The organism is Pseudomonas sp. UW4, from assembly GCF_000316175.1.
Lineage (GTDB): Bacteria > Pseudomonadota > Gammaproteobacteria > Pseudomonadales > Pseudomonadaceae > Aquipseudomonas > Aquipseudomonas laurylsulfatiphila.
Genome location: NC_019670.1, coordinates 2,342,489 through 2,397,916, shown reverse-complemented (window position 1 = coordinate 2,397,916; position 55,428 = coordinate 2,342,489). Strand labels below are relative to the sequence as shown.

The 55,428-nt window shown below is 61.1% G+C and carries 51 protein-coding genes and 3 pseudogenes (1 of these 54 running past the window's edge); 29 read left to right on the top strand and 25 right to left on the bottom strand.

Translation table 11 applies throughout. The features are described from left to right. Nucleotides 1-66: 66 nt before the first annotated feature. On the bottom strand, nucleotides 67-1,710 hold the full coding sequence (gene mqo / locus PPUTUW4_RS10485) for a malate dehydrogenase (quinone) (RefSeq protein WP_015094613.1): 1,644 nt from the start codon (nucleotides 1,708-1,710) through the stop codon (nucleotides 67-69). Between the two features lie 401 nt (nucleotides 1,711-2,111). On the opposite strand from mqo, the gene ilvD reads away from it, so the two are divergent. Continuing rightward, complete coding sequence (gene ilvD, locus PPUTUW4_RS10480; protein WP_015094612.1) at nucleotides 2,112-3,794, top strand: dihydroxy-acid dehydratase; 1,683 nt, start codon at nucleotides 2,112-2,114, stop codon at nucleotides 3,792-3,794. A 324-nt stretch (nucleotides 3,795-4,118) separates the two neighbouring features. Here ilvD and PPUTUW4_RS10475 read toward each other — a convergent pair whose 3' ends face one another. Continuing rightward, complete coding sequence (locus PPUTUW4_RS10475) at nucleotides 4,119-4,934, bottom strand: AraC family transcriptional regulator (RefSeq protein WP_015094611.1); 816 nt, start codon at nucleotides 4,932-4,934, stop codon at nucleotides 4,119-4,121. A 134-nt stretch (nucleotides 4,935-5,068) separates the two neighbouring features. Here PPUTUW4_RS10475 and PPUTUW4_RS10470 point away from each other — a divergent pair, with 134 nt between their 5' ends. Then, entirely contained in the window at nucleotides 5,069-5,587 is a 519-nt protein-coding gene (locus tag PPUTUW4_RS10470) for a carboxymuconolactone decarboxylase family protein (protein WP_015094610.1), read from the top strand. 184 nt (nucleotides 5,588-5,771) lie between these two features. Here the strand turns inward: PPUTUW4_RS10470 and PPUTUW4_RS10465 are convergent, their stop codons facing one another. Both PPUTUW4_RS10465 and PPUTUW4_RS10460 read right to left on the bottom strand, forming a co-directional pair. Beyond that, nucleotides 5,772-6,860, bottom strand: coding sequence for a polyamine ABC transporter substrate-binding protein (locus PPUTUW4_RS10465; protein ID WP_015094609.1), 1,089 nt, complete (start codon nucleotides 6,858-6,860; stop codon nucleotides 5,772-5,774). Nucleotides 6,861-6,915: 55 nt separating this feature from the next. Beyond that, a complete protein-coding gene (locus PPUTUW4_RS10460) occupies nucleotides 6,916-8,217 on the bottom strand; it encodes an FAD-binding oxidoreductase (protein WP_015094608.1) in 1,302 nt (433 codons plus the stop codon). 157 nt (nucleotides 8,218-8,374) lie between these two features. Here PPUTUW4_RS10460 and PPUTUW4_RS10455 point away from each other — a divergent pair, with 157 nt between their 5' ends. Continuing rightward, nucleotides 8,375-9,262 (top strand): LysR substrate-binding domain-containing protein, encoded by an 888-nt coding sequence (locus PPUTUW4_RS10455; RefSeq protein WP_015094607.1) that lies wholly within the window; start codon nucleotides 8,375-8,377, stop codon nucleotides 9,260-9,262. Between the two features lie 391 nt (nucleotides 9,263-9,653). Here PPUTUW4_RS10455 and PPUTUW4_RS10450 read toward each other — a convergent pair whose 3' ends face one another. Genes PPUTUW4_RS10450 through PPUTUW4_RS10440 form a run of 3 tightly spaced genes read right to left on the bottom strand, consistent with a single transcriptional unit; the run spans nucleotide 9,654 to nucleotide 12,630 of the window. Beyond that, nucleotides 9,654-11,162: a tripartite tricarboxylate transporter permease gene (locus PPUTUW4_RS10450; RefSeq protein ID WP_015094606.1), complete on the bottom strand. Its 1,509-nt coding sequence runs from the start codon at nucleotides 11,160-11,162 to the stop codon at nucleotides 9,654-9,656. Nucleotides 11,163-11,177: 15 nt separating this feature from the next. Then, complete coding sequence (locus PPUTUW4_RS10445) at nucleotides 11,178-11,663, bottom strand: tripartite tricarboxylate transporter TctB family protein (protein WP_015094605.1); 486 nt, start codon at nucleotides 11,661-11,663, stop codon at nucleotides 11,178-11,180. 1 nt (nucleotide 11,664) lies between these two features. Beyond that, nucleotides 11,665-12,630, bottom strand: a complete 966-nt coding sequence (locus tag PPUTUW4_RS10440; protein ID WP_015094604.1) for a tripartite tricarboxylate transporter substrate-binding protein — start codon at nucleotides 12,628-12,630, stop codon at nucleotides 11,665-11,667. A 357-nt stretch (nucleotides 12,631-12,987) separates the two neighbouring features. Between PPUTUW4_RS10440 and PPUTUW4_RS10435 the strand changes: the two genes are divergently transcribed. The 4 genes from PPUTUW4_RS10435 (at nucleotide 12,988) to PPUTUW4_RS10420 (ending at nucleotide 17,933) form a co-directional block, all read left to right on the top strand. Further along, nucleotides 12,988-13,245, top strand: a complete 258-nt coding sequence (locus PPUTUW4_RS10435) for a DUF2790 domain-containing protein (RefSeq protein WP_015094603.1) — start codon at nucleotides 12,988-12,990, stop codon at nucleotides 13,243-13,245. Between the two features lie 85 nt (nucleotides 13,246-13,330). Next, the gene (locus tag PPUTUW4_RS10430) at nucleotides 13,331-14,002 is read left to right on the top strand and encodes a heavy metal response regulator transcription factor (protein ID WP_007979096.1); all 672 of its coding nucleotides are present in this window, start codon (nucleotides 13,331-13,333) and stop codon (nucleotides 14,000-14,002) included. An 8-nt stretch (nucleotides 14,003-14,010) separates the two neighbouring features. Beyond that, complete coding sequence (locus PPUTUW4_RS10425; protein ID WP_015094602.1) at nucleotides 14,011-15,441, top strand: heavy metal sensor histidine kinase; 1,431 nt, start codon at nucleotides 14,011-14,013, stop codon at nucleotides 15,439-15,441. 107 nt (nucleotides 15,442-15,548) lie between these two features. Beyond that, on the top strand, nucleotides 15,549-17,933 hold the full coding sequence (locus tag PPUTUW4_RS10420) for a DUF3772 domain-containing protein (protein WP_015094601.1): 2,385 nt from the start codon (nucleotides 15,549-15,551) through the stop codon (nucleotides 17,931-17,933). Nucleotides 17,934-17,966: 33 nt separating this feature from the next. Here PPUTUW4_RS10420 and PPUTUW4_RS10415 read toward each other — a convergent pair whose 3' ends face one another. From PPUTUW4_RS10415 to PPUTUW4_RS10410, 3 genes and pseudogenes are all read right to left on the bottom strand, one after another. Then, nucleotides 17,967-19,562, bottom strand: a complete 1,596-nt coding sequence (locus PPUTUW4_RS10415; protein WP_041475012.1) for an ATP-binding cassette domain-containing protein — start codon at nucleotides 19,560-19,562, stop codon at nucleotides 17,967-17,969. A gap of 242 nt (nucleotides 19,563-19,804) precedes the next feature. Further along, nucleotides 19,805-19,940, bottom strand: a pseudogene (locus PPUTUW4_RS30185) (aldehyde dehydrogenase family protein); the annotation flags it as partial. Between the two features lie 121 nt (nucleotides 19,941-20,061). Next, nucleotides 20,062-20,640 (bottom strand): annotated as a pseudogene (locus tag PPUTUW4_RS10410) (aldehyde dehydrogenase family protein); the annotation flags it as partial. Between PPUTUW4_RS10410 and PPUTUW4_RS10405 the strand changes: the two are divergent. From PPUTUW4_RS10405 to PPUTUW4_RS10395, 3 genes are read left to right on the top strand one after another with little or no spacing between them, the layout of a single operon-like run. Then, nucleotides 20,634-21,059, top strand: coding sequence for a hypothetical protein (locus PPUTUW4_RS10405; protein WP_015094597.1), 426 nt, complete (start codon nucleotides 20,634-20,636; stop codon nucleotides 21,057-21,059). The pseudogene PPUTUW4_RS10410 and the gene PPUTUW4_RS10405 sit on opposite strands and share 7 nt — an antisense overlap. 51 nt (nucleotides 21,060-21,110) lie before the next feature. Next, nucleotides 21,111-21,323 (top strand): DUF4287 domain-containing protein, encoded by a 213-nt coding sequence (locus PPUTUW4_RS10400; RefSeq protein ID WP_015094596.1) that lies wholly within the window; start codon nucleotides 21,111-21,113, stop codon nucleotides 21,321-21,323. Between the two features lie 14 nt (nucleotides 21,324-21,337). Beyond that, nucleotides 21,338-22,009, top strand: coding sequence for a class I SAM-dependent methyltransferase (locus PPUTUW4_RS10395; RefSeq protein WP_015094595.1), 672 nt, complete (start codon nucleotides 21,338-21,340; stop codon nucleotides 22,007-22,009). A 363-nt stretch (nucleotides 22,010-22,372) separates the two neighbouring features. On the opposite strand, the gene metE is transcribed toward PPUTUW4_RS10395, so the two are convergent. Further along, on the bottom strand, nucleotides 22,373-24,661 hold the full coding sequence (gene metE / locus PPUTUW4_RS10390) for a 5-methyltetrahydropteroyltriglutamate--homocysteine S-methyltransferase (RefSeq protein ID WP_015094594.1): 2,289 nt from the start codon (nucleotides 24,659-24,661) through the stop codon (nucleotides 22,373-22,375). Between the two features lie 376 nt (nucleotides 24,662-25,037). On the opposite strand from metE, the gene PPUTUW4_RS10385 reads away from it, so the two are divergent. The 5 genes from PPUTUW4_RS10385 to PPUTUW4_RS10365 all read left to right on the top strand — a co-directional run bounded on the left by PPUTUW4_RS10385 (nucleotide 25,038) and on the right by PPUTUW4_RS10365 (nucleotide 29,025). Continuing rightward, nucleotides 25,038-26,021, top strand: coding sequence for an iron chelate uptake ABC transporter family permease subunit (locus tag PPUTUW4_RS10385; protein WP_162139262.1), 984 nt, complete (start codon nucleotides 25,038-25,040; stop codon nucleotides 26,019-26,021). Beyond that, nucleotides 26,021-26,788 (top strand): heme ABC transporter ATP-binding protein, encoded by a 768-nt coding sequence (locus PPUTUW4_RS10380; RefSeq protein ID WP_015094592.1) that lies wholly within the window; start codon nucleotides 26,021-26,023, stop codon nucleotides 26,786-26,788. The genes PPUTUW4_RS10385 and PPUTUW4_RS10380 overlap by 1 nt, the downstream gene beginning before the upstream one ends. A gap of 55 nt (nucleotides 26,789-26,843) precedes the next feature. Then, nucleotides 26,844-27,728 carry a ChaN family lipoprotein gene (locus PPUTUW4_RS10375; protein WP_015094591.1) on the top strand — a complete coding sequence of 295 codons (885 nt, stop codon included), beginning with the start codon at nucleotides 26,844-26,846 and terminating at the stop codon, nucleotides 27,726-27,728. A gap of 180 nt (nucleotides 27,729-27,908) precedes the next feature. After that, nucleotides 27,909-28,514 carry an SCO family protein gene (locus PPUTUW4_RS10370; RefSeq protein ID WP_015094590.1) on the top strand — a complete coding sequence of 202 codons (606 nt, stop codon included), beginning with the start codon at nucleotides 27,909-27,911 and terminating at the stop codon, nucleotides 28,512-28,514. A 1-nt stretch (nucleotide 28,515) separates the two neighbouring features. Then, nucleotides 28,516-29,025 (top strand): copper chaperone PCu(A)C, encoded by a 510-nt coding sequence (locus tag PPUTUW4_RS10365; protein ID WP_015094589.1) that lies wholly within the window; start codon nucleotides 28,516-28,518, stop codon nucleotides 29,023-29,025. Nucleotides 29,026-29,286: 261 nt separating this feature from the next. On the opposite strand, the gene PPUTUW4_RS10360 is transcribed toward PPUTUW4_RS10365, so the two are convergent. Together PPUTUW4_RS10360 and PPUTUW4_RS10355 are read right to left on the bottom strand one after the other, a co-directional pair. Beyond that, nucleotides 29,287-29,703: an organic hydroperoxide resistance protein gene (locus PPUTUW4_RS10360; protein WP_015094588.1), complete on the bottom strand. Its 417-nt coding sequence runs from the start codon at nucleotides 29,701-29,703 to the stop codon at nucleotides 29,287-29,289. A gap of 124 nt (nucleotides 29,704-29,827) precedes the next feature. Continuing rightward, nucleotides 29,828-30,157, bottom strand: a complete 330-nt coding sequence (locus PPUTUW4_RS10355; RefSeq protein WP_015094587.1) for a hypothetical protein — start codon at nucleotides 30,155-30,157, stop codon at nucleotides 29,828-29,830. 183 nt (nucleotides 30,158-30,340) lie between these two features. On the opposite strand from PPUTUW4_RS10355, the gene potE reads away from it, so the two are divergent. The 8 genes from potE (at nucleotide 30,341) to PPUTUW4_RS10315 (ending at nucleotide 39,529) form a co-directional block, all read left to right on the top strand. Further along, nucleotides 30,341-31,750, top strand: coding sequence for a putrescine-ornithine antiporter (gene potE, locus PPUTUW4_RS10350; protein ID WP_015094586.1), 1,410 nt, complete (start codon nucleotides 30,341-30,343; stop codon nucleotides 31,748-31,750). Beyond that, nucleotides 31,747-34,032 carry an Orn/Lys/Arg decarboxylase N-terminal domain-containing protein gene (locus PPUTUW4_RS10345; RefSeq protein ID WP_015094585.1) on the top strand — a complete coding sequence of 762 codons (2,286 nt, stop codon included), beginning with the start codon at nucleotides 31,747-31,749 and terminating at the stop codon, nucleotides 34,030-34,032. Before potE ends, PPUTUW4_RS10345 begins: the two co-directional genes overlap by 4 nt. A gap of 182 nt (nucleotides 34,033-34,214) precedes the next feature. Further along, nucleotides 34,215-34,616: a hypothetical protein gene (locus tag PPUTUW4_RS10340; protein ID WP_015094584.1), complete on the top strand. Its 402-nt coding sequence runs from the start codon at nucleotides 34,215-34,217 to the stop codon at nucleotides 34,614-34,616. Next, nucleotides 34,616-35,155 carry an HD domain-containing protein gene (locus PPUTUW4_RS10335; RefSeq protein ID WP_015094583.1) on the top strand — a complete coding sequence of 180 codons (540 nt, stop codon included), beginning with the start codon at nucleotides 34,616-34,618 and terminating at the stop codon, nucleotides 35,153-35,155. The genes PPUTUW4_RS10340 and PPUTUW4_RS10335 overlap by 1 nt, the downstream gene beginning before the upstream one ends. Nucleotides 35,156-35,356: 201 nt before the next feature. Further along, nucleotides 35,357-35,638 carry a DUF3303 family protein gene (locus tag PPUTUW4_RS10330; RefSeq protein WP_015094582.1) on the top strand — a complete coding sequence of 94 codons (282 nt, stop codon included), beginning with the start codon at nucleotides 35,357-35,359 and terminating at the stop codon, nucleotides 35,636-35,638. A gap of 214 nt (nucleotides 35,639-35,852) precedes the next feature. Further along, nucleotides 35,853-37,466, top strand: a complete 1,614-nt coding sequence (locus PPUTUW4_RS10325; protein WP_015094581.1) for an arylsulfatase — start codon at nucleotides 35,853-35,855, stop codon at nucleotides 37,464-37,466. Nucleotides 37,467-37,535: 69 nt separating this feature from the next. Then, nucleotides 37,536-38,804 (top strand): OmpP1/FadL family transporter, encoded by a 1,269-nt coding sequence (locus tag PPUTUW4_RS10320; protein ID WP_015094580.1) that lies wholly within the window; start codon nucleotides 37,536-37,538, stop codon nucleotides 38,802-38,804. Between the two features lie 50 nt (nucleotides 38,805-38,854). Further along, on the top strand, nucleotides 38,855-39,529 hold the full coding sequence (locus tag PPUTUW4_RS10315; RefSeq protein WP_015094579.1) for a DUF3313 domain-containing protein: 675 nt from the start codon (nucleotides 38,855-38,857) through the stop codon (nucleotides 39,527-39,529). Nucleotides 39,530-39,676: 147 nt separating this feature from the next. Here PPUTUW4_RS10315 and ligD read toward each other — a convergent pair whose 3' ends face one another. Continuing rightward, a complete protein-coding gene (ligD, locus tag PPUTUW4_RS10310; RefSeq protein ID WP_083884547.1) occupies nucleotides 39,677-41,689 on the bottom strand; it encodes a DNA ligase D in 2,013 nt (670 codons plus the stop codon). A 612-nt stretch (nucleotides 41,690-42,301) separates the two neighbouring features. On the opposite strand from ligD, the gene PPUTUW4_RS10305 reads away from it, so the two are divergent. Continuing rightward, on the top strand, nucleotides 42,302-43,243 hold the full coding sequence (locus tag PPUTUW4_RS10305; protein WP_015094578.1) for an IS110 family transposase: 942 nt from the start codon (nucleotides 42,302-42,304) through the stop codon (nucleotides 43,241-43,243). Between the two features lie 372 nt (nucleotides 43,244-43,615). Here the strand turns inward: PPUTUW4_RS10305 and PPUTUW4_RS10300 are convergent, their stop codons facing one another. Further along, a complete protein-coding gene (locus PPUTUW4_RS10300) occupies nucleotides 43,616-44,344 on the bottom strand; it encodes a tellurite resistance TerB family protein (protein WP_015094577.1) in 729 nt (242 codons plus the stop codon). Nucleotides 44,345-44,599: 255 nt separating this feature from the next. Here PPUTUW4_RS10300 and pcsA point away from each other — a divergent pair, with 255 nt between their 5' ends. Next, nucleotides 44,600-45,322 carry a phosphatidylcholine synthase gene (pcsA, locus tag PPUTUW4_RS10295; protein WP_015094576.1) on the top strand — a complete coding sequence of 241 codons (723 nt, stop codon included), beginning with the start codon at nucleotides 44,600-44,602 and terminating at the stop codon, nucleotides 45,320-45,322. Nucleotides 45,323-45,324: 2 nt separating this feature from the next. Next, complete coding sequence (locus PPUTUW4_RS10290; protein WP_015094575.1) at nucleotides 45,325-45,711, top strand: DUF488 family protein; 387 nt, start codon at nucleotides 45,325-45,327, stop codon at nucleotides 45,709-45,711. A 179-nt stretch (nucleotides 45,712-45,890) separates the two neighbouring features. Here PPUTUW4_RS10290 and PPUTUW4_RS10285 read toward each other — a convergent pair whose 3' ends face one another. From PPUTUW4_RS10285 to PPUTUW4_RS10265, 6 genes and pseudogenes are all read right to left on the bottom strand, one after another. Continuing rightward, complete coding sequence (locus PPUTUW4_RS10285; RefSeq protein WP_015094574.1) at nucleotides 45,891-46,280, bottom strand: hypothetical protein; 390 nt, start codon at nucleotides 46,278-46,280, stop codon at nucleotides 45,891-45,893. Then, complete coding sequence (locus tag PPUTUW4_RS10280) at nucleotides 46,277-46,756, bottom strand: hypothetical protein (RefSeq protein WP_041474826.1); 480 nt, start codon at nucleotides 46,754-46,756, stop codon at nucleotides 46,277-46,279. The genes PPUTUW4_RS10285 and PPUTUW4_RS10280 overlap by 4 nt, the downstream gene beginning before the upstream one ends. A gap of 4 nt (nucleotides 46,757-46,760) precedes the next feature. Then, nucleotides 46,761-47,150 carry a hypothetical protein gene (locus tag PPUTUW4_RS10275; protein ID WP_015094572.1) on the bottom strand — a complete coding sequence of 130 codons (390 nt, stop codon included), beginning with the start codon at nucleotides 47,148-47,150 and terminating at the stop codon, nucleotides 46,761-46,763. Beyond that, the gene (locus tag PPUTUW4_RS10270; RefSeq protein ID WP_343228947.1) at nucleotides 47,147-48,106 is read right to left on the bottom strand and encodes a hypothetical protein; all 960 of its coding nucleotides are present in this window, start codon (nucleotides 48,104-48,106) and stop codon (nucleotides 47,147-47,149) included. Before PPUTUW4_RS10270 ends, PPUTUW4_RS10275 begins: the two co-directional genes overlap by 4 nt. A gap of 297 nt (nucleotides 48,107-48,403) precedes the next feature. Beyond that, nucleotides 48,404-48,475 (bottom strand): annotated as a pseudogene (locus PPUTUW4_RS30610) (PAAR domain-containing protein); the annotation flags it as partial. A 77-nt stretch (nucleotides 48,476-48,552) separates the two neighbouring features. Beyond that, a complete protein-coding gene (locus tag PPUTUW4_RS10265; RefSeq protein ID WP_015094570.1) occupies nucleotides 48,553-49,050 on the bottom strand; it encodes a hypothetical protein in 498 nt (165 codons plus the stop codon). Nucleotides 49,051-49,637: 587 nt separating this feature from the next. On the opposite strand from PPUTUW4_RS10265, the gene PPUTUW4_RS10260 reads away from it, so the two are divergent. Continuing rightward, entirely contained in the window at nucleotides 49,638-50,000 is a 363-nt protein-coding gene (locus PPUTUW4_RS10260) for a DUF6124 family protein (protein WP_015094569.1), read from the top strand. Nucleotides 50,001-50,227: 227 nt separating this feature from the next. On the opposite strand, the gene PPUTUW4_RS10255 is transcribed toward PPUTUW4_RS10260, so the two are convergent. From PPUTUW4_RS10255 to PPUTUW4_RS10245, 3 genes are all read right to left on the bottom strand, one after another. Next, entirely contained in the window at nucleotides 50,228-51,364 is a 1,137-nt protein-coding gene (locus PPUTUW4_RS10255; RefSeq protein ID WP_015092973.1) for an IS3 family transposase, read from the bottom strand. Nucleotides 51,365-51,469: 105 nt separating this feature from the next. Then, nucleotides 51,470-52,282: a class I SAM-dependent methyltransferase gene (locus tag PPUTUW4_RS10250; protein ID WP_015094568.1), complete on the bottom strand. Its 813-nt coding sequence runs from the start codon at nucleotides 52,280-52,282 to the stop codon at nucleotides 51,470-51,472. 44 nt (nucleotides 52,283-52,326) lie between these two features. Then, nucleotides 52,327-52,596, bottom strand: a complete 270-nt coding sequence (locus PPUTUW4_RS10245; RefSeq protein WP_015094567.1) for a DUF4242 domain-containing protein — start codon at nucleotides 52,594-52,596, stop codon at nucleotides 52,327-52,329. Nucleotides 52,597-52,774: 178 nt separating this feature from the next. Between PPUTUW4_RS10245 and PPUTUW4_RS10240 the strand changes: the two genes are divergently transcribed. Together PPUTUW4_RS10240 and PPUTUW4_RS10235 are read left to right on the top strand one after the other, a co-directional pair. After that, nucleotides 52,775-53,752 (top strand): AraC family transcriptional regulator, encoded by a 978-nt coding sequence (locus PPUTUW4_RS10240; RefSeq protein WP_015094566.1) that lies wholly within the window; start codon nucleotides 52,775-52,777, stop codon nucleotides 53,750-53,752. A gap of 75 nt (nucleotides 53,753-53,827) precedes the next feature. Continuing rightward, nucleotides 53,828-54,289: a GNAT family N-acetyltransferase gene (locus PPUTUW4_RS10235; RefSeq protein ID WP_015094565.1), complete on the top strand. Its 462-nt coding sequence runs from the start codon at nucleotides 53,828-53,830 to the stop codon at nucleotides 54,287-54,289. A 17-nt stretch (nucleotides 54,290-54,306) separates the two neighbouring features. On the opposite strand, the gene PPUTUW4_RS10230 is transcribed toward PPUTUW4_RS10235, so the two are convergent. Then, on the bottom strand, nucleotides 54,307-55,428 hold the 3' portion of the coding sequence (locus tag PPUTUW4_RS10230) for a cytochrome c biogenesis protein DipZ (protein WP_015094564.1). It continues 96 nt past the right edge of the window; only the last 1,122 of its 1,218 coding nucleotides appear in the window; its start codon lies off the right edge, out of view — the gene reads right to left on this strand; it ends in the stop codon at nucleotides 54,307-54,309.

Below are 55,428 nucleotides of genomic sequence, written 5' to 3'. Positions count from 1 at the left end.
CGAAAGCCAAAAAAAAACCCACTGACCGTCGCCGGTTCAGTGGGCTTTTTTTGATCCGGCGTCTAGTTACAGAGCCATATCACTCGCAGCACTAGGCTTCGGCGCTTTCGCATCCGTATCGACAGTCACTGGCTTCACAGCCGGTGCAATCACCGGTGGCGGAGTCAGTTCCAGCACCTTGGCGGTGTAGGCCCACTCTTGAGCAACCTTCTCGGGGCTGTTGTTCAGCTGGGTGCCGTAGCTCGGTACGATCTGGTGCAGTTTTGCCTGCCACTCAGGGCTCGCGACCTTGTCCTTGAACACTTTCTGCAGCACGGTCAGCATGATCGGTGCGGCGGTCGATGCGCCTGGGGAGGCGCCCAGCAGGCCGGCGATGCTGCCGTCTTGCGAAGCGACGATTTCGGTGCCCAGTTTCAGCACGCCACCGGCGGCTTCGTCACGCTTGATGATCTGCACGCGCTGGCCGGCTTGCCACAGGCGCCAGTCTTCAGCCTTGGCGTTCGGGAAGTATTCCTTCAGGGCGTTGAGGCGGTCTTCGTCAGACAGCATCAGCTGGCCGGCGAGGTACTCGACCAGCGGGTATTCCTTGATGCCGACCTTGGTCATTGGCCACACGTTGTGGGTGGTCGTGGTGGTCAGCAGGTCCAGGTACGAACCTTCTTTCAGGAACTTGGTGCTGAAGGTCGCGAACGGGCCAAACAGGATCACGCGCTTGCCGTCCAGCACGCGGGTGTCCAGGTGCGGAACCGACATCGGCGGTGCGCCCACCGAAGCCTTGCCGTAGGCCTTGGCCAGGTGTTGTTCGGCGATGGTCGGGTTCTCGGTCACCAGGAACGAGCCGCCTACCGGGAAGCCTGCGTATTCCCGGGCTTCAGGAATGCCGGACTTCTGCAGCAGGTGCAGGGCACCGCCGCCGGCGCCGATGAACACGAACTTGGCGTCGGTTTCGGTCTTGCTGCCGTCTTTGAGGTTCTTGTAGCTGACGCGCCAGCTGCCGTCTTCGTTGCGGGTGATGTCCTGCACTTCGCTGGACAGCTTCAAGTCGAACTTCGGCGTGGTTTGCAGGTGTGCAACGAACTGACGCGTTATTTCGCCGAAGTTCACGTCAGTACCCAGCGGGCTCCAGGTGGCCGCGACCTTCTGGCTCGGGTCACGCCCTTCCATCATCAGCGGCACCCACTGCTTGATCACAGCCGGGTCTTCGGAGTACTGCATTCCGGCGAACAGCGGGCTCGCCTGCAGGGCGTCGTAGCGTTTTTTCAGGAACTTGATGTTGTCATCGCCCCACACGAAGCTCATGTGCGGCGTGGAATTGATGAACGAACGCGGGTTCTTCAGCACGCCTTGCTGAACCTGCCAGGCCCAGAACTGACGGGAGATCTGGAAGGCTTCGTTGATTTCAACGGCCTTCGGGATCGAGACCTTGCCGTTCTCGTCTTCCGGGGTGTAGTTCAGCTCGGCCAGGGCGGAGTGACCGGTACCGGCGTTGTTCCAGCCGTTGGAGCTTTCCTGGGCGACGCCGTCGAGGCGCTCGATCATTTCCATCGAAGTGCCAGGTTCCAGCTCGTTGAGCCAGACACCCAGGGTCGCGCTCATGATGCCGCCGCCAATGAGCAGTACGTCGACTTTCTTGGCTTCTTCAGCCTGGGCTGTCGTCATCCCCAACGACAAGGCCAGCCCCAGCAGGGCTGTGTTCGCTTTCTTAAACATCTGTAGCACCTATGATAAAACGCCATCCACCCCTCCATCCTCATGCGCACAGCCCCGTGTTTCACGGCAGTCACGGATGCGGCACTCAAGGATTGCAGGGTGGGCACACAAGGCCGATGAACCGCATCGACCCCAGTTTTTTGTCCCTTCTGAACTGACTTTTTATCTTTATTGGCTTCAGCTACTTGAGCGACAGTGATTCGTTCGCCCGTCGCGAGGACAGGTAAACAGAATAGGTCAAACCAAGTTGTTGCGAAGAATATCACGACAAGGCTAACCCGCGCGTCTGTTCCCGACTCGATGGTCCGGTCACTGATAGTGCCGTAGAAGCCGGTGCACGAGGTGACGGCGGATCGGCGACTATACTCAGTGGTCTTCAGATGAGCCGGTGAGGACAAGTCATGAGCGACAAAGACGATCTGCGCAAGTACTCCTCTCAAGTGATCGACGGCGTGGAGGCCGCACCGGCACGCGCCATGCTGCGGGCCGTGGGCTTTACCGATGCAGACTTCAAAAAGCCGCAGATCGGCATCGCGTCCACCTGGGCCATGGTCACGCCCTGCAACATGCACATCGACAAGCTGGCGCTCGAGGCCGAAAAAGGCGCGAATGCCGCCGGTGCCAAGGGCGTGATCTTCAACACCATCACCATTTCCGACGGCATCGCCAATGGCACCGAAGGCATGAAGTATTCGCTGGTATCGCGCGAGGTGATCGCCGACTCCATTGAAGTGGTCACCGGTTGCGAGGGTTTCGACGGCCTGGTGACCATCGGCGGCTGCGACAAGAACATGCCGGGCTGCCTGATCGGCATGGCGCGGCTCAATCGCCCGTCGATCTTTGTCTATGGCGGCACCATCCAGCCCGGGGCCGGGCATACCGACATCATTTCCGTGTTCGAGGCCGTGGGCCAGCACGCGCGGGGCGACATCAGCGAGATCCAGGTCAAGCAGATCGAGGAAGTGGCGATTCCCGGCCCCGGCTCCTGTGGCGGCATGTACACCGCCAACACCATGGCCTCGGCCATCGAGGCGCTGGGCATGAGCCTGCCCGGCTCCAGCTCCCAGGACGCCATTGGCGGCGACAAGGCCTCGGACAGTTTCCGCGCCGGGCAGCAGGTCATGGAGTTGCTCAAGCTCGACCTCAAACCCCGCGACATCATGACCCGCAAAGCCTTCGAGAATGCGATCCGCGTGGTGATCGCCCTCGCCGGCTCGACCAACGCCGTGCTGCATCTGCTGGCCATGGCCAACGCGGTGGATGTCGAACTGACCCTGGATGACTTCGTCGAACTGGGTAAAGTTTCCCCGGTGGTCGCCGACCTGCGCCCCAGCGGCAAGTACATGATGAGCGAACTGGTGGCCATCGGCGGCATTCAACCGCTGATGAAGCGCATGCTCGATGCCGGCATGCTGCACGGCGATGTGCTGACCGTCACCGGCCAGACCCTGGCGCAAAACCTCGCCGGCGTGCCCGACTACCCGGCCGGCCAGGACGTGATCCGGCCGTTCGACCAGCCGGTCAAGAAGGACTCGCACCTGGTCATCCTGCGCGGCAACCTCTCGCCCACCGGCGCCGTGGCCAAGATCACCGGCAAGGAAGGCCTGCGCTTCGAAGGCACGGCGCGGGTCTATCACGGCGAGGAAGGTGCGCTGGCCGGCATTCTCAATGGCGAAGTGCAGCCCGGCGAAGTGATCGTGATCCGCTACGAAGGGCCCAAGGGCGGGCCGGGCATGCGCGAAATGCTCTCGCCGACCTCGGCGGTCATGGGCAAGGGCCTGGGCAAGGATGTGGCGCTGATCACCGACGGGCGTTTTTCCGGAGGTTCCCACGGTTTCGTGGTCGGTCACATCACGCCGGAAGCCTTTGAAGGCGGGCCGATTGCGCTGGTCGAGAATGGCGACAGGATCATCATCGATGCGCAAACCCGGCAGATTACCGTTGATGTGTCCGATGCCGTGCTGGCCGAGCGCAAGTCGCGCTGGGTGCGACCGGAGTCCAAATACAAGCGCGGGGTGCTGGCCAAGTATGCGAAGACCGTGTCCAGTGCTTCGGAGGGGGCAGTGACGGATAAGTATCTTTAGGCCATTGGTCCAGCGTTGTCTGGACTATTGCCATCGCGAGCAAGCTCGCTCCCACAAGGGATCTTCGTCATAAGGAGATCCTCTGTGGGAGCGAACTTGCTCGCGAAGGCGGAGTGTCAGACACCTATGATGTCGACTGACATGCTGCTTTCGCGAGCAAGCCCGCTCCCACAAGGGGCTTTATGTCGTACCCGGAATTTGTGCACAGCAACATTCAACTGTGGGAGCGGGCTTGCCCGCGAAAGCGCTGGGTCAGTCAACACTTGTGCAAGCTGACACTCCGCCTTCGCGAGCAAGCCCACTCCCACAGGGGATTTGCGGTGGTCAGCTGCCCTTCCACTCCCGCGGGCTCAGCCCGGTCTTGCGCCGGAATGCCCGGGCCAACGCCGAGGGGCTTTCGTAGCCGACTTCCTCGGCAATCAGCGCTATCGGCCGGCCCTCGCGCAGGCGTTTCTGCGCCAGGCTGATGCGCCAGCTCACCAGGTAATCCACCGGCGTCTGCCCGACCACCCGGCGAAAGTGTTCGGCGAAACTGGCCCGCGACATGTTGGCGGCGACCGAGAGTTCGGCCACGCTCCAGGCCTTGGCCGGGGTTTGATGCATCAGGCTCAGGGGCCGCGCCAGGCGCGCATCGGCAAGGCCCGCCATCATGCCCGGTCGCTGGCCCGTGGTGCTCAGGATGTACCGCAGCAACAGAATCACCAGCAGCTCGAACAGGCGGTCCATCACCGCTTCACGCCCGCACGTACCGTCGAACGCCTCGTTGAACAGCCATTCCAGGGTCCCGGCCAGGGTCGGGATTTCATCGAGCTTGAGCACCAGGTAATCCGGCAGCGCCGCCGCCAGGGCATTGCCCGCACCGCCGTCGAAATCCAGGGTCGCGCACACCAGTTGCGTGCCGGATGCTTCAGACGCAAACAGACGATGTCGATAGGGCCGGGGGAAAAAGATCAGACTCGGCTCGGTCAGTTGCAGGTCCGGCTGGTCGCCCATTTTGAGCAGCAACTCGCCCGCCTGGAGCAGGTGCAAATGACCGCTGGCCTGTTGGCCGTCGTAGGCGACGGTGCCGCAGAACATACCGCTATGGAAAGTACCGGCATTGACGCCGAAATGGGTGAGCAACGTGGACAAGCGATCCATGACAAGGCTCCCGCAGGCAGTTCTGGACGATCTGTCGCATATCCTCGACGATTTGCATCCAATACACCAGACCTTCTGCCTAACATGAGCTCCGTACCCAGCGCATTCCGCGCCTCACACCACGGAGTATCACCATGACCCGCATCGCCCCGATCAGCCTGGAACACGCCACCGATGCCACCCGTCCGCTGCTGGAAGGCGTGCAGAAGAAAATCGGTTTTCTGCCCAACGTCTTCAAAGTCCTGGCCCACGCACCGGCCGTGCTGGCCTCATACCTGCAAAACTCGGCCGCACTGGGCAAGACGTCCCTGAGCGCCACGGAAAAGGAAGCGGTGTTCCTCGCCACTTCGCAAGTCAACGGCTGCGACTACTGCCTGGCCGCTCACACACTGTTTGCCGGCAAGGCCGGGCTGTCGAAGCAAGAGATCCTCAGCGCACGACACGGCGAGCTTAACGCCATTGCCACCCTCGCCCGCCAGGTCACCGAAAGCCGTGGCCACCTGAGCGTCGAGCAGATCGCCGCTGCCCGTAATGCCGGTATCAACGACGGCAAGATCATCGAAGTGATCGCCCATGTGGCTTCGCAAACGTTGACCAACTACCTGAACAACGCAGCCCTGACCGACATCGACTTCCCGGCCATCGACGCCTGAACCCATCTAGCGTAAATCCTGTCTGAAACATTCTGTCGGAGCGAACCGAAACCTGTGGGAGCGAGCTTGCTCGCGATCGCGGTGGTCCATTCAACATCAATGTCGTCTGGCCTGACGCTATCGCGAGCAAGCTCGCTCCCACAGTGATTTTGCTCAAGCGACAGATGTGCGCATGACGTAGCGATCAGGTATTGGTTTTCAGCTTGGTCCACAAGCGCGTGCTGAGGCGGGCGATGGCCGCGGGCAAGTCCTCGACGGTGAACAGCTTGTCCATCACGGTTTTCGGCGGGTAGATCGCCAGGTCCTGCTTCACCGCCGGGTCGACGAAGGCATCCGCCGCGCTGTTGGGGTTGGCGTAGTGGATGCTGTTGCTGATGTTGGCAATCACCTTCGGCTCCAGCAGGTAGTTCATGTAGGCGTAGCCGTTCTTCTCGTGTGGCGCGCTCTTGGGCATGACCACCATGTCCAGCCACAGGGTGGAACCTTCGTCCGGGATCGAGTAGGCAATGTCGATCCCGTTCCTGGCTTCCCTGGCGCTGGCGGCCGCCTGCACGATGTCGCCGTTGAAACCGATCACCGCGCAGACGTTACCGTTGGCCAGGTCGCTGATGTACTTGGACGCGTGGAAATACTGGACGTAAGGCCGAATCTTCAGCAGTGCCTGCTCGGCTTTCTTGTAGTCGGCCGATTCATGGCTATGTGGCGGCAGCCCCAGGTAGTTGAGGGTGATCGGCAGGATCTGCGTCGGGTTGTCGATGATCGCCACGCCGCACTCGCTGAGTTTCTTGATGTTGTTCTCGTCGAAGAACAGCTTCCAGGAATGGGTGACGTCGGTATTGCCGAAGATCGCCTTGATCTTCTCGACGTTATAGCCGATGCCCGCCGTGCCCCACATGTAAGGGAAGCCATACTGGTTGCCCGGGTCGTTGACCTCAAGCTTCTTCATCAGCGCCGGGTCGAGGTTTTTCCAGTTGGGCAACTGGCTCCTGTCGAGTTTCTGGATGGCGCCGGCCTTGATCAGGCGCGACAGGAAGTGGTTCGACGGGCTGACCACGTCATACCCGGTATTGCCGGTCATCAGTTTCGATTCCAGCACTTCGTTGCTGTCGTGGATGTCGTAAGTCGCCTTGATCCCGGTTGCCTTGGTGAAGTCGGGCAAGGTGTCGTCGGCGATGTAACCGTTCCAGTTGGAAATATTGACGGTTTCGTCGGCGTAGGCGACGGCGGAAAAGGTCGAGATCAGGGCCACAAGGGAGAGCGTATTGACGCGCATGTTGAATCACCTTCGATGGGAAGTGCTGTTGTTCTTGTTGTGAAGTTCGTGTTGTTCAGACTTCGCTTCTGGCCCGGACCGTTTCCACGCGCATACGCAGCATGGCACCGATGTCGAGCAACGGTTTGGGCGGCAGCCAGCCGGGTTGTGCCCGCGAGATGACCGATTGCAGCAGCGGTGAATCACCGCCCGAGGCCCACTCCGCGAGCAAGCGCCCCCACAACGTGCCCCGCGCCACGCCGGAACCGTTGCACCCGGCCACGGCGAACACGCCCTCCTCGACCTTGGCAAAGTACGGTTGCCCGGAGCGCGAAGCGCTGAGATGACCGGTCCAGGTGTATTCGATGTCCTGCTCGCCGAGCATCGGGAAACGTCGTTGCAACCCCAGCACGTGGTGTTGGCGACGGGTCGACAGCTCGCCCAATGACAAATCCCTGGAGCGGTATTCCGCCGTGTTGCGGATCATCACCCGGCGATCCGGCGTCAGGCGCACCGTGGCGCCCAATGGCCGGGTCGACAGCACACCCCAGGAAGCTGGCGCCCCCAGGGCTTGAAACTCTTGATCGCTGAGGGGCCGCGTGAGGCTGGCGCTGAGCTCCATCGCGAAGGTGCCGCTGTCGTCGATCCCTGAACGAGGAATGAACGCGTTCAGGCAGACCAACACTTGCTTGGCTTCAACGCAGCCGTCTTGGCCCCGGGCGCGGATCCGGCCGTCGCCGAGGCGCTCAAGTCCTGAGATATCGCTGTTCTCATAGACCGTCACTGTCGGCGGCAAGGCATCGAGCAGGCCCTTCACGTACTTGGCCGGTTGCAGCAGCGCATTGCCATTGCCGCACCAGATTCCGGCACGGTAGTGGCGGGTGCCGAGTTTCTCGATCAGTTGCTCGCCTTGCAGGAACTGCGCGCTGGCGCCAACGGCCCGCAAGGTCTGCAACTTGGCCTCGACTTGGCTCAGCTTGCGTGGATCGCTGACGGCAAAGAAGTAGCCCGATTCCCTGAGGTCGCATTCGATGCCCAGCCGGGCGATCTGCTTGCGCACTTCATCGGCGGCGGCGCGGCCGATCGCCGTATCCACTTGATAACCGGCGAACCCGGCGCTGCCCGACAGCTCGCCGGCGACGGGATGTTCGTGGGCCACCACAAACCCGGAATTACGCGCCGATGCCCCCTGCGCAGCCCGCTGGCGGTCGACGACCACAATGCGTGCCTGGGGGTGCATTTGCGCCAGGGCGTGCGCCGCACTGAGGCCGGTAATGCCGGCGCCGATCACCAGCCAGTCGGCGTGCTGCGTGCCTTTGAGCGGGTCGCGCAACGGAGAACTCCCCGCTTGCGCAATCCAGCCACAGATATTTTCCATGCGTCACCTCAGGTTCTTGTTCTGCGAACCGTCTCGATCAGCGCTTTATGCAGGATTCGCATAAATGGTTTTCGTGAACGGTGTCCATGACTAGAATCTAAAGGCTGATAACGCAGACAACCAACGTTATTAAATCATCGAGGCATTCTGAAAACGCATGGATAAAGTACGCCACGTGCCCTCGCTGCAGGGCTTGCAGGCCCTGGTCGAGGTCGCCGGGTCGGGCAGCTTCACCCAGGCGGCGCAAAAGCTCTGCCTGACCCAAAGCGCCGTGAGCCGACAGATCCAGCAACTGGAGAGCCACTTCGGTGTCGCGCTGTTCGTGCGCAGCAGCCGCAGCCTGCAACTGACCCCGGAAGGCGACCAGGTGCTGGCCAGCGCTCGCACCATCCTTGAACAATTGAGGTCGCTCGAAGACCGGCTCGCGCCAAAGCAACGCCCGTTCCGCATTCGCATGCACGTGTCACTGGCGGTGCGCTGGCTGTTGCCCAAGCTGAACGATTTCTACCGGCATCACCCGGACGTCTCCCTGTCCATTGAAACCGTGGCCACGGAAGTCGTGGAACCTGCCAGTGACAGCGACGCCTACATTCTCTATCTGCCAGAGCCGTCCACGGCGCCCGATTGCCTGACGCTGTTCGAGGAAGCACTGGTGCCGGTGTGCGCGCCCGGGCTGGGCAAGCCGACCCGGCCATTGGCTTCGCTGGAAGATCTGTCGGGGTTCGCGTTGCTGCACCGCTCCTGCGATCAAAATGACTGGCAGGTATGGCTGTCGGCCAATGGCGGCAAGGCGTTGCAGGAGTATCGGCATATCCCCTTCAACCTCGACGAACTGGCACTCGATGCCGCCGCCCGGGGGCTGGGGGTGGCGATGACTGACATGACGCTGGCTGGCGAGTCGATCCAGCGCGGTGAACTGGTGATTCCGTTTGGTGAGCCCTTGAAGACCCGGGGGATTTACTCGTTGTGCCTGCAACCCTCGGCGGCCTCCCATCCGGCGTGCGCACCGGTCATGCAGTGGTTCACCGCACAGACCACCGCATGACCCTGTGGGAGCGGGTGTACGCAGTATTCGTGAACAACCAAAATTACTGTGGGAGCGGGCTTGCTCGCGAAGGCGTCCGGTCAGTTGACATTTATTTCGCTGACACACCGCCTTCGCGAGCAGGCTCGCTCCCACAGGGTTAGCGGGTGTACGCAGTATTCGTGGACAACCAAAATTACTGTGGGAGCGAGCCTGCTCGCGAAGGCGTCGGGTCAGTCAACTTATCTGTTGAATGACACACCGCTTTCGCGAGCAAGCCCGCTCCCACAGGGTTAGCGGGTGTACGCAATATTCGTGAACGACCGAAATTACTGTGGGAGCGAGCCTGCTCGCGAAGGCGTCGGGTCAGTTGACCATTATTTCACTGACACATCGCCCCCACAGGGATTGCTCAATCATCCTCATGCAACTTGATCCCGCGTTTATGCAACACATAAGGCACCACCAGCACCAGCAGCGTCAGGGCGAGAAAGAACGCCGAGATCGGTTGCGTGACGAACACCGTCCAGTCGCCCTCGCCGATGGACAAGGCATTGCGCAGTTGTTTCTCGGCCATCGGCCCCAGCAGCATGCCGACGATCACCGGGGCGACGGGGAAGTCGAACCGCCGCATCAACACCCCGCCCCAGCCAATCGCCAACATCAACAGCAGGTCGAAAGATGAGTGACGCATGCCATACACGCCGATGGTGGCGAATACCAGGATGCCGGCATTCAGGTACGGCCGGGGGATCTGCAGCAGTTTGACCCACAGCCCCACCAACGGCAGGTTCAACACCAGCAGGATGACGTTGCCGATGTACAGCGAGGCCACCAGCGTCCAGACCAGGTCGGCGGAGGTTTCGAACAGCATCGGCCCCGGTTGCAGGTTGTAGTTCTGGAACGCGGCCAGGAGGATCGCCGCGGTGGCGGACGTCGGGATGCCCAGGGTCAGCAACGGCACCAGGGACCCGGTCGCGCTGGCATTGTTGGCCGCTTCGGGGCCGGCGACGCCTTCGATGGCGCCCTCGCCCTTGTTGGCGGAAAACTCCTTGGGGTACTTGCTGAGCTTGCGCTCGGTGGAATAGGACAGAAAGGTCGGAATCTCCGCGCCGCCGGCCGGAATCGAACCAAACGGAAAGCCGATCAGCGTGCCGCGAAACCAGGCAGGCACCGAACGTTTCCAGTCGGCGCGGCTCATCCATAACGAGGTCAGGCGATGCCGCCCTTCGTTCGATTCTTTTTGATAGAGCAAGCTGTACAAGGCCTCGCCCACGGCGAACAAACCGACCGCCACCAGTACCACCTCGATACCGTCCACCAGTTCGGGAACGCCCAGGGTGTAGCGGGCAATGCCCGAGGTCGAGTCCAGGCCGATCAAACCGATGGTCAGCCCGACGCCCAGCGAAGCAAACCCTCGCAGCATCGAGGCGCCGAGCACCGCCGACACGGTGGTGAACGACAGCACCAGGATCGCGAAATATTCGGTCGGACCGAAATTCAGCGCCAGCCTGGCCACAACCGGCGCAAACAGCGTCAGCAGAACCGTGGCGATGGTGCCCGCGACGAAGGAGCCTATCGCCGCCGTTGCCAACGCAGGGCCGGCGCGGCCGTTGCGGGCCATCTGGTTGCCCTCCAGGGCCGTGACCATGGAAGACGATTCACCCGGGGTGTTGAGCAGGATCGAGGTGGTGGAACCGCCGAACTGCGCACCGTAGTAAATACCGGCGAACATGATCAGTGCGCCTGTGGGGTCGACCTTGGCGGTGATCGGCAACAGCAGGGCCACCGTCAGCGCCGGACCGATCCCCGGCAGCACGCCGATGGCGGTGCCGAGCAGGCAGCCGATGAACCCCCACATCAGGTTGATCGGGGTCAGTGCCGAGGAAAAACCCATCGCCAGGCTTGAAAGAATGTCCACGGTGTCTATCTCCTTTCAAAGCCAGATGTTGATCAGCGACGGCAGGGAAACCCCCAGCCCGGCGTTGAACAGCCAGTAGATCGGCAGGGTCAGGGCAATACCGATGGCCAGGTCCCGCAGCGGATGACGACTGCCGAACCCCCGCGCCGAACAGGCGAACAACAAGCCGGCGGCCAGCACAAAACCGATGAGATTGATCAGCAGCGCCACCCCGACAAGCCCGGCGGTCACCCAGGCGGCGCCGGTTTTTCCTCCGGGCACCGTGCCCGTGTCGTCGTTATCCAGCTCGCGAAAACCGCCGCTGAGCGCCTGATAGCTCAGCAACAGACCCACAGCGCCGAGAAACGCCGCCACGATATAGGGGTAAACGTAGGCCGGGAGGATGACGAAACCCATTTCGGGAGGAAACCGGTAGGCACCCAACGCCAACATGACGCTGATGGCGATCAGGCCGATGCCGACCGCCAATTGCGTCGGCACCACTGCGCGCAGTGTGGCCATCTCAAAGCAGCCCGACCTTGACCAGCATAGCGCGCAACCGCACGTGTTCTTCCTCGACGAATTTGCCGAACTCATCGCCGGTCAACACGCTGGGCGTCCAGGCGTTGGCCTGGATATTGTCCTGCCAGACCTTGCTGTTGGTAGCGGCCACCACAGCGTCGATCACCTCTTTGCGCTGCTGCGGGGTAAGGCCCGCCGCACCGTAAACGCCGCGCCAGTTGCCGATCGTCACGTCATAGCCGCTCTCCTTGAGGGTCGGTGCGTCAATGCCGGGAACACGCTCCGGCGCGCCGATGGCCAGGACACGGAACTGACCGCTCTTGATGTACTGGCCCAGTTCGGCGAAACCGCCGGTGATTACCTTGAGCTGGCCGCCCAGCGCCTGGGCAACCACCTCGCCACCGCCACCAAACGCCACGTAGTTCACCTTGTTGACCGGCACGTCCAGTTTGCCCGCCAGCTCGGCAATGCCGATGTGATCCACCGAGCCCTTGGAGCCGCCGCCCCAGGTGATGCTCGTCGGCTTGTCCTTGAAGGCCTTGATCAGGTCATCGAGGGTCTTGTATTCCGATTCCTTGCGCACGGCGATCACGTTGTACTCGGTGAACAACCGGGCAATGGGCGTCACATCCTTCAGGCTGATCTGCGGTTTGTTCTGTTCGATGCCCGCGACCATGATCGCGCCGACCACCAGCAACGCATTCGGATCGCCCTTGGTGCTGTTGGCAAATTGCGCCAGCCCCAGGGTCCCGCCCGCCCCGCCCTTGTTCTCGAAGGTCACGGCCTTGGCCGTATTGGCTTCGACCATGGCCTTGCCCAACACACGGGCGGTCTGGTCATAACCACCGCCCACCGAACCCGGGGCCATGAATTTCACGGTATCGAGGGCGAAGGCCGGTGCGACAAGCACGGCAGCGGTCAAACCGGCGGCCATACAGCGACTGAAACGACGGATCAAAGCGGACATGGGCATCTCCTGATTGCGTTGTTTTTATAGGTGCCGCTTGCCCATCGAGGTGTTCGAAGAGCATGGGCCTGCAAACAAGCTTAGGCCATGGATCCGCGGGTTGCTGCGCCCCCCCTGTGGGAGCGAGCTTGCTCGCGATGGTCGTTAACGAATACACGGGGCATCTGTATAAACGCGGTGCCTTTGCGTCCATCGCGAGCAAGCTCGCTCCCACAGGGGGTTGCGGTGTTGCAGGGGCGTTTCATTACAACTTTGTAATCGAGTTGTTGGTCGGCTGTCCGGATCACCTCGTTAGCCTGAACTCACTGCCAGGCCAACCACCGGCAGCCACCTCAACCCTGAAAAGAGAGACTTGTGATGAAACTGTTGATCGCCGGCTTTGCCGCCCTGCTCGCCACTGGTTCGGCGTTTGCCGCCACCCAGCCCACCTCGCCAATCATCCACGACCAGGACGGCTTCTATGTCCCGGTGGAAGTTGCCAAAGTGCTGTCCATGACCGACCTCAACGGCAAGTGCGGCATCGTGCCCGCGCAGTTCAACTACCTCGACCACCAGGGCCGCGAGCATCAACTGAACTATCAGGTTCAGGGTGTGAACTGCCTTGGCGAGAACTGAGCGGATGCCTGCCATCACCGCCGACCGGGCTACACTTGCGCCATTGATGCGCCCTCGTAGCCCGACCGAACCAGGCGGATTTTCCATGAACATCCTCGTAGTCGAAGACGAACCCAAGGCCGGCAATTACCTGCTCAACGGCCTGCAGGAACTCGGATACACCGTGAACCTGGCGCGCGACGGCGTCGATGGCCTGCACCTGGCCCTGGAACACGACTTCGATGTAATCGTGCTGGACGTCATGATGCCGAAGATGGATGGCTGGGAAGTCCTGCGCCGCCTGCGCAAGGAAGCCGACACACCGGTGCTGTTCCTCACCGCCCGGGATGACATCGCCGACCGCATCAAAGGCCTCGAACTGGGCGCCGACGATTACCTGATCAAACCCTTTTCCTTCGCCGAACTGGTGGCGCGCCTGCGCACCCTGACCCGCCGTGGCCCTACCCGGGAAGACGAACACCTGCACGTCGACGACCTGCAGATCGACGTGCTCAAGCGTCGCGTCAGCCGCGCCGGCAACCGCATCACCCTGACCAACAAGGAATTTGCCCTGCTGCACCTGTTCGCCACGCATCAGGGCGAAGTGCTGTCACGCTCGATGATCGCCTCGCGGGTCTGGGACATGAATTTCGACAGCGACACCAATGTCGTCGATGTCGCGGTGCGCCGCCTGCGCCTGAAAATCGACGACCCGTTCCAGCTCAAGCTGATCCACAGCGTGCGCGGCATCGGCTATCGCTTCGACACTCAACCTTGAATGCCCCCATGAATGCCATGACGCCGCTGCGATCCGCCTCTCGTCTGAGCCACTCCCTGACCCTGCGCCTGGCGCTGGTGTTTGCCCTGCTGGCGTTTGTCTCGCTGGCGCTGCTGGGCGTGGCGCTGTACCGCGACCTGGAACGCGAGTTGATCCATCGCGACGACATTGCCCTGATCACCCGCATCGACCAGTTGCGCACCTTCCTCAACGACAGCAACACCCTGGACCTGATCAAGGCCAAACCCGCGCTGTTCCAGAACATGATGGGCAACCGCGAGGCCCTGCTGACCATCGGCACCCCGGGGCAACCGCCGTTGCTGGTGGTCAACCCGGGCAACCTGACAATGCCGGTACTGACGCCGGTGGCGATGGATCATCGACTGACCCTGGACGACGTGCAGCATTTGCCCAACGTCAACGGCGTGCCGTTTTCCGCCCTGGCGGCGACCATCGACTCCGGGGACCTGGGCAGCCTGCAAGTGGTGACCGGGCGCCTGATGACCGAACGCACCGCCGTGCTCGCCGATTACCGGCTCAACGTCTACCTGTTCGCCACCCTGGCTGCGATTCTGCTGGCGTTGTCCGGGTACGTGCTGGTGCATCGCGGCCTGCTGCCGGTGCGGCGCCTGGCCCGCCATACCCAGAGCATCGACGTCGGCAACCTCAACGAACGCCTCGACAGCCAGGGCGCACCGCTGGAGCTGCTGCCGATGATCGACGCCTTCAACGCCATGCTCGACCGCCTGGACAAAGGCTTTGTGCAATTGGGGCAGGTATCGACCGACATGGCCCACGAGCTGCGCACGCCGATCAACAACCTGCTCGGCGAAACCCAGGTGGCCTTGCAGCAGAACCGCAGCACCGACGCCTATCAGCAGTTGCTGGCCTCCAATGTCGAAGAGCTTGAACGCCTGGCGCGCATGCTCGACAACATGCTGTTCCTGGCCCGCACCGATCCGCGCAGCGCCTTGCGCCAGCGTCAGGAACTGGATGCCGCCGACGAAATGCAACGCATGGCCGACTATTTCGAAGGCCCGGCGACCGACGTTGGCATCTGCATCAAAGCCCACGGCAGCGGTTTGATCTGGGCCGAGCCCATGTTGCTGCGTCGTGCACTGGCCAACCTGTGCGCCAACGCCATCAAGTACGGCGCGCCGCATACCGAGCTGTGCATTCACGCCAACCCGACCGCCGACGGCATCCAGGTGCAAGTGCGCAACCACGGCCAGACCATCCCGGCGCAGCATCTGTCACGGCTGTTCGAACGCTTCTACCGGGTCGATGAATCCCGCGAACGCTCGGCCCAATCCAACGGCCTGGGCCTGTCGATCGTGGCGACGATCATGCAACTGCACAACGGCGCCTGCCATGTCAGCAGTGCCGACGGCATCACCTGCTTCGAACTGTTTTTCCCGGCGCGGCAACAGCATGAGTAGCGCCCGGGCGAAAACCGGCCGGGCACTTTCGACAAAACATCGCTCAAGGGTGCGAGTCATGGCCTAACCTCATTGGCTAAGTGACTAACAACCCGTCGAGCTCGCCGATGTTCAATGTATGGAAGTCAATGATTTACGTCGCCTTCGCACTGCTGGCGGCAAGCCCGGGATGGCTGTCGGCGGCGCCCATGGCCGACACCCTTGCTCCCGCCCCCACAGCCCCGGTCATCAGCATCTCCGACAGCGAATTGCTGGGGTTGCAAAACCAGCTGAACAGCCTCAAGCAGCAGGTTTCCCAGGCCAGCACCTACACCCAGCTGGAAAGCTCGCAGGACCTGGTGCTGGCACTGATCCAGAATATTGAAAGCCTCTCCACATCGCTGCTGCCTGGACAGGCGCAGTTGCAGGCGCAACTCAACGTGCTGGGGCCAGTGCCGCTCGACGAGAGCGCACAGGTGACGTCTGGCATTACCACCCAACGAGACACCCTCGGCGAGCAAAAAGACAGGATCGACAACCAGCTCAAGACCCTGGCCGCGCTGAAAGTCAGTGCCGCCGAGCTGATCACCCAGATTGCCAGTATTCGCCGCAGCCTGCTGGAGGCGGAGGTGACCCAGCAGACCGCCAGCATCCTGAACCCGCGATTCTGGTCGCCATTGTTCAATCTTCCGCTCGATGACCGCCAACGTTTCAGCACCCTCGTCCAGCAACTCAAGGCCATGCACCAGGCGGCCTGGCAACCCGGTCAACGCGCAATCACCGCCTCCCTGCTGGTTCTGGCCCTGGTCATCTGGACCCTGGGGCGAAAACTCGCCGGTCGGGGTCTGGCGTGGCTGTGCATTCATCGAATGCCCGAGGGCCGGTTACGGCGCAGCTCCCTTGCATTGGCCTCGGTACTGGCGACGGTGCTGAGCGCTGGCATCGCCCTGCAATTGCTGCACTTTGCCGCGACCCGGCAATTGCCCTACACCCCGCTGCTGGCCGACCTGGCGCAATACCTGGAAAAGCTGGCCTATACCTGCGTGATGATCACCGGATTGAGCCGCGCGTTGCTGTCGACCAAACATCCTTCATGGCGCCTGCCCGATATCGCCGATCCGGTGGCGCTGGCGATGGAGCCCTACCCCAGGCTGCTGGCAAGCCTGCTGCTGGTGCTGGTGACACTGGTGCAGATGAGCAACGTCACCGGCATGAGCGCCGAAGTGGTGTTGTTCGGCCGGGGAATCGTGGCGTTGGTCGTGGCACTGGTGATCGGCGCGCTGCTGTTGCGCGTCAGCAAGACCCGACGGGCGCTGATCGTTGCCGGAGAGACTCCCGAAGGCGTCACCACGTCCGCCGGCCTGATTTATGTGTTTGCCGGCGTTGCCGTAGTGGTGTCCCTGTTCGCCCTGGTGATCGGCTACGTGACGATGGCCCGGTTCATCACCTATGAAATGGTGTGGATTTTCATCGTCTTCGCCGCGTTCTACCTGCTCACGCAGGTGTACCAGGACACCTGCGAATCGCTTTTTTCACCCAGGCAACCAACCGGCAAGGCGATCAAACAGCTGCTGGGCATCGGCAATCCACGCCTGGAGCAGATCTGCACCGTGTTTTCCGGAGCGGGCCGCGCCATCCTGATGCTGGTCGGCGTCATTGCGTTGTTTGTCGGCGGCGTAGGTACGACGTTCGGGCAACTGGTCACCAGCACCGCGGCCATTCTCGGTGGCGAAGGGCTGCGCAGGCTGAACATCGTCCCGGACAACTTGATGCGTGCCTTCCTGACACTGCTGATCGGTGTCTACCTGATTCGCACGCTACGCCGCTGGCTGGACGGCGAGTTCCTGCCGAAAACCGAGATGGACCCCGGCATGTGCGCCTCGCTCAGCACCCTGTTCGCCAACATCGGATACGCGTTGGTCGTGCTGCTCACGCTGTCGTCGCTGGGGATCAAGTGGACCAACCTGGCCTGGATCGTCAGCGCCCTGTCAGTGGGCATCGGCTTCGGCCTGCAGGAGATCGTGAAGAATTTCATCTCCGGACTGATTTTGCTGACCGAGCGCCCGGTGAAGGTCGGCGACCTGATCAGCATCAGTGGCGTCGAAGGCGACATACGACGGATCAATGTGCGGGCCACGGAAATACAACTGGCCGACCGCTCGATCATGATCGTGCCCAACTCGCACCTGATTTCGCAGAACCTGCGCAACGTCACCCTCGGCGGCAGCGCCCAGGGCGTGGTGATACTCGAACTGATGTTCCCGCTGGATATCGATCCGGAACTGGTGCAAAACCTGCTGATGGACAGCTACACCGAGCACGAATCCATCCTGGATAAACCGGCGCCGTTTTTGCGCTTCAGCCAACTGAAGCCGGAAGGCATCACCTTGACCATCACCGGCTACGTCGGCAGCCCGCGCACGGTCGGGGCGATCAAGAGCGAGCTGCTGTTTGAAATTCTCAAGCGGCTGGGTGCCGCCGGCATTGAACTGGCGAAACCGCCGGTTGCGTGACGCAATCAAAGTGTTAACGATGTGAGCGTAGCCTTAAGCGGACAACTGGCGCTTGAGATGGAAGTCGCTATCCAGATGTATCGCCTGCAAAAAAACAGGGTCGTGAGAGACCACGATCAATGCCCCTTGATACTGATTGAGCATCTGCTCCAGCGCGATTCGACTGGGCAAGTCCAAATGGTTATCCGGTTCGTCCAGCAACAGCAATTGCGGTGGACGCTGTGCATACAACTGCGCAGCGAGCGCTATTTTCAGGCGTTCGCCGCCACTCAACTGACAGGTCTTGAGCACCGCACGGTCTGCATCAATTCCCATCTGGGCCAGGCGGGTTCGCGCCTCGGCCTCCGGCAGCTCAGGATTGCTCTCATAGAGCCATTGCACCGCCGTGCGTTCGGGGTGCTGCAACCCGGCATGTTGATCCAGCCAGCCGACATGGCAACTGCGCATGAGTTCGCCTTCGCGCACCGGCAATTGGCCGGCGATCACCCGCAACAGCGTCGACTTGCCGCAGCCGTTGGCGCCCAGGATTGCCATGCGCATAGGCCCGGTGAGCGTCAGATTGATCGGTGCCGCGTAACCGTACGGGAGAATGACGTCCTTGAGCTGCACAACCAGCTTGCCATTGGGCACTACGCTTTCCGGAGACAGCATCATGCGTTGAATGTCAGGCGCACACCGTGCCCTGGCCTCGGTGATTCGTTGTTGCTGCTGTTCCCGGGCCAACTGCTGGTTCAGGCGCAACTTGCCCTGGCTGTTTTCGCTGCGTTCTTTCTGGGCGTTGGTGATGAGCTTGGTCTGGTTACCATCGCGAGCCTGACGGTCGCCACGGGCATTGCGTCGCTGCTGACGCTCCATCTGTATGACCATCTCGCGTTGCTCGCGCTTGGCCTGCGCCCGCTCACCTTGTAATGCCGACTGGAACGCCTGCTGCTCCTGCTCGCGCGCCGCCGCATACTGACTGTAGTTGCCGCCATAAGCCGCCAGCCCCAATGGCGACAGCTCGACGATTTCGCCCATGTGCTCCAAAAGCCCTCGGTCGTGACTGATCAACACCAGGCCGCTCGGCCAGCGATCGATCTGCTGCGCGAGCTTGTGTTGCTGATCCCTATCGAGGTGGTTGCTGGGTTCATCGAGAATGAGCCAGTCGGCTCTGGAGAGCCATGCCCCCAGTAGTGCCACCCGCTGTCGCTCGCCACCACTGAGTGCGTCGGTGCGAGAGTCGGCGTTCAAATGCTCCAGACCGATCTGCGCAAGCTGCGCCTCAAGACGAGTGGCACAGTCCCATTGGTCAACCGCCAGCGCATGGTCGTCATCGTCGACGCTGCCTTGGGCAATGCGATCCAGTGCCGCCAGAATAGGGGCGACCCCGGCCAGCGCGGCAACGCTGGGATAGCGCTCGGGTGCCAGTAACTGCGCCACGGCGTAAACCCGCCCTTCGCGACGGACGATGCCGCTGGTGGGTAGTTGCTCCCCCGTCAGGAGCCGGCCAAGCAAGGACTTGCCACAGCCATTGGCGCCGACGATTCCCGTGGCCCTGGGACTGAAGGTGTGGTTCAAGTGATCGAGCAACACGCGCCCGTCGGGCAGGTTGAATGACACTTGATCAAGTTGGAGTAACCGTTGAGTCATGACGCCCATACAACCAACAAACCGCATTGATCGCAACAGCAGCCATGATTTTCAGAAAGATCCGTCAGACTCATGCTGAAAATTCATTGCCACCCCAGACAATAATCATTCACTTAGCCTTCTGAACGGATGGCATGAGCCGATTTTAGATGTTTTGCCTGCGCCGCAATGGCATTGGTAGCGCAGACCCCTGTAGTAGCTGGCGCATCCGAACGTAAGCTGCACCAGCTGCTAGATGTATCTCAATGCGCGATACACACCGAATTGAGCTCGGTGTAAACCTCGATCGCCGCACGACCGAACTCACACCCCGCGCTCGATTGCGGCGCCACCGAATGGCATCGCCGGATCGAGCAGCATGTGGGCGTTGACCCACACCACCTACCACGCCCCCCCCATCCGTAGGAGCTGCCGAAGGCTGCGATCTTTTGATCTTTGATTGTTAAAACAAGAGCAAAAGATCGCAGCCTCGTTGCACTCGACAGCTCCTACAGGTTTATCAGTGGGCGATGCACACCGACTTGAGCTCGGTGTAGGCCTCGATCACCGCGCGACCGAACTCACGGCCCATGCCCGATTGCTTGACGCCACTGAACGGCATCGCCGGGTCGAGCAGCACGTGGGCGTTGACCCACACCGTGCCGGCTTCGATACGTGGCACCAGGTTCATGGCTTTGCCCAGGTCGTTGGTCCACAGGCTGGCGGCCAGGCCGTAGCGGTTGTCGTTGGCCAGTTCGATCACGGTGTCTTCGTCGTCGAACGGCATCACGCCCAGCACCGGGCCGAACACTTCTTCGCGGGCCACGGCCATGCTGTGGTCGATGTCCGCCAGGATGGTCGGCTGCACGAAGAAGCCGTCGCCCTCCAGCAACTCACCGCCAGTCACCACCCGCGCACCTTCCTGGCGGGCCAGTTCGATGTGTCTGAGCACGCTTTGTTGTTGCTTGCGCGACACCAGCGGGTTGATCGCCGCGTCGCCATTCATGCCCGCGCCAATCGGCATCGCCGAGACCGCGGCGGCCAGGGCCTCGACGAATTTGTCGTGGATCGAGCGGTGCACATAGAAGCGCGATGCCGCGGTACAGCGTGGGTGTGAACTACCAGCTGCAATGCGCCGGTTGCCACCTGGGCGACGGCACGGGGTCCGCCGCCAACGACACGCCGCGGATGAAAGGCTTTGTCGGCAACTTCCTGAAGGTACCGGGCGGCCGCGAATTCCTCGTGCGGGTGCCGGGCATGTCGCAGTCGGCGCTGAACAACGCGCAACTGGCGGACTTGCTCAATTGGCTGATGCGTAAAGACGGCATGGCGGGCGAAAGCCTGCCGGCCGACTATCAGCCTTACACCGCCGAAGAAGTCGCGGCGCTGCGTGCCCGGACCATGCTCAACCTGCCCGGCACCCGCAGCGAGTTGATCAAGGCCATGCGCGCCCGGGGCATCGCGATCGATGACGGGATGACCACTGGCACGATGGACTCGCCGACGGCAAATCAGTAACGTAACCGGTGCTGCTTTCGACCCCACAAAAGCGAAAAGGGAGTTTGCATCGTGACCGAAGAGACAAAAACCAAAGGACCGGCTTCGTACTTCCCGTCAATCGAGAAGAAGTATGGGCAGCCGATCAGCCATTGGCTGGACCTGCTTAAAACCCTCAGCGACAAGAAGCACATGGAAATGGTGGCCTGGCTCAAAACCGAACACGGTATGGGTCATGGCCACGCCAACGCGTTGGTTGCCTATCATTTGGCAACTGCCAAATAGCGCCGGACAACGCCATGCCCGCCCCCGAATCCACCCTCCTCGACAGCTGGCACCACAATGCCCGGGCCTGGATCGACGCCATCCGCACGGGCACCATCGAAAGCCGTCTGAAGGTCACCGACCAGGCCATCCTGCTGGCGGTGCTGGGGCGCCAGCCCGAGCGTGTGCTCGACCTGGGCTGCGGCGAAGGCTGGCTGTTGCGTGCGCTGACGGACCGGGGCATCGAGGTGGTGGGTGTGGATGGCGATGCGACGCTGGTGGCGGCGGCGCGGGCGGCGGGCACTGCACCGGTGCATCTGGCGAGCTATGAACAGCTGGCAGAGGCAGCCGTCGACATCGGCCGCGACTACAACCTGATCTGCGCCAACTTCGCCCTGCTGCATCAGGACATCATCCCCCTGCTCGGCGCCATGAACAGCCTGCTCGCCCCTGGCGGCGCGCTGGTGATCCAGACGCTGCACCCGTGGGCCGCTGCGGCGGGCGACTATCAGGATGGCTGGCGGCAAGAGACCTTTGCCGGGTTCAAGGGCCAGTGGCAGCCCATGCCGTGGTACTTCCGCACCCTGTCCAGTTGGCTCAACGCGCTGGACATGGCCGGTTTTGTACTGGCCGGCTTGCAGGAACCGCAGCACCCGCAAAGCCCGGTGCCGCAGTCGTTGCTGTTGGTGGCCGAGCCGCGGCTGTAGGAGCGAAGAGGCCCGCACATTCGACATCAATGTTGCCTGACACTCCACCTTCGCGAGCAGGCTCGCTCCCACAGGTTCAGCGGTTGAGCGCAAAATCTGCGAACTAACCAAATCATTGTGGGAGCGAGCCTGCTCGCGAAAGCGGACTGGCAGTCACTACACCGGTGTCTGTCATGCCGCCTTCGCGAGCAGGCTCGCTCCCACAGGTTCAGGGCTGTACGCAAAATCTGCGAACTAACCAGGTCACTGTGGGAGCGAGCTTGCTCGCGATTGCGGTCTGGCAGTCACTACACCGGTGTCTGTCATGCCGCCTTCGCGAGCAGGCTCGCTCCCACAGGTTTCAGTGGTGCATCCAGCAAAGCGTCAGGCCCATTCTTTACGCAACTGACGCGCAGCGTTGACCATGTGCACCAGTGCCGCTTCGGTTTCCGGCCAGCCGCGGGTTTTCAGGCCGCAGTCCGGGTTGACCCACAGGCGGTCGGCGGGAATGCGCCTGGCGGCCTTGCGCAGCAGGTTGGCCATTTCCGAGGAGTCCGGCACCCGTGGCGAGTGGATGTCGTACACGCCAGGGCCGATGTCGTTCGGGTAGGCGAAGGCTTCGAACGCGTCCAGCAACTCCATGTCCGAGCGCGAGGTTTCGATGGTGATCACGTCGGCATCCATGGCGGCGATGGACTCGATCACATCGTTGAACTCGCTGTAGCACATGTGAGTGTGGATCTGGGTTTCGTCCCGCACACCCGAGGCGCACAGACGGAACACTTCGGTCGCCCAGTTCAGGTACTGCTGCCACTGCGCCTGGCGCAATGGCAAACCTTCGCGGAACGCCGCTTCGTCGATCTGCACGATCCTGATCCCGGCGGCTTCCAGGTCCACCACTTCGTCGCGAATGGCCAGGGCCAGCTGACGGGCCTGTACTTCACGGGTCACGTCTTCGCGCGGGAATGACCACATCAGCATGGTCACGGGACCGGTCAGCATGCCCTTCATCACTTTGTCGGTGAGGCCTTGGGCGTAGCGGATCCACTCCACCGTCATGGCTTTCGGGCGGCTCAGGTCGCCGAAGATCACCGCCGGTTTCACGCAGCGCGAACCGTAGCTCTGCACCCAGCCAAAACGCGTGAACGCATAGCCGTCGAGTTGCTCGGCGAAGTATTCGACCATGTCGTTGCGCTCGGCTTCACCGTGCACCAGCACGTCCAGGCCCAGGCATTCCTGCACTTGCACGGCGTGGCGGATCTCGCTGTGCATCGCTTCGGTGTATTCGGCCTCGGTCAGCTTGCCTTGCTTGAACGACTGGCGCGCCAGACGGATCGACGCGGTTTGCGGGAACGAACCAATGGTGGTGGTCGGGAACAGTGGCAGGTTCAGGCGGGCGCGTTGCCTGGCGATACGCTGGGCAAACGGCGATTGACGCTGGCTGTCCTTGGTAGTGATCGCGGCGACACGCGCCTGAACAGCCGGCTTGTGGATGCGTGGTGATGCAGCACGGGCAGCCTGAACGGCGCGACTTTGGCTCAGCGCCTGGAGCACGTTCGGCGCCTCGGGCTCGTTGACCGCCTGAGCCAGCAGCGCGACTTCTTCACACTTCTGCACGGCAAACGCCAGCCAGCTTTTCAGCTCGGCATCGAGCTGGTCTTCGCGGCCCAGATCAACCGGGCTGTGCAGCAGCGAGCAGGACGGCGCGACCCACAGGCGATCACCAAGGCGTTCGTGAGCGTGCTGCAGGGTGGCCAGGGCGTTTTCCAGATCGCAGCGCCAGACGTTACGGCCGTTGACCACACCCAGCGACAGCACTTTATAGGCTGGCAGGCGGTCGAGAATGGTCGGGTACTGCTCAGGCGCACGCACCAGATCGATGTGCAAACCGTCGACCGGCAGATTGGCGGCCAGGCCCAGGTTTTCTTCAAGGCCACCGAAGTAAGTGGCCACCAGCTTCTTCAGCGGGTCGCGCTGGATCAGGTTGTAGGCGCGTTCGAAGGCGTTTTTCCAGTCCTGAGGAAGATCGAGGACCAGGATCGGCTCGTCGATTTGCACCCACTCGACGCCCTGCGCCGCCAGACGCTGGAAGATCTGGCCGTACAGCGGCAGCAGGCGTTCGAGCAGTTCGAGCTTGTCGAACCCGGCGCCCTTGGCCTTGCCCAGCCACAGGTAAGTCAGCGGGCCGATGATGACGGGCTTGACGTTATGCCCCAGTGCCCGGGCTTCTTCGACTTCTTCGAACAGTTGATCCCAGCCAAGCTGGAACTGCTGGTCGGCGCTGAATTCCGGGACCAGGTAGTGATAGTTGGTGTCGAACCACTTGGTCATTTCCTGGGCGTGGGCGCCGCCGCAGCAGCTGTCGCTCACACCGCGCGCCATGCCGAACAGGGTCTGCAGGCTGGCCTTGCCATCGTGCGGGCGGAAACGCTCCGGGATCACACCGAACATCAACGAGTGGGTCAGGACCTGGTCGTACCAGGCGAAGTCGCCGACCGGCAGCAGTTCGATGCCGGCCTTTTTCTGCAAGTCCCAATGGGTCTTGCGCAGGTCACGGCCAACGGCGCGCAGGCCAGCTTCATCGAGCTCGCCCTTCCAGAACGCCTCTTGGGCCTTTTTCAGTTCACGGTCGCGACCAATGCGCGGAAATCCAAGGGAATGGGCCACAGCCATGTCAAATAACTCCAATGCGTTCAATGGGGCCATTGTCGACAGTGCCGAAGAGTGAGACAAACTCATTTTAATCGTGATGATCACAAGTTCTTCTCATGATCGGTAGCGCTGCGCAACCGGCGCTGGATGGACACCGGGTTCAACGCGCTCGTCCCCAGTGTGCGTAAGCCGGGCGTCGATGGCATCATCACCCGCTACGAAGTTTTCGATGTCCGCCCTCTCTGATCGACCAAGGAATAGTCGCGATGCGTATCAAAACACGGCTGGCCTGTGCAACGGTGCTCTACCCGCACGCCACAGCGCAGACCACCGGGATCAACCCATGACGGCCATTTTCCGGCCGCGTCCGACCTTGATCTGTTTGCTGCTGTTGCTGGTGCTGGTGTTCTGGCTGTCCCTGGCCCTCGGCCCGGTGAGCCTGCCGCTGGGCGATACCTTGCTGGCCGGCATGCGCCTGCTGGGGTTGCCGCTTGACGGGGGTGACACGCAGCAGGCGGAGCTGATCCTCGGTCAGATCCGCCTGCCGCGCAGCCTGCTTGGCATCGCCGTGGGCTCGGTACTGGCATTGTCCGGCGTGGCGATGCAGGGCTTGTTCCGCAACCCCATGGCAGACCCGGGCCTGGTCGGCGTCTGCGGCGGTGCCGCGCTGGGTGCCGCCCTCGCCATCGTCGGCGGCAGCCTGCTGGGTGGCGTGTCACCGGTCATCGAACCTTACCTGCTGTCGGTCAGCGCCTTCGCCGGTGGCTTGATCGTCACGGCGGTGGTGTATCGCTTCGGCCGCCGCAACGGGCAAACCGACGTTGCCACCATGCTGTTGGCGGGTGTGGCGATGACGGCCATGGCCGGTGCCGGCGTGGGTCTGTTCACCTACCTGGCCGATGACGCGACCCTGCGCACCCTGACGTTCTGGAACCTGGGCAGCCTCAACGGCGCCAGCTATCCGCGCCTGTGGCCGTTGCTGATCGTCACCCTGGGTGTGGCACTGTGGTTGCCACGTCGCGCGGCGGCACTCAATGCCATGCTGCTGGGCGAGTCGGAGGCCCGTCACCTGGGCTTCGAGATCGAGCGCATCAAGCTTGAGCTGGTGTTGTGCACGGCGCTCGGCATCGGTGCGGCCGTCGCGGCGGCCGGCCTGATCGGCTTCATCGGCCTGGTGGTGCCGCACCTGATGCGCCTGCTGGTCGGCCCGGATCACCGGGTATTGCTGCCCGCGTCGTTGCTCGCCGGTGCGAGCCTGCTGCTGCTGGCCGATCTGGCCGCGCGCCTGCTGTTGGCGCCGGCGGAATTGCCGATCGGCATCGTGACCGCACTGATCGGCGCGCCGTTCTTTCTTTATCTGCTGGTACGAGGGCGTTCCTGATGCTGCGGGCAAACAACTTGCTGGTACGTCGTGGCAACCGCACGGTACTGGCGAACATCGATATCCAATTGCGCCCCGGTGAAGTGCTCGGCGTGCTGGGACCGAACGGCGCCGGCAAAAGCACCCTGCTCGCCGCCTTGTGCGGCGAACTGCCAACCAGCGAAGGCAGGGTCAGCCTCGACGAGCGTCCGCTCGCCGACTGGCCGGGCCAGGAGCGGGCCAGGCGCCTGGCCGTGCTGCCGCAGAGTTCGAGCCTGAACTTTGCGTTCTCGGTCAATGAAGTCGTGGGCATGGGGCGCCTGCCTCACGCCAGCGGCCACGTGCGCGATGGCGAAATCGTCGCCGAGGCGCTTTCAGCGGCCGATGCGCTTCATCTTGCCGGGCGCAGTTATCTGGCGCTGTCCGGCGGTGAACGCCAGCGCGTGCATCTGGCGCGGGTGCTCGCTCAACTCTGGCCGGGGGCCGAAGGGCAAATCCTGCTGCTCGATGAACCGACGTCGATGCTCGATCCGTTGCACCAGCACACCATTTTGCAAGCCGTGCGCGACTTCGCCGAGCGCGGTGCAGCGGTGCTGGTGATTCTGCACGACCTCAATCTGGCCGCACGCTACTGCGATCAACTGCTGTTGTTGCAACAGGGCCTGCCCCACGCCTACGGTCCACCGGCACAGGTGCTGACCGCCGAGGCGCTGGCGGCGGTGTATGGCCTGGAGGTGCTGATTCACCAGCACCCGGAACGCGGCCACCCGTTGATCATCGCGCGCTGATACCGTCCCCCTCCTTCGTTGATCGAGGGGGCTTCTGTCTATTCAAGGAAAACCGATGCGCTTTCTGTTGCTGTGTGCATTCAGCCTGTTGGCTGCCTGCCAAACCCACTCTGTAACGCCGCCCCCGGCGCCGATTGCCCCGCAAGGGCGCGATCACGCCGATCTCGGCGTCATCCGCGAACTGGCCAGCGGTCGTACGCTGACCCCGCAGGAACTGGTCGAACGCCTGGCCGTTGCGCCGCGGGTTCTGGTCGGTGAACAGCACGACAACCCGGACCACCACGCCCTGCAATTGTGGTTGCTGCGCGAGCTGGCGGCACAGCGTGCCCAAGGCAGTCTGCTGATGGAGATGCTCAATCCCGATCAACAGGCCAAAGTCGATGCCGCGCAAGCCGCGACTCGTGCCGGCCAGCCGCCGGCCGATGCGTTCAAGGCGCTGGCCTGGCAGGCCAATTGGGACTGGAGTGTCTACGGTGCCCTCGTCACCTACGCGCTGCGCCAACCCTATCCGCTGCTGGCGGCGAATCTGGACCGCGCGCAGATCATGCAGATCTACCGACAGCGCCCTGAGTTGAATGGCGCAGCGTCCACCACCCGACAGGTGCAGGCGACCTTGCTGGACGACATCCGCCAATCCCATTGCGGTCTGCTGCCCGAATCACAAATGCCGGCCATGCTCGCCGTGCAGCAACAACGCGACCGGCGCATGGCCGAGCGCCTGATGGCCGCGCCGACGCCGGCGTTGCTACTGGCCGGGGCCTTTCACGTGCGCAAGGATCTCGGGGTGCCGCTGCACTTGAAAGACCTCGGTGCCGGTGAAGGCAACGCCGTGCTGATCCTCGCCGAAGCGGGCAAGACCGTGACGGCCGAGAGCGCGGATTACGTGTGGTACACGGCCGCACAGCCGGAACAGGATCATTGCGCGAAGCTGCGTCGTTAATTGTGGTGAGTGGGCTTGCCTTCAACCTCCGGCGCGACACTATGTCACGCCTCTACGCCGGTCCAATGGTCGTATCCACCCCGCCGCTACCGGCACAGTTTGTTAAGATCCCCACGTTTTTTTCGTCTGTACAGTCACTACGCTGTCAGTTTCAGCCTGTTCAACAGGATGCTTTTTTCCATGAGTACTTTGTATACCCGCCGAACTGTCCTGCAAGGCATGGGCCTGTTGAGCCTGGGCCTGCTCGCCGGTTGCGACGACAGCAGCAAGCTGTCGTTCAAGTACGGCAAAGACCTCAGCGACAAGATCATGGGGCGTAACTTCAAGCTCACGAACGCCGAAGGCGAAACCAGGATGCTGGGCAGCTATCGCGGCCTGATGCCGATGGTGTTCTTCGGTTTCACCCAGTGCCCGGCCGTGTGCCCCACCACGCTGGCCCGTGCCGCCCAGGCCAAAAAGCTGATGGGCCGCGATGGCGAAAGGCTGCAGGTGATCTTCATCACCCTGGACCCGGAGCGCGACACGCCAGAACTGCTCGACAAATACGTCAAGGCCTTCGACCCGAGTTTCGAAGCGCTGTACGGCACCCTGGAACAAACCGCCGCCACCGCCAAGGAATTCGGCGTGTTCTTTGAAAAAGTCCCGAGCGGCGATACCTATACCCTCTCCCATACCGCGACCAGTTATGTCTTCGACTCCCGGGGCAATCTGCGCCTGGGGCTGTCCGCGTCCCTGACAGCCAAAGAGTGCGCAGAGGACCTGCTCACCGTGATGGAGGTTTGCTGATATGAATGCCCCGCAGGCTAAGAACCGTTTCGTGCAACGCTGCAAGCAACTGGCACTGGGCTTGTCCCTGGTCGGTCTGGCCTTTCAGGTGTCGGCACAAACCCGGGTCGATGACGCCTGGGTCCGCGCCACCGTAGCCGGCCAGCCATCGAGCGGCGCCTTCATGACCGTCACCGCGAACAGCGACAGCAAACTGTTGAGTGTGCAAACGCCGGTGGCAGCTCTGGTGCAGATTCATGCAATGAGCATGAAAGACGACGTGATGAAAATGCAGCAGGTGGACGCCGTGGCACTGCCGGCCGGTAAAGCGGTGAGCCTCGATCCCAATGGCTACCACATCATGCTCATGAACCTGACGGGCCAGATCAAGGAAGGCGACAAGGTGCCGCTGACCCTGACCGTCGAAGACGCCAAGGGCGAGAAAGAGTCGATCCAGGTTGAGGCCGTCGCCAAGGCGATTGGCACCATGGATCACGGCAACATGGCGCATGATCACAGCAAGATGAATTGATTTTCCCGTAGCGCCGCAACGTCAAAAAGATCTCACATTGCAGGTCAGGTAAAACACAGTACCTGTGGGAGCGAGCTTGCTCGCGATTTACGGCGGGTCAGTCAACATTGATGTGAATGGTACGCCGCCATCGCGAGCAAGCTCGCTCCCACAGGAGTTGCCCAAAAAACATCCCGTGGAAATCCACCGTCACCGACAATTTCAATGCCCTCGGCTCACCCTGGGTCAGGTCATTGTTGGCGGCGAGCTTTTCACGTCAACTCAAACGAGCTTGAGCTCGACGTTGATGTTATTGCGCGTGGCTTTCGAGTACGGGCAGTACTGGTGCCCGGTGTCGACGATTTTCTGTGCGATTTCACGGTCCAGCCCCGGCAGGCTGACATTGAGCCGGGCCTGAAGCAGGTAGCCGCCTTCATTAGTGCCCAGGTCGACTTCCGCATCGACAGCCACATCCTTGGGCAACGCCACTTTCATTTCCCTGGCTGCCACTTGCATGGCGCCGATAAAGCAGGCTGACCACCCGGCAGCGAACAATTGCTCGGGGTTAGTACCGCCACCGCCCGCACCTGGTGACGAAAGCTTCACATCGAGGATGCCGTCGGAACTGCGGGAGGCGCCGTCACGCCCGCCGGTGGTGTGGGTCTTGGCGGTGTACAACACTTTATCGATCTGGTTCATGCTGACCTCCTGATTGAGTTGTAGAAAACCGGTACTAACACCCCATTCGATCGCCGGGATGGTCAATCAATATAGACGTCACCGGCCCGCCCTGCAGTCGATCCGACCGGCGCCCGCTTCTTCATTATTTGCGCGCCAACTTGTACCTGACGCAGTCCTCATAAAAGCTTTGCCGCACGGCAGTCGGTTTCAATCGCGACGAACTGTCATAAGTTTGCTCTGTAATACCGAGTGCCATCATGCGCATCCATGTTTTGGAGAACTTGTAGGCCTGGATTTTCTGCCGCGCTGCGTATAGAGAAACGCCTGAAAGCTTGAGTTCCTGTGCCCTTGCAGCAGTGCCCGCGCCCCAACTGCACATGTATTGATCCTGGGTGGCCAGTTCTTTGGCTTGCGTCGAATTGCTGATACCCGCAACAACTAGCGGAATTAACGCGATCCATATCTTGCGCATCTTGACCTATCTAACTAGTTGAAAATGAACTAATTTTGCGGGGGATTTCTAAACTTGGGGGCCAGCATCGTGCCTTTTTTGCAAATGAGTGCAAAAAACGAGATGGCCAAGGCCATTTCTTGCGAGTTTTCAATCCTTTGCTATAGCTAAGACTCTCAATCGCCAACTAAGTGAGGCAACGGAATGTCAGTCGCAAAAAAAATGAGTGTGGGGCAACTGACAATGTTGACCGCCGTCAACATGTTGGGCTCAGGCATTGTGTTATTACCGACGAAACTAGCGGAAGTCGGTGCAATTTCGATTCTTTCCTGGCTGGTGACGGCCACCGGCTCCCTGGCTCTGGCCTACGCCTTTGCGCGATGCGGGATGCTCAGCCGCAAGACCGGCGGCATGGGCGGCTATGCCGAATACACGTTCGGTAAAGCCGGTAACTACATCACCAACTACACCTACGGCCTCTCACTGTTGATTGCCAACGTGGCGATCAGTATTACCGCGGTCGGCTATATACAGACGTTGTTCGGAATAAAACTTGATTCACTGCAAGTCGGTCTCGCGACCATTGCCTTGTTGTGGATTACCACCTTCGCCAACTTTGGCGGCGCGCGCATTACCGGCCGGATCGGCGCGATCACCGTCTGGGGGGTGATTGCGCCGGTGGTGCTGGTGTCCACGGTGGGCTGGTTCTATTTCGACAGCAGCGTCTACGCCGCTGGCTGGAACCCTCATGACAAAGGCTGGTTCGAAGCGGCCGGTGCCTCGGTGGCGATCACCCTGTGGGCCTTCCTTGGCCTGGAATCGGCTTGCGCCAACACCGACGCGGTGGAAAACCCTGAGCGCAACGTACCGATTGCCGTGCTGGGCGGCACCCTGGGTGCGGCGGTGATCTACATCGTCTCCACCAACGTCATCTTCGGTATCGTCGGCAACGAAGAACTGGTCGCGTCCACGGCGCCGTTTGGCCTGGTGTTCGCCAAGATGTTCACCCCGATGATCGGTGACATCGTGATGGCGGCCATGGTGCTTGCCTGCATCGGCTCTTTGCTGGGTTGGCAGTTCACCATCGCTCAGGTGTACAAAAGCTCGGCAGACACCGGTTACTTCCTGTCGATCTTCGCCAAGGCCAACAAGGCGGGCACCCCGATTGTCGGCATGCTGGTGCTGCTCGCCGCACAGACCGCACTGGCCCTGCTCACCATCAGTCCCGACCTGAGCAAGCAGTTCGACACCCTGGTCAACCTCGCGGTGGTGACCAACCTGGTGCCGTACATCCTGTCCATGGCCGCACTGATGACCATGCAGAAAGTCTCCAACGTGCCGGAAGGCAAGGCCCTGGCCACCAACGTCATTGCGCTGATCGCGGCGGCCTACAGCTACCTGGCGCTGTACAGTTCCGGTGAGCAGGCCCTGATGCTCGGTGGCGTCGCCACGATCTTCGGCTACACCCTGTTCGGCTTCGTCAACAACCGCCTGATTCGCCTCGAAGCACTCAACAACAGCGTACCGACGCAAACCGTCAGCGCGCAGCACCTCACTGCCGAGCCAGTGCCGGTGAACAATCTGAATAAAGCCACTCTGGAGATTCAAGCATGACGGACTATAAACACTCGCTGGGCATGCTGGCGCTGCTGGTCAGCAGCCCACCGGACAAACGAACGGTGTTTGGCCGCGCCCTGGATCATCTGGTCAACGATGTAGAGGGACGTGGCGTCAGTGTTCTGGCTTCGGAAAGCCTCTCGGACGCCGCATCGATCCTGCGGTCGGACCCTGCCGTTCAGTGCGTGCTCATCCGCTGGGAAATGGACACCAGCGAAGGCCACGCCGACTGCATCAAACTGCTGGTCAAACTGCGCGAGCGCAACACCCGCGTTCCGGTGTTCCTGATCAGTGACCGTACCACCGCGTCGAGCATTCCGTTGCTGGTCATGCAACACGCCGACGACTTCATCTGGCTGCCCGAAGACACCACCGGTTTCCTCAGCGGGCGCATCCTGGCCGCCATCGAACGCTATCGTCAGGCGGCCTTGCCGCCGATGTTCGGCGCGCTGGTGAAGTTTGCCCGCACCTATGAATACTCCTGGCACACCCCAGGCCATGCCGGCGGCACCGCGTTTCTCAAGAGCACTGCCGGGCGCGCCTTCTACGAGTTCTTCGGTGAAAACCTGCTGCGTTCCGACCTGTCGATCTCGGTCGGCGAACTGGGCTCCCTGCTCGATCACAGCGGCCCCATCGGCCAGGGCGAACGTTATGCCGCCAAGGTCTTCGGCGCACACCGCACGTACTACGTGACCAACGGTTCGTCGATGTCCAACCGCGTCATTCTCATGGCCAGCGTCACGCGCAACCAGATCGCCCTGTGCGACCGCAATTGCCACAAGTCCGCCGAGCATGCGATGACCCTGTCCGGGGCGATTCCGACCTACTTGGTACCGACCCGCAACCGCTACGGCATCATCGGCCCGATCCTGCCGCAGACCCTGAGCGCCGAAGGCGTGAAAGCCGCCATCGCCAACAACCCGCTGGTCAAGAAAGGCATCGACCCGACGCCGGTGCACGCGATTGTCACCAACTCGACCTACGACGGCCTGACCTACAACGTCACCCGCGTCGAAGAGTTGCTGGGCGAAAGCGTCGACCGCCTGCACTTCGACGAAGCCTGGTACGGTTATGCGCGCTTCAACCCGCTGTACAGCGGACGCCATGCCATGCACGGCAATCCGGCCGATCACGACAAGTCCAAGCCGACCGTGTTCGCCACCCAGTCGACCCACAAGTTGCTGGCCGCCCTGTCCCAGGCCTCGATGATCCACGTGCGCGACGGCCGTAACCCGATTGAACATGCGCGCTTCAACGAGTCGTACATGATGCACGCCTCGACCTCGCCGAACTACGCGATCATGGCGTCCTGCGACGTCAGCTCGGCGATGATGGAAGCGCCGAGCGGGCAGATCCTCACCAGCGAGTCGATCGAAGAAGCCATCAGCTTCCGCCAGGTTCTCTCGCGCATGTACAACGAGATGCTGAGCAAGGACGACTGGTTCTTCACCTGCTGGCAGCCGCCGACCGTACAGGTGGGCGCCGCGACCGTGCCCTTCCATGAGGTCGACCCGGCTACGCTCAAAACCGACCCGAACTGCTGGGTCCTGCACCCGAATGCGGTATGGCACGGTTTCGGTGACATCGAAGACGGCTACTGCATGCTCGACCCGATCAAGGTGTCGGTACTTGCCCCGGGCATGGGCGACGACGGCAACCTGCTCGCCTCCGGTATCCCGGCCTGTGTGATCACGGCGTACCTGGGCCGCCAGGGTATCGTGGTCGAGAAAACCACCGACTTCACCATCCTGTTCCTGTTCTCCATCGGTATCACCAAAGGCAAGTGGGGCACGCTGCTCAACGCCCTGCTCGACTTCAAGCGCGACTACGACGACAACGCCGAACTGGAGCTGTGCCTGCCCGACCTGTACAACGCCAACCAGCGACGCTATGCCGGCATGGGCCTCAAGGATCTGGCCGACGAAATCTTCGCCGCCATGAAGAAACACAAGACCACCGCCAACATGTCCCAGGCCTTCGGCACCTTGCCAAAAGCCGAATTCAGCCCGGTGGAGGCCTACGAGAAACTGGTGCGCAACGACATCGAACTGGTCACCCTCGAGCAGGCCGCCGGACGCCTCGCCGCCACCGGTATCGTGCCGTACCCGCCAGGTATCCCGTTGCTCATGCCGGGCGAGAACGCAGGCCCCGCGGACGGTCCGCTGCTGGCGTATCTCAAGGCACTGGAAGCCTTCGACAAATCCTTCCCAGGCTTCACCCATGACACCCACGGGATCGAGGTTGAAGACGGCGTTTACCGGATGCTGGTCTTGAAGTGAGGTAAGCGAGACTCACCGTAAAACCTGTGGGAGCGAGCCTGCTCGCGAAGACGGCCTGACAGTCACCCAAGATGGCGACTGACACTCCGCTTTCGCGAGCAGGCTCGCTCCCACATTGCTTTGCATACTCTCCCAAAATCCCTATGGGCAAACTCAATCACCGCGCTCTATGATTGATCCCCATGACCACCACCGCTCCAATTCGCTCACCCTGCCCGCCCGGCGCCTGCGACTGCGGGCGTGACCCGCTGCTGGAAACACCGGGGGCCGACCTGCGCATTCTGTTTCTGACCCGCAACGAAGAAAAACGCCTGATCGAACGCCTGGAGAATCTGCAGAGCCTGAGCGATCTGGAGCACCTGCAACGGCGTATGCTCGAACAGTTGGGCATCCGCGTGGACATCGCCCCCGGGTTCAATGAGGTGCGCACCATGCGCGGCATCGGCATCCAGATCGGCGAACTGCCGGGGCTGTGCCGCAAGACCCGCGCCAACATCCCGGCCGCCATTCGCCGAGCCATGGAAAAGCGCCCGGAGATTGCCTACGAGCTGCTCAATGCCAACGACCTGTTGCGTGACGCCTGATGAAGCCCATTCTCGAATTCCCCCTCACCGACGAGATTCTCACCTCGTTCGCCCTGGCCATCGGCGCCGACCTGCAGGGCTACCGCAACCACATTTACCGGGTGCTGAATTTCCATGCGGCCCTCAGCGGTACCGAAGGCTTGCCCTCGGATGCCGTACAGATCGCAGCGGCGTTTCATGACCTGGGTATCTGGACCGATGACACCCTTGACTACCTGCCGCCGTCCATTGCACTGGCCACTGAATATCTCGACAGCCGACAACGCCCGCAACTCAAAGATGAAGTCAGTGCGTTGATACTCGAGCACCACAAGCTGCGCCGGTATCGCGGCGCCTGTGCCGACAGCGTCGAACCCTTCCGCCGGGCCGATCTGGTGGATGTGTCCCTGGGCCTGGTCCGCTTCGGCCTGCCCCGACGCTTCATCAAAACCGTGCAATCGACCTTTCCCGATCACGGTTTTCACTCGATGCTGATGAAGCTTTCAGCCCGCCAATTGCTCCGCTCGCCGCTGCGGCCGCTGCCCATGTTTCGCTGGTGAAACAGGCGTCTGTTACCCCCTCGAAAAAGCACCGGAACAGGATCAGCGGTCGTACGTGATTCCCGGGGCACTGCTATGCCTTCCTTGGGAGATTTCGCTGCAAGCCAGCCAGGATGGAACTGCACACCCAAGCGTGGCCACGGTCCGGCACCTGCCAGGTACGCGCAACTACAGGTGCCGATGCGCAACAGGAGGTAGCCGATGTTATTCATCGTCAGTTGGACAATCAGCCCGGACAACCGTGATGCCGCAATCGCACGTTTCCTCAAGACCGGTGGCGCGCCGCCCGCAGGCGTCACCATGCACGGACGCTGGCACGCCGTAGGCAGCTCGGCCGGCTTCGGCATTGCCGAGGCGAGTGATCTGGTGCCGATTCAAAAGTGGGTGCTGGAGTGGAACGACCTGATGAGCATGGACGTGCACGCCGCATTGACCGATGAGCAAATGGCACCGTTGCTGGTCGCCACTGCCGCCCGGTCATGACGATGGAGGCGGCGAGTATCGCTCGCCGCCCGATTCGACCCGCACATTTACCGGTACGCCATTGAAGTGCAAAGCGCCTGAAACACTCACTTTCTGACTATCCAAAACTGGATATTTCGCCATTCAAACCTACGCTCTTCGCGGGGGGTTACGAATTTGAATGGCGTCTGGGGGCGCGTCTCTCTGTACTCACGCAAGTACGCAGGAGCTCGACATGAACCGGACAACCTTATCCTCGATGTTTGCGGTACCGCTGTTGCTGTCCGCAATGGCGATTCCCGGCATGACCCTGGCCGCTGACAAGGCCCCCAACATCCTGGTGATCATGGGCGACGATATCGGCTGGTCGAATATCGGCGTCTACAACCAGGGCATGATGGCTGGCAGAACACCCAACCTCGACCAGCTCGCCGCTGAAGGCATGCGCTTCACCGACTATTACGCCGAGGCCAGTTGCACGGCCGGGCGCGCCAATTTCATCACCGGCGAACTGCCGATTCGCACCGGCATGACCACCGTCGGCCAGGCCGGCTCGCCCGTGGGTATTCCCGCCGAAGCCGTCACCATCGCGACCGCGCTCAAGGCCATGGGGTATGCCACCGGCCAGTTCGGCAAGAACCACTTGGGTGACCTGAACGAGTTCCTGCCCACCGTGCACGGCTTCGACGAATTCTTCGGCTACCTCTACCACCTCGACGCCATGGAAGACCCGGCGCACCCCAACTATCCGCAAGAACTGCTCGCCACCGTTGGCCCGCGCAACATGGTCCACAGCTGGGCCACCACCACCGATGACACGACCGTGATGCCGCGCTGGGGCAAGGTCGGCAAGCAGAAAATCGAAGATGCCGGCACGCTCTATCCGGAGCGGATGAAAACCGTCGACGACGAAATTCGCGACAAGGCCTTCACGTTCATCGACAAGGCCAAGCAGGACAACAAACCGTTCTTCGTCTGGCTCAACCCGACCCGCATGCACATTGTCACCCACCTGTCCGACAAGTACGAAGCCATGCGCACCTCGCAGAATGGCTGGTCGGAACAGGAAGCCGGCATGGCGCAGCTCGATGACATCGTTGGCGACGTGCTGGCGAAGCTGAAAAAAGACGGCATGGACAACAACACCATCGTCATTTTCACCACCGACAATGGTGCGGAAAACTTCACCTGGCCGGACGGCGGCACCACCCCGTTCGCCATGGGCAAAGGCACGGTCATGGAAGGTGGCTTCCGGGTACCGGCAATCATTCGCTGGCCGGGCAAGGTACCGGCCAACCAGGTCGCCAACGGCATCATGTCCGGCCTGGACTGGTTCCCGACCCTGGTCGCAGCGGCGGGTAACCCGAACATCTCGGCGGAACTGCTCAAGGGCAAACAATTGGGTGATACCACCTACAAAGTTCACCTGGACGGCTATGATCAAACACCAATGATCACTGGCAAAGGCCCGTCGAACCGGCATGAAATCTTCTACTTTGGAGAGAGTGCCCTGGGTGCAGTGCGAATAGACGATTACAAATATCGCTTCATTGATCAGCCGGGTGGATGGATGGGGGCTAAAGTTGCTGTGGACGTGCCGATCCTGACCAATCTTCGGCTCGACCCGTTTGAGCGCATGGGTTGGCCGGAAAATCAGGCCGCGCAGGGTTCGCAACAATACTTCGACTGGTTCAAGTACCAGTTCTGGCGCTTCGTATTCGTGCAGCAACAAGTCGCCAAACTGGCTGAAACAGCGATCGAGTTCCCGCCGATGCAAAAAGGTGCGAGCTTCAACCTTGACTCGGTGAAAGCCAAGATCGCAGCAGCGCGGGCCGAGATGGCCAAGTAAACAGCCGAATCCACGGGTGGCTGATACCGTCCACCCGTGTTCGAAATGGACATTTGCTGAGGTAGATACATGCCGACCAGAACACTTGCCCGATCTGCATCCGCACTACTCGCCCTGTGCTGTCAGCAAGCCTGGGCCGGTGGCCTCATGCTTTACGAAATCGGCACCGATAACGCTGGCCTGGCCAACGCCGGTGCTGCCGCCCGCGCCCAAGGCCCCTCGACCATCGCCAGCAACCCGGCGGGCATGAGCTACCTGCCAGGTACGCAAATCACCGCCGGCTTGCAGGTGCTGTACGGCGACCTGAGCTTCGACCGCGACGCCGGCACCAACACCCCGGGCAGCGGCAGTGGCAATGCCCTCGACCCGATTCCCGGCGGCAGTTTTTTCATCAGCCATGAACTGGACGAGCACTGGAGCGTCGGTTTTGGCCAGTACGGCGACTTCGGGTTGGCGGTGAACTACGACAACGACTGGTCCGGCCGCTACTTCGCGCAGAACTCCAGCCTGCTCGGCCTGTCGCTGGTACCGAGCGTGGCCTATCGCTTCAACGAGCAGTGGTCGGTCGGCCTCGGCATCAAGGCCATGTACGGCATGCTGCAGGCGCAAACAGCCATCGACCGCTCCCCCTTCGGTTTCACCGACCGCACCGACGGCCAGTACAAATACAAGGACGGTACCTGGGGCTATGGCGCCAACGTTGGGGTGATCTACGCCCCGCAAGCCGGCACGCGCATTGGCCTGACCTACACCAGCCAGGTCGATCTGGACTTCGAAGACCGGCTGGACGTGAATGGCGATGGCCGACTGCTCGAACGCGTCAACAATACCAAGACCGAACTCGATATGAAGGTACCGCAAACCGTCACCCTGAGCCTGTTCCAGCAACTGGACCGGCAATGGGCCTTGCTGGCCTCGGTCAACTGGCAGGACTGGTCGGAATTCGGGGACATCGGGGTGCAGGTCGACACCACTGCCGTGGGTGCGCAATCGACAACGGTCGACGCCGGCTTCAAGGACACCTGGCACCTGTCCCTGGGTGCGCAATACCAGGCCACCGAGCAATGGCTGTGGAACGTCGGTGTGGCGTACGACAGCAGTGCAGTGTCGGACAGCAACCGCAGCGTGATCGTGCCGATGAACGAATCCTGGCGCCTTGCGACAGGAGCCACCTATGCTCTGAACAAGGACACCGATATCAACGTCAGTTGGGCCATGGTCTGGCTCGGCGACATGCCGGTGGACCAGGCCAAGTCCGTATCGGGCAATCAGATTTCCGGTGAATTCGACAATGCCTGGATTCAAGCCCTGAGCGGGAATATGACCTGGCGATTTTGATGTCTTGTAAACGAAAGAACGACGATTTTATCCAAGGAGTAGACACCACTATGAATCTGTCCCGAAAACTGCTGGTCGGCGCTGCGCTGGCAAGTCTGTTGCTAGGCGGTTGCACCTCGAAAGTGACTGAGAAGGAGCAGTACTCAGGCTTCCTGTCCAACTACAACAACCTGCAGGAAGTCGAAACGCCGAGCGGTGGCACCGCGATGCGCTGGGTCAGCCCTTCGTGGAACCCCAATGCCTATGACACCGTGGTGTTCAACAAGCTGGAGCTGTACCCGGCGCCCAAACCCGATGAGCGGGTCAACCAGCAGACGCTGACCGACATTCAGAACTACATGACCAGTAAGGCCAAGGCCACGCTGGGTCAGCGGTACCGTGTCGTGTCGTCCCCCTCAGCCGCTCCGGCGGGCTCCCGGCCCCTGATCATGCGCGCGGCAATTACCGGGGTGAACGCCGAGAACGAAGGCATGAAGTGGTACGAAGTGGTCCCCATCGCGGCTGTAGTCGGGGCAACCCAGGCAGCCACCGGTCACCGTGACCAGGACACCACCCTGTTCATCGAAGCCGAGTTCATCGACGCGAAGAGCAATCAGACCGTGGCCAAAGTGGTGCGCAAGGTGTTTGGCACTACCCTGGAAAATGAAAGCCAGAAGATTACCGCCAAGGACTTCAAGGCGGCGATCGACAAACTGGGTACCGACTTCCAGGCGTTCCTCAAGTAACACCCCGCCCTTGTGGCGAGCGAGCTTGCTCGCGCCGGGCTGCGTAGCGGCCCCATGACTGTCGGCAACGACGTGTTGTGCGACTGCTGCGCAGTCGAGCGGGAGCAAGCTCCCTCGCCACATGAGGTTCCTTCCTGATCCTTGCGGTCACTTCTTCATCCCCACCCGCCGGCGCATTTCGGCAGTGATCGCCTGCCGTGTCTTGCGCATGTCCGCCCAGGGCTCATCGCCGACTTCAGCCAGGCGTTCAAGTGCGTTGTGCAGGTTCCACTGATTGCCGCCCTTGAGCTCGGCAACCTCTTGGCGAAAGATCGGCATCGACACCGGCAGGCCCTCACGGGTGCGGACGGCGTAGGCGCAGATGGTGGTCGCGCCCAGCCCGTTGCGCAGGTAATCGATGAAGATCCGTCCGACCCGGTTCTTCGGTCCCGACACCGCCGAAAAACGCTCGGGCAACAGCCTGGCCATGTGGCTGACAATGGCATGGCTGAAGTCCTTGACCTCATCCCAGCCGAGCTTGCGGGTCAGCGGTACCACCACATGGATGCCCTTGCCGCCGCTGGTTTTCAGAAACGCCTTGAGCCCCAGCTCATCCAGCACCGACAGCGTCAACTCAGTGGCCTCGATCATGCGTTTCCATGGCAGCGCCGGGTCCGGGTCAAGGTCGAGGACAAAACGGTCCGGCTTGTCGAAGTTGGCCGACGTGGCGTTCCAGGTATGCAACTCCACGGTGCTCATCTGCACCGCGCCAATCAGCGCCTCGGCATTGTTGATCAGCATCATCGGCTGACCGGTGAGCTGCTTGTCCAGCGTGGCGATGCCGGGGATCGCCAGGTGCTCGGCATTCTTCTGGAAAAACATCTCGCCCGCGATACCGTCCGGTGCACGCACTAGCGCCACCGGGCGATCCTTGAGTTCGGGCAGGATCCACTCGGCGACACTCGCGTAGTACTGCGCCAGTTGCAGTTTGGTGGTGCCGCTGCCGGGGTCGATCACCCGGTCCGGGTGAGTGATGCGCACCTGCCCCGCTTCCAGGCCGATTTGCGAGGGTGCGGGGTCGGGCTTCTTTTGCCTGGAAGCGGTTTTTTTCGCAGTGGAGGTTTTCACGGTGTTCGCGCGCTCCTCGGTGATGTCGTGTGCCGGTTTGTCATTGCGCAGGCCATGGAACACGGCATGGCGCACTGAACCATTCCGGGTCATTTCAGCGAATGCCACTTCTGCCAGCAGCTTGGGTTTGAGCCAATGCACATCCCTGGCCTCGGCACCGCCGGGTGGATTGACCACCGACGGTTTTTTCACCTGCAACGGCTTGAGCTGCTCATGGAGGCTGCGCAGCGTCGCCTCATTGAACCCGGTGCCGACTTTGCCGGCATAGCGCAAATCGCCAGTGTCGCGGTCATGCAGCCCCAGCAGCAGCGCGCCGAAGGCATGGCGCGAGCCTTTCGGCTCGGTGAATCCGACGATGACGAACTCCTGCCGATGCTGGCATTTGAGCTTGATCCAGTCGCTACTGCGCCGGGAGACATAGGGCGACCCAAGACGCTTGCCGATCAAGCCTTCCATGCGCATCCGGCAGGCGCTGTCGAACAAGGCTTGCGGCTCCTCGCCAAACGACTGGGAGAAGCGCAGCAGCGGCTGGTCATTGGCCTTGAGCACAGTCGCCAGCGCCGCCCGACGTTCTTCGACCGGCACTTCGCGCAAGTCCACGCCATTGAGGTACGGCAGGTCGAACAGGTAGTAGAGAATGCCGTCGCTGCGCTGCGCCTCGAAGGCGTTTTGCAGCGCCTGAAAGTCCGGCACACCCTGGTCGTCGGCCACCACCATTTCACCATCGAGCCACGCCGATTCCAGGCCAAGCGCGACCAGGGCCTGGGCCTGTCCTGGCAGTTTGTGGGTCCAGTCGTGGCCATTGCGGGTGATCAGCCTGACGTCGCCGTGGTCGATGCGAGCCATGATCCGGTAGCCGTCGAACTTGATTTCGTAACTCCACGAGCCGTCCGGGACCCTGTCCACCAGCGTCGCCAATTGCGGCTTGAGCAGATCCGGCAACCTGGCTTTGCGGGCGCCGGTCAGTGGCGATGATTTTTCCTTGCTCGAGCGCTTGGCGGCTGGCTCGCCAGTCGCCGAAAAATCGCGCCTGTCATCGAGGTTGCGGGGCATGGCTCACCTGCTTCGCGCCAGGACGTCGGATGCAAACGTCTCTTAACCAAGCAGAGCCGGCGAGCGGCGCAATAATTCAATCGGCGTTGAAAAGCCCCGGACGGACGGGCTTGTGGCGCGGGGTGCGGCCGCGCTCCCACAATGACTTTCAGAGCACACAGCCTCTGCGCTCGGCGCGGATCAACCTGTGGGAGCGAGCTTGCTCGCGATGGCGGTGGGTCAGGCGCCAAGGATGTTGGCTGTGCCGGCCTCATCGCGAGCAAGCTCGCTCCCACAGGGATTTTCAGCGCACGCAGTATCTGCGTTCGGCGCGGACCAACCTGTGGGAGCGAGCCTGCTCGCGAAGCGGTGTGTCAGGCACCAAGGATGTTGACTGTGCCGGCCTCATCGCGAGCAGGCTCGCTTGTATGGTAGGACTTGAAGGGAGGAGGAGGGACAAGGCTCGATTCTGACTGTTGACGCAGTACAGACCGTGGGAGATATCGCCCCTCCTCCTTTCACCCAAGCGCCGATAAAGAATGCATCTGGCTAGACCGACGATAGGAACAAGCCTGCGCCTCTGGGTGAGCCCTTCAAGTGCTCAAACCTTATCCCGGAGGAAATCCTGTGGCAATGCCGGTCTCTCTATCAAAACCGATCGTGGGTGTGGATGTCGCCAAGAATGAACTGGTGATTTATCAGTCTGATGGTGATTTGCTTGAAGAGATTGCCAACACCAAAACATCCATCAAGCAGTGGCTGAAGGCGTTGTCGGGGACGGTGGCTATTGCCATTGAGGCGACCAACATCTACCACCTGGACTTCGCTGATCTGGCCTATGAGGCCGGTTGCACGATTTACATGGTGGGAGGCTATGAACTCAAACATTATCGCGAAGGCGTGAAAATCCGCGCCAAAACCGACGCACTGGATGCCAAGCTACTGGCTCGTTACCTGAAGAACGAAGCCGAGGAGTTGCGTCCTTGGACCCCGCCCTCACCGCTGTACCGCCAGCTCCTGAGCCTTTTCCGCCGTCGCGCAGCCTTGGTCCAGGCCAGGGTCGGCCTGGTGCAGAGCTGGTCGAATGAGCCGCTGCTCAAGGCGGCTTTTGCCGAGCAAGTGAAGTCCATGCAGCAGCTTGAGACGCTGATCGAAAAGACGATCAACGATCAGCTCAAAGAAGCCGGTTTGCTCGGTCAATTGAAGCGCCGCCTGAAAGTTGAGGGTATTGGTTTTTTGACTGGGGCCCGCTTGATAACCGCATTTCAGCGAGGGGATTTTAGAAACGCGGATGCATTTATCGCCTTCCTGGGCATGGATTTACGGGTGGCGAAATCAGGACAGAAGGACGCTCGCCGCAGTTTGACCAAGCGCGGTGACCCCGAGGCCCGCCGACTTCTGCACAATGCAGCGATGTCGGCTAGCCGTACGAAAGCCTGGAAAGGGTATTACGAAGAACAAAGAACTCGGGGGTTCAGCACCACTCAGGCGTTGGTGATGCTGGCTCGCAAGCTTGCTCGGGTGGTATTCGCCTTGCTGAAAGGGCAAAGCGAATATCAGCCAAAAGCCAGTTGAGGGCTTTCCCTCAACCATAGAATCTCCCACAATGACTTTCAGAGCACACAGCCTCTGCGCTCGGCGCGGATCAACCTGTGGGAGCGAGCTTGCTCGCGATGGCGGTGGGTCAGGCGCCAAGGATGTTGGCTGTGCCGGCCTCATCGCGAGCAAGCTCGCTCCCACAGGGATTTTCAGCGCACGCAGTATCTGCGTTCGGCGCGGACCAACCTGTGGGAGCGAGCCTGCTCGCGAAGCGGTGTGTCAGGCACCAAGGATGTTGACTGTGCCGGCCTCATCGCGAGCAATCTCGCTCCCACAATGATTTTCAGCGCACACAGCCTCTGCGCTCGGCGCGGATCAACCTGTGGGAGCGAGGTTGCTCGCGAAGCTTTAGGCAGTACGCCTGGCCTGCTGCTCCAGATGCAATTGCAACTCTGGCTCGATCTGCAATGCCGCGGCCAGTTCATCCAGATAGTTGCGCTCGGCGTCCTGTTGGTCGTCGACCAGCATCACGCTGGCCAGGTACATCTCCGAGGCCATGCCGGGGTCGGTGGCCGACTGCGCGACGTCACTGGCGTCCAGCGGCTTGGCGACTTCATCATCCAGCCATTGCTGCAATTGCGGATCGTCGGTGTGACGGCCGATTTCAGTGCTGATCATCTGCTTTTCGGACTCATCGATCCGGCCATCGGCCTTGGCCGCGGCAATCAATGCCCGCAGGATCGCATGGCTGTGTTCCTCGGCTTCCGGGCCGGCCAGCAAGTCCACGGTGCGCGGCGCCTCCTGCGGTGCCGACGCCTGGCTGCGTTGCCAGGCCTGGTACGCCTGGAACGCCATCATGCCGAGGGACGCCAGCGCCGCATAATTGGTGCCGCCACCGGAGCGGCTTTGGGGTGCGCCGCCCATCGGCGAACCGCCGCCCAGCAAACCACCGAGCAAACCGCCCAACCCTGCACCACCGCCACCCGCACCAGCACCGGCGCCACCGCCCAACAACCCGCCGAGCAATCCGCCCAGGTCGCCGAGCCCGCCCTGGGCCGACGCGCCACTGCCCCTCTGTTGCGCCATCGAGCCCTGGCCGGCGCGCAATAACTGTTCGAGCAGATCGCTGGTGTTCATGACGCTTGTCCTCTTGGAAAGAGTTCTATCCAGACAGGCAACGATAGACCTCGCAGACGAATGTGCCAGCGCCGTTGGGCCGACGCACCCGCATCACTGCGGATTGTCCGGGGTATTTTTTTAGCACGGCTAAGATTGATAGGTGGTGAACCTTATCCGCGGATACCCGGTCGATACCTGCAACCCGACCCGGTTGCCACCGCCCCCTTACGCGGGGCGTCAACTGGCTTGCTTCATTCACTGGAGAACGCCCCTGTGATTTCAACCCTGTACATCGCCAGACTCAAAGCATGGGGCGCCCATGGTTTTACGGCCACCGGCGTGGTCACCGCTTTCCTCGCCACGCTGTCCCTGCTGGATAACCAGCCGACCCATTGCCTGCTTTGGCTGGGTGTCGCACTGATCGTAGACGGACTGGACGGCGCACTGGCGCGCAAGGTCAACGTGCAGTCGGTGTTGCCGAGCTTCGATGGCTCGATCCTCGACCTGGTGATCGATTACCTGACGTATGTGTTTATCCCGGCGCTGTTCATCTATCGCTATATCCCGTTGCCGGACTACACCCTGTTGCTGAGCGTGTCGCTGATTCTGGTGTCGTCGCTGTTCTGCTTCTGCAATGTCAACATGAAGAGCAAGGACAACTATTTCCAGGGCTTCCCCGCCGCCTGGAACGTGGTTGCCCTGTGTCTGTACATCATCGCCCCGTCGCCGTGGATCACCTTCCTGACCATCATTGGCCTGGCCCTGCTGACCGTGACCCGGATGAAATTCCTGCACCCGTTCCGCGTGCGCCGGTTCATGCCGATCAACATTGCGGTGACGGCCATCTGGTTGCTGTGCAGCTTGTCGCTGGTGCTCAACCATCCAGTGATCAACCCGATGGTGATGGGACTCTGGCTGCTGATGTCGGCGTATTTCCTCGGTATCTGCTTCTGGCGCACGGCGCTGGAGTGGTTCGACGAATCGCGGCTCAAGTAGCCATGGCAGTCCATATCGTTCAACTGGGTTCGCCGCGTCGCCCCGACGAAGGCTTGCGCCTGGGCACGGTGCGCCGCCCTCCCCGTGGTGTACCGAAAGCCGAATTCGCCAGCCGGGATTTCTATGATGTCTGGCAGCCCTTGCTGTCACCCAGCGCGGAACTGGTGGCCGAGGCCAAGGCTGCGCAGGATGCCAAGGCCTGGGAGGTGTTCCGGCGCAAGTTCAAGGCCGAGATGAACCAGCCCGCCGCCAGCCAGATGCTGGACCTGCTGGCCGCGCTGTCTCACAGCACGTCCCTGGCCGTGGGCTGTTATTGCGAGGATGAGGCGCATTGTCATCGGTCGGTGTTGCGCGAGTTGCTGGAGGCGCGGGGGGCAGAAGTGATTTAAATGCCAAGACCACCACACAATCCCTGTGGGAGCGAGCTTGCTCGCGATGGCGGTCTTCCAGTCGCAGATGCTCTGACTGATACACCGCCATCGCGATCAGCCCCAAACAAAAACAGCACCTTTCGGTGCCGTTTTTGCGTCTTTTGCTTCAATGACAACCTGGAGATTCGCCCATCGCGTTATCTGAGTTCGAGTAGCACGTAGGTAATGGCCATCCAAATCAGGGTAGCGATCGTCATCACCACGTTGATCATCAGAAGACGCTTCAGCCGAGGTGGGAAGTTTTCGATATCGCCTGGGTCCACATCACCGAGGCGTATATATGCCCTCGGTCGCACTACCATCCCGGCAATTTTAGTAATCAGTACAAATCCCCCAAACCAGCCCTGCCCGCGCCATCCAGGGCCCCAAATGAAAATGTAGCGACTGTTTTTCAAGGCCTCCATCATGGCGTCCAGATGGCGGCGGCTCAGGTATAAGCAGTAAGCGATGTTCACAGCGCCCAGCATAATTGGACCGCCAGCAACAATAATTGCAATCCACGGATTCCAAGTACCGATGCTGGTCATGGCTGTGTTACTTCAAATATTTTCTCACCTATGAACTCGCCCCCCATGCTACCTGCTTCTGTCCCCACCCATGCGCTAATCCCTACCAAGGCCCCACCGCAGATAACACCACCTATTACCGTCGTAACTCCAAGTGCAAGGCAAATAGTGCCACTAATCAAAGGAGCTCCTGCTCCACCCGCTATCCCACCAATGGTCGACCCAACAAATTTCCCTCCTTCAGTAAATTTGACCTTCTCACAAGCGGTTCCAGAGTCACCAACACAAACTTCTTGAATAGCCAGCAACGACGAAACTCCACCAATACCAATCCCTATGTACCCCCCCGCCTGCATGTACTTCGCGGCCCGACTGGTCGCATCCACATGGGTCGCATAACCCGGTATCTGCCCTGGCGCACCGGCTTTGTCCCAGTGGTGCACCATACTGCGGCTGAAGATGCCGAGTATCGTTTTTAGCTTGGGGGGATCGCCCATAAACCTACTCAAATTTCATCAGCACATATCCTGCTAATGCCCAAGTTGCGCTACCAAAAAGCATCACCGCGTCGATTTGCAGAAGTCGTTTGAGATGAGGAGGGAAGTTTGCGACATCGATAGGGTCCACATCTCCAATGCGGATATACGCCCTCGGCCACATCATCATGCCGGCAATCTTGCTAATCAATATGAAGCCCCCAAACCAACCCTGATTCCGCAGGCCCGGCCCCCAAATGTAGATGTAGCGACTGTTCTGCAAGGCCTCCAACATGGAATCCAGATGATGACGGCTCAGATACAGAGTAAATGCAATACTTACACAGCCCAGCAAGATTGGGCCGGCCAGAAGCCAGAAAGCAAACCAAGACGACCAAAAATCCTCACTCATCATGGCTGTGTTTTTTCGTACAAGATCTCACCAACTTTCTCACCGCCTTCACCTAAGCCAGTCGTACCCATCCATGCGCCAATCCCTATCACGGTCGCAACGCAGGCAACCGCACCAACTCCTGTAACCCCAAGCGCCAGGCAGATTGGACCGCTGGCAGATTGGGCTATCCTTGCACCCAGAGCGCCACCAACGGTGGATCCGACAAACTTTCCTGCTTCTGTAAATCGGACCCTCTCGCAAGCCGCTCCAGCGTCACCAACACAAACCTCCTGAACAGCCAGCAACGAAGAAACCCCACCAATCCCAATCCCGATGTACCCGCCCGCCTGCATGTACTTCGCGGCCCGACTGGTCGCATCCACATGGGTCGCATAACCCGGTATCTGCCCCGGCGCACCGGCTTTGTTCCAGTGATGCACCAGACTTCGACTGGAAATGCCGAGGGCCGTCTTCAGTTTGGGGTGATCACCCAAGGTCGTCTGGCCACGCAGGCGAGTGGAGTTCAGCAGGTGGGCATCCAGTTGCGCGAGCAGGCGCTGGCGTTCGGTGAAAAACTGCGGCGATTTGAGATGGCCGTGCTGACGATAGCTGTCCTGATGCAGGCGTTCCATGGCTTGCAGGGTGTCGCGCAGTCGGCTCAGGTGTTTTTCCATCACCACCGCGCTCACGCCCAGCCAGGTCGAGGTCTGGCCGGTAAAACTGGCGATTTGCGCCGCGTGGCGGTACATGAAATCGGCCTCATCTGGCGTCAGGGGGTCGAGTGCGGACTTGACCTGTTGCGCGGCCTGCATCAGCTGCGCTTCCTGGTAGGTGCAGGAGGTGTTGTTCGGGTCGCTCAGTACGATCAGCGAACCGGCCTTGATATCGCCTCGCTCAGGGTTGAGCGCTCGAAACTTGCGCATCACGGCGGCATCAGGCGTGGTGAACAGCGTGGCCTCCAGGGCTTCGCGGGTCATGCTTTTGGGCACCACATAGAAACCCGGCTCTTGAAGCTCCGCGCGGGTGAATATCGCAGACGCTGGAGGGTTGGATGGGGCGAAACCGGACTGATGTGGCGCTGCCGGTTGACTGGTTGCAGCACTGGCAGCGGGTTGCACAACACTCCTGCCCGTTCGCGGTGCGGAGTTAGCACTGCGATAGGTGGCCGTAAACACCGAGGGGATCAATCGGGCTTTGCAGGGACAACCGCTATGGCTGTCCAGCGTGCCCGCCACGGCTTTGCCATGACTGATCATGTACGAAATGCCACCCACGATCTTGTAAGTTTTGCCGTCCTTGCCACAGGTGACCCGATCGCCTTCGCGGGCATGGGCGATGCCGTACATCATGACTCCGGTATGACCATCCAGGACCTTGCCGCCACAGGTGGTCTTGTCATGCAGGCCAATGAAATGTCCTTCGTTCATTGATGTTCTTCCTCCTTGATGGAAGGCAGAAAGTCCTCGACCATCGGCACCCCTTCACGCCCCACTATCAAAAAACCGCCTTGCAAGGTGTTGATGATCTCATCGCCATTGCAAAGACGGCTGCCGACCAGCGCCACATGGCTATTTTCTTGTCCCGCGCCCGTCACGATCTGCGCCGTAGATCCATCTGCGTACACGACGTAATCGCCCTTCTGTGCCGCGCGGACTTCCTGGCCGCTCTCCAATGTGAATACCAAGCGAGCAGTTCCCTGCTGGATCACCCCGCCATCGCGGGTCTGACTGCCTTCGGTTGCGATTCGGTAAATGGAGTGAGCGGGATGAGCGTCCACGTACGCCTGCCCCTGGCGAACAACCGCCAGAGACTCTTCGCAAAACTGCGCAAGTCGTTCTTCAGTGAAGTGGGGGGCATCAAGACTGCAGAGAAACTCAGCGGTGACTTCGTTGGAATATGAGGGGTTCAGGGATGCATTCATTTAAACGTCCTTATTGTCATCGATTGGAGTTGCGTTCCCTCTCGTTTCCGCAGAAACGCTGAGCAGAGAGAATATTGGGCGACGACAAATAAGACGGTGGAACACATGCTGTAAGCAATCCAATGGCGTAGCCAACTGAACGAATAGGAATTTTCGCAATAACCAACAACCCATTTCCTACAGCGATAGTTCCAAAAGTTAATTTTTTTGCGAAGTGGAAGCCCACTCAAAGAAATTTAAACGCACACGTTTAATCGCTTGGAAAATTACTTCTTGAAAGCTACACCACCTTGCGCCGTTGCCTACCGGTGCGACAGAATCCGCCGGCTTGTGCGTCGTGGGCTTGGGTTCTATCGTTTGCCGGTCATTGAAAAATCAGTGATCGGGCTTGGTAGGCCCGTAGCATCGACGCATAGCGTCACCTTTACTGCCCAGTGTCTGGGCGGTGTTTTTATGGTGACCATGCGCAGGGCTCCTTCGGGGGCGCCGGTTCCGATGCCCGGTCTACCAACCTTCGTATGGTCGCCACCCTTCGTTTGGTAGCGAGGCGGTGATGGCTCCTTTTAAATAGCGTCGGAGTTCCATCCATGTTCAAGGTCACACCCAATCCGCCGGAGACCGATCCTCCATCCCCGTACGAAAACGCCGATTCAAAAAAACCTCACGAAGACGCCGAACAAACCCTCGACTATCACCTGAAGCCAGACGTCCCCATCATGGATATTCCGCGCTCGGTCGGCACGATGTTCTTCGTCAACCCAGAGCTCGATACAGAAACCCTGCTGGCCCATGCATGCGAATCGCTGGCTTCGGCCAATGTCATGACCATGGATTTGGCTGATCATACGGAAGGTCCCAGGCGCAACGCCCTACTAGGCATTGCGCAAGTCATCATGCTGGGCGAGCTGGCGGTGAACCGCGCGCTTGACCAACTTGACCCACCTGAGTAACCGCCGCTGCCTTTGGCCGACTCGCTTGATCTGATTTTCCGATCTCCGTTTACAGGAACAGGCACGAACAAAAACGGCACCTTAGGGCGCCGTTTTTTGCGTGTAGGAGCGAGCTTGCTCGCGATGGACTCGAAAACACCGCGCGCATCCAGAAATCACGCGTAATCGTTATCGACCATCGCGAGCAAGCTGAACTGGTCAACTAATTTTGGACACCAGTTACGGTTTCATGCCGCCAGTTTCTCCATAGCTACCGGCGACCGGTAGCCGTTGTAGCTATGGAGCCTGACGTTGTTGTAACGCATCACATAACGCTGCACATCCACCCGCGCCTCATGTTCCGAGCGGTAGCCATCTTCTGGTACCCACTCTGACTTGAGGCTTCCAAAGAAACGCTCCATCGGAGCGTTGTCCCAGCACTCACCTTTGCGACTCATGCTTTGCAGGAGGCCATGTTTGCGCATTTCTTTCCTGAATTTATGACTGGTGTATTGGCAGCCCTGGTCAGAGTGAAACAGCACCTCTTTTGGCCGGCCTCGCAGGTCGACCGCCATCCGCAACGCTTCGCAGGTCAGCGTGGCATCGGAAATCATCGAAAACGACCAGCCCACGATCCTGCGGGCAAACAGATCCAGCACCGCCGCGAAATACATCCAGCGCGTGCCGACTTTGATGTAGGTCACATCGCCGCACCACACTTGGTTAACCGCAGTGACATCAAACTTGCGCTTGAGCACATGCGGCGCCACCAGCGCCTCAACGCCGGAAGATTTGTACTTGTGCCGCCGCCGTTGATGGCTGGCAACACCGGCTTCGCGCATCAAGCTGCGAGCCATATGTCGCCCGACACGATGCCCCTTGGCTTGCAGTTCCTTGGACAGGGTGCGAGACCCTGCGGACGCTCTGGATTCCTTGTGATGCTTGACCAGCACGGCCTTAAGTTTCTCCCGCTCAGGATTCACCTTGCCCTGACGCTGACGCCAGGCGTAAAAGCTGCTGCGGGTGACTCCAAACGCCCGACAGCAATTGTTAACGCCGTACTGCTCGTCCAGCTCATTGATCAGCGAGAATGATCTTTGGAGTCCAAAAGCAGGAGAGCACTGGCCTTTTTTTAGGATTTCAATGTCCAGGTCTTTTTGCCTGAGCAACGCTTTGAGCTGCTGAATCTCCCGCTGATCGGCGGTGATTGCCTTGGCCCCCACCGGGGTCGAACCCAAGCGTTCTTTGCGAACCTGGTCGACCCAACGGCGCAAGGCCGTAGGGCCAATATCCAAACTGGCACAAACATCGGGAACTGACTGGCCCTCGTCCAGCACCATGCTGGCGGCCTTGAGTTTGAACTCACTGGAATAAGATTTACGCATATCCAAACACCTCAGATTTGGGCGCCATCATAGCGCCCGATTGAAGTGTCCAAAATCATTAGGCCAGTTCAAGCTCGCTCCTACAGGGGGGTTATGCGTGACCCTTCACCGCCGCGTAATCACCACCTCCAGGTACTCACTCGGCACCACCAGCGACTTGTCACCCGCCCGGTTCATCCGGTTGATCAGCTCGGTCAGGTCCGCTTCCAGGGCCTTGGCGCCGTCCGCGGGCAGTGCGGCGAAGGCTTTGTGCACCGGTCCGTACCACTGGCGGAAGGTGTCGATGAAATGCGCCGCCGAGCGATAGCGGAAATTGAACGTGCGGCGCGTCACCTGCAGCAGGAAGTCCCGCTCGTCGAAGTGCTCGTGCAGCCAGGCTTCGGTGCCCCAGCGCGAGGGCGGATTCGCTCCCGGCGGCGGTGGCAGGTGCTGGCCCAGGGTCTTGAACATCTGGCCGACGAAGCCTTCCGGTGTCCAGTTGGCCAGGCCGATCCGCCCGCCCGGGCGGCAGACTCGCGCCAGCTCCGCGGCGGCCTTGGGCTGGTCCGGCGTGAACATTACACCGAAAGTGGAAAGCACGGCGTCGAAGCTGGCGTCGGCAAAGGGCAAGGCTTCGGCATCGGCGACCTGGAAAGCGACGTTCAGGCGTTCTGCCCGGGCCCGCTCTTCGCCGCGCTCCAGCAAGGCGGCGACATAGTCGGTGGACGTCACCTTGCAGCCTCGGCGCGCGGCCGCGAGGGTCGCGTTGCCGTTGCCGGCGGCGACGTCGAGCACGCGCTCATCGCACAACAGGTCGCAGGCTTCGGCCAGTTGCTCGCCGACGATTTGCAGGGTGGTGCCGATCACGGCGTAGTCGCCGCTGGCCCAGGAGGCCATTTGACGGTTTTTCAAGGCAGTCAGATCAATGGGTGTACTCATGGAGGTAGTCTCTGGGTTGAAACACGAATCGGGCCTGATCGCGGTTACTCCGCAGTCGTCGGGTCGATGATGTTCATGACCTGGGAAATGCGGTTGGCGGGAAAACCACTGATCCTGGCATGCTCCTGGATCTGCGCCTCGTTCGGCGAGATGTACACGCAGTAGAGCTTGTCACCGGTGACATAGCTCTGCAGCCACTGCACCTCTGGCAACTCACGCAACGCCCGGCAGGACTTTTGCGAAGCGGCTTTCAAATCCCTTTCCGACAGAGCTCCGGCGCCCTGGATCTCACGTTCAATGACGAACTTAGGCATGGCAACCTCTCTTTGTTGTTCTGGATGACAGGGCGGCTCTCACCCTGTGATCAAACTATCGTCCTGACGGGCGCTGGCGTCCTGCCCGATCGTCGCCCAAGCCTGCCCGATCGTCCGGAGATTCCACACGGCGCGCCGACGCGTTCACAATCAGGAATCCTGTCACGGGGAAATCCCTATGGACGCTCTGTCACAGACCCTGCGGGTGGTGCACCTGGTCGGCGCGATCTTCATCAACGCACGGTTCACCGCGCCCTGGTGCTACCAGTCGCCCAGCGCCGACACGGCCGCGCCGTTCCTGGAGCCCGATGCGGAACGAGTGGTGATCTTTCACCTGATCACCGATGGCGAGTGCTACGTCGAGCTGGGCGATGACCCGCCGCTGCTGCTGAGCGCCGGCGACGTGGTGATCTTCCCTCAGGGCGACGCCCATCGCATGTGCTCCCGACCCGGATTGCCCCCGGCCACGGGTGCGCGACTGGATGCGGTGCTGGCACGCCGGCCACGCCAACTGAGCTATGGCGGCGGTGGCGCGGTCACCCGCCTGGTGTGCGGCTACCTGGCGTGCGACACGCGCCTGGCGGGCATGTTGCTCAAGGGCTTGCCACCCGTGGTGCGGGTCAACGTGCGCGGTTCGAGTGCCGGTATCTGGCTGGAATCCTCCGTGCGCTACGCCCTCGCCGAAGCCCGCTCCCCCCGCCCCGGCGGCGAAGGGGTCCTGGCCAAACTCGCCGAAGTGCTGTTCATCGAAGTGCTGCGCCTGTACATGAACGAACAGGGCGAAGGTCGCACCGGCTGGCTGGCCGGTGTACGCGACCGCATCGTCGGCGCCGCCCTCAACGCCTTGCACAAAAAACCCTGCCACGCCTGGACGCTGGACGAACTGGCGCGCACCGCCAGTACTTCAAGATCGGTGTTGGCCGAGCGCTTCCAGCAACTGGTGGGGGTGTCGCCGATGCAGTACCTGACGCAATGGCGGATGTTGCTCGCCGCCAACCTGTTGCGCAGCAGCAACAACTCATTGACGCGCATCGCCGAGGAAGTCGGCTACCAGACCGATACCGCCTTCAGCCGCGCCTTTCGTCGCGAGTTCGGTGCACCGCCGGCGGCGTGGCGACGTGGTCAGGCGGCCTCGAGCCAATTGAGCGGTCACTAAACCAATGGGGGCGACAGTCCTGTCCGAGCCCGCTACTCTCGCTACCCTGCGACTGAACTTGAAAGGACTCATCACATGGCACCCCGCCTGGACTGGCTTGCTCGACATAGGCAGCACAGCAACACATTCGCTTCGTGGATCCACCGGCAGTTCCACTACGAATACGCCGGACAGCCCCTGCCCGACTGGCAACGGGAATTTGCCGAAGGCCAAGACAACGGCGACTGGAAGTGCCTGATCGCCCTCGACCACAACGAACTGTTGGGCGGTGCAGCGCTGGCCAGGGCCGATCTGGCCCATCGCCCGGATCTGGGGCCTTGGCTCGCTTGCGTGTTCATCACTCCCGAGGCACGCAGCAAGGGCTTGGCGGAGCGTTTGATCGAAGGGATTTGCGCGCAAGCCAAAGCCAACGGCGAGAAGAGGATCTACCTGCACACCCAGGACCAGAGCGCTTATTACGCCAGGCGCGGCTGGGTGGTACTGGAGCGTTTTCAGGCATGGGAAAAAGATCAATGGCTCATGGCGCGGGACCTGTGAGCCATTGATCAAACGGTTCAAGCCGCTGGCGCGCTGGCCTTGGCCTCCTCCAGCAATTGCTGGATCACTTTCTCCTGCGTGTCGTAGCTGCCTTCACCGAAGTGGGTGTAACGCACCTGCCCCTTGGCATCGATGATGTAGTGCGCCGGCCAGTACTGGTTGTCGAAGTTGCGCCAGATCGCGTAGTTATTGTCGATCGCCACCGGGTAGGTGATGCCGTATTCCTTCACCTTGTCCCTGACATTGTCGATGATGCGTTCAAAGCCGTATTCAGGCGTGTGCACGCCGATCACCAGCAGTCCGTCCTTTTCATATTTCTTCGCCCAGTCCTTCACGTACGGCAGGGTGCGCTTGCAGTTGATGCAGTCGAAGGTCCAGAAGTCCACCAGCACCACCTTGCCTTTGAGGGCTTCGTTGGTCAGTGCCGGTGAGTTGATCCAGTCCACCGCGCCGGACAACGACGGCATTGCGCCCTGGGCGTTGCCCATGGTGCTGTCGGCCTTGACCTTGCTGACCAGGTAATCGACGACTTTCGGCACGGTCTCCAGCACGTTTTTCTCGACACGGCTGACACCTTCCGATGAAGTGTTGGCCAGCAACAGGTCGTTGGCCCCCGTTGCGATCACCGCCGTACCGGCCAGCACCGCAACCCCCGCGCCCCGGCGCAGCCAGCCAGTGACCGGAATCGACGGTTTCAAGCGATTGACCAGGCCACGCCCGGCAAAGATCAAGACGCCCAGGGACAACGCACTGCCCGCGCCATAGGCCACCAGCAACAGACTGGTACCGGCATTCGCGCCCTGCAGCATGGCGCTGGTGAGAATCACCCCGAGGATCGGCCCGGCGCAGGGTGCCCAGAGCAGCCCGGTAGCGACACCGATCATGATCGACGCCAGCGGCCCGGACATCTTGCGCGAGTCCGGGTCGATGCGATTGCCCAGCAGCACGAAGGGGCGCGCCAGCCAGTCACCGACCCGGGCGGAAATCAGCGACAGGGCGAACAGCACCATCACGAACAGGGCGACGTGTCGGCCGGTGTTGCTGGCCTGTATCACCCACTCACTGCTGACCACCGCCAGGCTGGAGACCAGGGCGAAGGTCAGGACCATGCCGCCGAGGGTCAGCAGGATCGAGGCGCG

What these genes read in the sequence shown, in the direction of transcription:
- mqo (WP_015094613.1), bottom strand. Translation starts at nt 1,710, where the DNA reads ATGTTTAAGAAAGCGAACACAGCCCTGCTGGGGCTGGCCTTGTCGTTG.
- ilvD (WP_015094612.1), top strand. Translation starts at nt 2,112, where the DNA reads ATGAGCGACAAAGACGATCTGCGCAAGTACTCCTCTCAAGTGATCGAC.
- PPUTUW4_RS10475 (WP_015094611.1), bottom strand. Translation starts at nt 4,934, where the DNA reads ATGGATCGCTTGTCCACGTTGCTCACCCATTTCGGCGTCAATGCCGGT.
- PPUTUW4_RS10470 (WP_015094610.1), top strand. Translation starts at nt 5,069, where the DNA reads ATGACCCGCATCGCCCCGATCAGCCTGGAACACGCCACCGATGCCACC.
- PPUTUW4_RS10465 (WP_015094609.1), bottom strand. Translation starts at nt 6,860, where the DNA reads ATGCGCGTCAATACGCTCTCCCTTGTGGCCCTGATCTCGACCTTTTCC.
- PPUTUW4_RS10460 (WP_015094608.1), bottom strand. Translation starts at nt 8,217, where the DNA reads ATGGAAAATATCTGTGGCTGGATTGCGCAAGCGGGGAGTTCTCCGTTG.
- PPUTUW4_RS10455 (WP_015094607.1), top strand. Translation starts at nt 8,375, where the DNA reads ATGGATAAAGTACGCCACGTGCCCTCGCTGCAGGGCTTGCAGGCCCTG.
- PPUTUW4_RS10445 (WP_015094605.1), bottom strand. Translation starts at nt 11,663, where the DNA reads ATGGCCACACTGCGCGCAGTGGTGCCGACGCAATTGGCGGTCGGCATC.
- PPUTUW4_RS10440 (WP_015094604.1), bottom strand. Translation starts at nt 12,630, where the DNA reads ATGTCCGCTTTGATCCGTCGTTTCAGTCGCTGTATGGCCGCCGGTTTG.
- PPUTUW4_RS10435 (WP_015094603.1), top strand. Translation starts at nt 12,988, where the DNA reads ATGAAACTGTTGATCGCCGGCTTTGCCGCCCTGCTCGCCACTGGTTCG.
- PPUTUW4_RS10430 (WP_007979096.1), top strand. Translation starts at nt 13,331, where the DNA reads ATGAACATCCTCGTAGTCGAAGACGAACCCAAGGCCGGCAATTACCTG.
- PPUTUW4_RS10425 (WP_015094602.1), top strand. Translation starts at nt 14,011, where the DNA reads ATGAATGCCATGACGCCGCTGCGATCCGCCTCTCGTCTGAGCCACTCC.
- PPUTUW4_RS10420 (WP_015094601.1), top strand. Translation starts at nt 15,549, where the DNA reads ATGTTCAATGTATGGAAGTCAATGATTTACGTCGCCTTCGCACTGCTG.
- PPUTUW4_RS10415 (WP_041475012.1), bottom strand. Translation starts at nt 19,562, where the DNA reads ATGACTCAACGGTTACTCCAACTTGATCAAGTGTCATTCAACCTGCCC.
- PPUTUW4_RS10405 (WP_015094597.1), top strand. Translation starts at nt 20,634, where the DNA reads ATGCCGCGGTACAGCGTGGGTGTGAACTACCAGCTGCAATGCGCCGGT.
- PPUTUW4_RS10395 (WP_015094595.1), top strand. Translation starts at nt 21,338, where the DNA reads ATGCCCGCCCCCGAATCCACCCTCCTCGACAGCTGGCACCACAATGCC.
- metE (WP_015094594.1), bottom strand. Translation starts at nt 24,661, where the DNA reads ATGGCTGTGGCCCATTCCCTTGGATTTCCGCGCATTGGTCGCGACCGT.
- PPUTUW4_RS10380 (WP_015094592.1), top strand. Translation starts at nt 26,021, where the DNA reads ATGCTGCGGGCAAACAACTTGCTGGTACGTCGTGGCAACCGCACGGTA.
- PPUTUW4_RS10375 (WP_015094591.1), top strand. Translation starts at nt 26,844, where the DNA reads ATGCGCTTTCTGTTGCTGTGTGCATTCAGCCTGTTGGCTGCCTGCCAA.
- PPUTUW4_RS10370 (WP_015094590.1), top strand. Translation starts at nt 27,909, where the DNA reads ATGAGTACTTTGTATACCCGCCGAACTGTCCTGCAAGGCATGGGCCTG.
- PPUTUW4_RS10365 (WP_015094589.1), top strand. Translation starts at nt 28,516, where the DNA reads ATGAATGCCCCGCAGGCTAAGAACCGTTTCGTGCAACGCTGCAAGCAA.
- PPUTUW4_RS10360 (WP_015094588.1), bottom strand. Translation starts at nt 29,703, where the DNA reads ATGAACCAGATCGATAAAGTGTTGTACACCGCCAAGACCCACACCACC.
- PPUTUW4_RS10355 (WP_015094587.1), bottom strand. Translation starts at nt 30,157, where the DNA reads ATGCGCAAGATATGGATCGCGTTAATTCCGCTAGTTGTTGCGGGTATC.
- potE (WP_015094586.1), top strand. Translation starts at nt 30,341, where the DNA reads ATGTCAGTCGCAAAAAAAATGAGTGTGGGGCAACTGACAATGTTGACC.
- PPUTUW4_RS10345 (WP_015094585.1), top strand. Translation starts at nt 31,747, where the DNA reads ATGACGGACTATAAACACTCGCTGGGCATGCTGGCGCTGCTGGTCAGC.
- PPUTUW4_RS10340 (WP_015094584.1), top strand. Translation starts at nt 34,215, where the DNA reads ATGACCACCACCGCTCCAATTCGCTCACCCTGCCCGCCCGGCGCCTGC.
- PPUTUW4_RS10335 (WP_015094583.1), top strand. Translation starts at nt 34,616, where the DNA reads ATGAAGCCCATTCTCGAATTCCCCCTCACCGACGAGATTCTCACCTCG.
- PPUTUW4_RS10330 (WP_015094582.1), top strand. Translation starts at nt 35,357, where the DNA reads ATGTTATTCATCGTCAGTTGGACAATCAGCCCGGACAACCGTGATGCC.
- PPUTUW4_RS10325 (WP_015094581.1), top strand. Translation starts at nt 35,853, where the DNA reads ATGAACCGGACAACCTTATCCTCGATGTTTGCGGTACCGCTGTTGCTG.
- PPUTUW4_RS10320 (WP_015094580.1), top strand. Translation starts at nt 37,536, where the DNA reads ATGCCGACCAGAACACTTGCCCGATCTGCATCCGCACTACTCGCCCTG.
- PPUTUW4_RS10315 (WP_015094579.1), top strand. Translation starts at nt 38,855, where the DNA reads ATGAATCTGTCCCGAAAACTGCTGGTCGGCGCTGCGCTGGCAAGTCTG.
- ligD (WP_083884547.1), bottom strand. Translation starts at nt 41,689, where the DNA reads ATGCCCCGCAACCTCGATGACAGGCGCGATTTTTCGGCGACTGGCGAG.
- PPUTUW4_RS10305 (WP_015094578.1), top strand. Translation starts at nt 42,302, where the DNA reads ATGCCGGTCTCTCTATCAAAACCGATCGTGGGTGTGGATGTCGCCAAG.
- PPUTUW4_RS10300 (WP_015094577.1), bottom strand. Translation starts at nt 44,344, where the DNA reads ATGAACACCAGCGATCTGCTCGAACAGTTATTGCGCGCCGGCCAGGGC.
- PPUTUW4_RS10290 (WP_015094575.1), top strand. Translation starts at nt 45,325, where the DNA reads ATGGCAGTCCATATCGTTCAACTGGGTTCGCCGCGTCGCCCCGACGAA.
- PPUTUW4_RS10285 (WP_015094574.1), bottom strand. Translation starts at nt 46,280, where the DNA reads ATGACCAGCATCGGTACTTGGAATCCGTGGATTGCAATTATTGTTGCT.
- PPUTUW4_RS10280 (WP_041474826.1), bottom strand. Translation starts at nt 46,756, where the DNA reads ATGGGCGATCCCCCCAAGCTAAAAACGATACTCGGCATCTTCAGCCGC.
- PPUTUW4_RS10275 (WP_015094572.1), bottom strand. Translation starts at nt 47,150, where the DNA reads ATGATGAGTGAGGATTTTTGGTCGTCTTGGTTTGCTTTCTGGCTTCTG.
- PPUTUW4_RS10270 (WP_343228947.1), bottom strand. Translation starts at nt 48,106, where the DNA reads ATGACCCGCGAAGCCCTGGAGGCCACGCTGTTCACCACGCCTGATGCC.
- PPUTUW4_RS10265 (WP_015094570.1), bottom strand. Translation starts at nt 49,050, where the DNA reads ATGAATGCATCCCTGAACCCCTCATATTCCAACGAAGTCACCGCTGAG.
- PPUTUW4_RS10260 (WP_015094569.1), top strand. Translation starts at nt 49,638, where the DNA reads ATGTTCAAGGTCACACCCAATCCGCCGGAGACCGATCCTCCATCCCCG.
- PPUTUW4_RS10255 (WP_015092973.1), bottom strand. Translation starts at nt 51,364, where the DNA reads ATGCGTAAATCTTATTCCAGTGAGTTCAAACTCAAGGCCGCCAGCATG.
- PPUTUW4_RS10250 (WP_015094568.1), bottom strand. Translation starts at nt 52,282, where the DNA reads ATGAGTACACCCATTGATCTGACTGCCTTGAAAAACCGTCAAATGGCC.
- PPUTUW4_RS10245 (WP_015094567.1), bottom strand. Translation starts at nt 52,596, where the DNA reads ATGCCTAAGTTCGTCATTGAACGTGAGATCCAGGGCGCCGGAGCTCTG.
- PPUTUW4_RS10240 (WP_015094566.1), top strand. Translation starts at nt 52,775, where the DNA reads ATGGACGCTCTGTCACAGACCCTGCGGGTGGTGCACCTGGTCGGCGCG.
- PPUTUW4_RS10235 (WP_015094565.1), top strand. Translation starts at nt 53,828, where the DNA reads ATGGCACCCCGCCTGGACTGGCTTGCTCGACATAGGCAGCACAGCAAC.